The organism is Rhodospirillales bacterium (assembly GCA_023898785.1).
Classification (GTDB): domain Bacteria; phylum Pseudomonadota; class Alphaproteobacteria; order Micavibrionales; family Micavibrionaceae; genus TMED27.
Genome location: CP060239.1, coordinates 1725892 through 1783562, shown reverse-complemented (window position 1 = coordinate 1783562; position 57671 = coordinate 1725892). Strand labels below are relative to the sequence as shown.

Here is a 57671-nt window from a genome sequence, read left to right as displayed (position 1 = left end):
GAAAAATCTTCGCTTATAGCTTCCAGAACAGCGAGTATGAATATGCCGATAGGTAAATGGCGGAGATTTTGGCCGGCTGAATCGTCGATTGTGATATTCCAACGTTGGCAAGAAGCGGCAACGCGAGCGGCGAGTTCACGATCAGGCGTGATAAGACAGGCCGTTTTGTCCGGTGTTTCCAGCGTTTGCCGCATGAGCAGAGCTATGACGTCGGCTTCTTCGCGTAAATGTTGGCAGGAGATGAGAGAAAGATCATCCAGCGCGTTTTTCAGCGCAGCGGAGCTTTGCGCGCACTCAGCAATCTCGGCCCAACGCTGTGCGGTTTCGGCAGGGCGCATGAGCTGCCTGGCAAGGATTTGACGGTTATTATTGTGCGGGTTGTTTTGCACGTTTTTAAAGGGCTTTACCGTTTCGCGATCAATTTTCATACGCCCGAGAAGCTGTTTAAAACCAAATTGCGGGTGGGTTTCGCCAAGAGCGTTCCAGCTGTCTTCATCGAGATCCAGGTCAAAGCCGGGTAGAATGACCTCACCTTCTGGCAACTCGGCAATGACAGAGAGCAATCGCGCTGTTGCAGGAATAGAGCCGGTCGAGCCTGCGCCTATAACGGGCGTTTTCGGCGGACAAGCTTGCCAGTGTTTGGCCAGTGCAAGAATGAGGCGGTTTCGTCGGTCAGCTTGGTCAATAACGCCTTTTTCAGCAAGAATTTTTGGCCAGTGCTCGCTCAGAATTTCAAGAAACTTTAGAGTGATTTGCCAATGCTCGGCGAAGTCTTCGGGCACAAGATTAGCCAGATCGGCCATATCGAGATTTTCAGTATAGACGTGATCCATAAACATCCCAAGCGCCTGCGCCAGCTTCAGGGTTTGTTCATGCGAAGCGCTGTAGAGGCTATCGTCAGTATGGATCTGGCGAATGAGTTTTGCCAGCAGGATTTGACGCTGCAAGTCGGGAAGAGCGGCAGGCAAGGACCAGGCGTGATCTTGGCCGGTTTGACCGGTGATGGACAGGGAAAGCTCTTCTTCATCAAGATCGCCAAGGGGTTGCATACGCGGCAGAATAAGCGGTTTGGCTTCTCTTAGGGCTAGAAAGCTGTCTTGCAGGACGCGGCAGGCGCGGCGAGTAGGCAGCAAGATAAGTGTTTGGCTTAAGCTTTCTTCGCGACCAGCGTAGTCTTCGAGCAGACGGTCAGCCAGCAGGCGAGAAAAGGGCTGCCCGGCGGAAATGGTGGTGATATTTTTAGCTGGCGCATTTAGAGCATTCATGATTGACCGGATCTGGTTTTCAGGGCGGCATTGACAGCATCGAGATCTGCAGGCGTAGAGATATGATGCCATTCGCCGTGATGGACAAGGCCGTAGAGGCGCCCCTTTGCCTGGGCGGTGTCGAGTAAATCCAGATATGAAAAAGGCCCGTCTGGGGCGTTTCCGAAGATTTCCGGGGCATTGATGCGAATGCTTGTCCACATATAACGTCCGGTTTTATTGATGGAGCGATGAGCGTGACCATCTTCGTCCAGATCATAATCACCCAGCGCGTGGGTAAGGGTCATGGTTTCGATCGCCTGAAGCAGTATGAGGATGTCCATGCGCGCCGGATCCCAATATGCGGCTAGTGTTTCGAGAGTATTTTGGCCGGGAGCATCTTCCCATACGGAATCGCCACTGAGAACAAGAAACGGGGCATCGAAATGGCTGATGGCCGCTTTGATGCCGCCGCCGGTGTCGAGCAGATCCGGTTCGTGAGAGAGAATGACTTCAGGCCTGCGCCTTGTTTGCAGATGGCGCTGGAGAATTTCAGCCTTGTAATGGGTATTGATGACGCAGGACCTGATGCCGATAGCGCCGAGTTTATCGAGAGCCTGATCAATCATTGCACCGTTGCCCACTTCGACCATCGGCTTTGGAATATCGTTGGTGTAGGGACGCAGGCGTTTGCCGAACCCTGCGGCCAGGATAAACGCTCTATCGGACATGGACTTAGCGGCTGTAGTCATGCGTTTTTCTCAATCAGAATCTCTCGTTTATTCGGATCATTGTCAGCATTCGAAAGGGTAATGTCCAGAGAAAGGGGAGGTTTGTAGGGACCTAAACGATCGGGCCATTCGACGATTGTGATGCCATCAGCCAGAGCATCGTCCCAGCCAAGCTCGAAAATTTCATCCGGGTGTTCGATGCGGTAGAGATCATAATGATAAATCGGGCAGGTCAGGCCGTCATAGAGTTGGACAAGCGTGAATGTTGGACTGGGCACGTCTATATCGTGCTGGTTGGTAAGGGCGCGAATGAGCGCGCGTGCGAAAACGGTTTTGCCCATGCCGAGTGTTCCGTGCAGCAAAAGTACATTGCCAGGCTGTAAATCTTCGGCCAAAGCGGCAGCGATACGGCTTGTATCTTTTTCATTATCGCTGATGTGTTTCATAAGTTTTGTATATGTTTAAATAACTGAAAATGCAATATTTTTTGCGTACGCCGCATAAGGATTCATATTAGGTTTTGAGCTGCTTGCGTGATATAATGGCCCTATGAGACGGGCTTTATTCATTTTTGTTTTTCTTATTTTAATGCCGCAGATTGCTGCAGCACAGAATGAAAATCTTGATATTGTTCAAGAGCCTGTTTGCTTTGCGGTGCGCAATGCTGCGGATTATAAAGTCTATGGTACCATCGCTACCGAACAATTTATGCGTCCTGATGGAATTATAGCGCGTCATCGTTCAAATTTTCGACTGGATGAGGCCGGAGGGATTGATGAAAAAACAGGTGAGGCATCGGATCGCGTTGAATTTTGTTCTTATGGTCCGTTTTTCCTCAACCGGATGTTAATTGTAACGCTACGAACGCTCTTTCCGGTGTTTGAGTGTAAAACCCGCGTGGATACGGGCAAGGAAATTGTCATTAGAGGTGCACGCCGCGCCGATGATAGCGGCGTGATTACCTGGGCAGAATGTTTTCAAGCGGATGGGACACCAACAGGCAAGCCTCCAGAATAGACCGTACACATCTTTTCAATTCTTCGCCGCTTTTTTAACTTTATCGAGCGGGAGTTTGAGAGGTGTTTCGATGGATGTGAAGGGAATGAACAGAGTAACGCAAGTACCCTTGCCTTGCGCACTTTCAAGATTAACATTGCCGCCGTGCAGTGCGACAATGTTTTTAACCAGTGAAAGACCCAGTCCAGCGCCGGAATGCCCTTTTTTGGAATTGGCTTCACCAATCCCGGCGCGCTCAAACGGCTCAAAGATGCGAAGTTTGTCTTCCTTGCGGATGCCAATGCCCGTATCCTGGACTGTAAATTCTATGCCTTCTTTTTTGCGTTTGGCGCAGAGTGTTATTTCGCCGTGAGCGGGCGTGAAGTTAATAGCGTTGCGAATCACGTTGATGATGGCTTGTTTGAGGCGTTTTTCATCGGCGCTGAGTTTACCAATATTTTTAGCACACTTAATGTGGACTTCGATTTCAGCTTTGCGAGCCCAATCGCTGACACGTTTCTGGATATTTGATATGAAGTCATAAATGCCGATATCACTGCGTTGTAGGGTCATATAGCCGGCTTCAAGCGTTGCCAGATCAAGAATATCATTGATGAGATCGAGAAGCTGTTCGCTGGCTTTGCGCGTATCGCGGGTATATTCCTTTTGTTTGTCGTTGAGCTTGCCGAAATATTCCTGATCAAGGATTTCGTTAAAACCCATGATAGCGTTGAGCGGTGTACGAAGCTGGTAGGAGACATTGGCCAGAAAGTCAAGTTTGAGCTGTTCGGCAGCTTCGAGCGCAGCATTTTTTTCGCGCAGGGCGTTTTCAACGCGCACTGTGTCGGTGACATCGATATAGGTGATGAGTACGCCGCCATCCGGCAGGGGCACGGTGGTAAAATCAATCAGTGTTTCGTTTGCGCGCCGGAGACGGCCTTCATGCATCGTGCGGTCAAGGGCTTTGGCGGTGAGTTCTTCTTTGCGCCGCGGCCATTCTTCGGCGGTAAAAAAGCCGCTCAGTTTTTCGACAATTTTGGAGACATGCGGCTTGCCGTCTAGGTCTTCTGGATTGAGGTTCCAGAGGCGGCCAAAGGCCGGATTCCACAGCTTGAGACGGCCATCGCCGCCATACACCGCCACGGCTTCGCCGAGATTATCAAGCGTTTCTTTTTGTACGGCAATAAGGGTGTTGTAAGAGGATTCAAGTTCGAGGCGGCTGGTGACATCTTCGAAGGTCATCATAATGCCGCCCATGGAATGGGGGACGACCAACATACGCAAAGCACTGCCATCGGGCAGATAGAGCATTTCATCATGCGGCCCTATCAATGAGGTGAACATATCGAGCCAGCTTTGCTTGAATTTGCGAAAATCAGCTTGTTCCGGCAAGCGGCGTGTTTCGCGCAGTTTTTCCATGATCTCGCCAAGCTTGGGTTTGGTGTTTAGCCAGCCATCCTCCAGCCCCCAAAGTTGGGAAAAGGCTGAATTGTAAAATTCGATTCGAGCGTCATTGCTGTAAATTGCAATAGCAGTGCGGAGTTGTTCGAGCAATTCAATGTTGGAGGCCTGATAGCGTTTGAGGGCGGTTTCTAGTTCTTCGATGCGGGAAATGTCTTCGCATAGGCCGAGCGTCATATTGAGCTCTGGAAGAGGCATTTCGATGATTTTCATGAGCAGGCGTTTGCCGCCGATATTGATATGGGCCTGTGTTTCCTGTTTTTCACCGCTGGAAAGAGCGCAGGCGGCCAGTTCCGGTCCGGGCGGAAGGGACGCGTCTTTTTTGTCTTTGAGTTTGCGTGTGGATGCGGGGAGTTCCTTTTGCTCATTTAAAATAGTAGAAATGGTGAGCCCGGCAGCATCACTATAGGCTTGATTGATCCAGATAATTTCACCGTTCTTATCGCGCAGCCAGCGTGGTTGGGGCAACGCATGAAAAGCAGCCTGAAGCTGCTCGAGCTGGTGGGCTTTGATTTGGGCATCATGTTCGAAAGTCTCGCGGGTTTTAAAACTTTCTGTAACATCTTCAAGCCAGAGAATATTAAAGCGATCTTTGTTTTCAGTATCCTGACCTTGCGAGCCCGTGATTTTAAAGATTTTGGTTTTATCGTGGCTTTTTGCATGAGTGGTAAAAGGAATGGCATTTTTTTCAAGCCGTTCGAACAGCCCTTCCAATGCAGCGGCATCGCTGGGAGCGAGGTGCCCTTGAATATCGATAAGTTTGTCGATGGATTTGATACCGAGCACATCGCAAAAGCTCTGCGAGTAAACAACACTGCCGTCGCTGGACCAGCCGCAATATTCGCCCGGATAAGCTTTTAAAAAGGCTTCAAGGCGGGCTTTTTCTGTGATCAAGGACCCGCGACCGAATGCGGCAAGCATACGGTTTGTCAGGGAAAGGGTTTGTTTGGACGTGGTCTTGTTCACCATGGAAGAAGTGTAGGGAAAAGCAGGTTAAAGGACAATCGTTCTTTGCCCATGGAGGAAAATTCTCCGCTTTTAGCGCAACCCTGTGAGCGTTTTATCCTGCGGCCACGAGAGTTTCCAGCCGAGTTTGACGTCTTTTTTTGCGCCCGGATCAAGCGCAAAATCCCAGACGCTCAGGCCTTTGATTTTATCATGATCGGTTTCAAGCCCAGGCGTAGTTTTCTCGGTGAGAATGTTGAGCTTGATATTCTTGTCTTTGGCACTGGGCAGCATTTGCATGAGAACAATATTGACGGATTTTGAGCGCAAATTGTGAATTTCGGTGACCGTATGGCGCTCAACGCTTTTGGTTTTGTTCATGATGATGCCCTCCTCATCGCGTTCGTCTTTGAGGGTTTTATGAGCGACTTCAATCTGGTCGTCGATGCCGAAGGATAAATCATGTTCGCCGCCGGGGCGCAGCAAAGGCAGGCCTGTCTGGCCGACGAAAGCGCCGTCGCGGAAGAGGAAGGCCGGGCCGGGCAGGATCGGGGCTTCGCCCTTAAGTGTGGTTTTGGCGATCAGGTAGGCGTTGGTATTGGCTTGCGGTTTGATGTGGACTTCAAGCTTTGTCTCGGTTTCAAACGGGGCGATGAGGACTTTTGTTTGCGTGCCATCGGCGGGAATCGAGGACAGGCCGGGGATTTTGTATTCAGCCGTGAAACCGCCGGTGTCAATAGTAGCAGTGCGCATGGGAGTTTCTTTCATCGCTTCAACAGGCATTGGAGCCGAAGCATCCATTTCTGTGCGTTCTTCAGTTTCCATAACATCGGCTGGGACAACGCTTTTAGCCATACCATATCCAAAATCACCGACGCTTTGACGTCTGGCTATAGTTGGGTCATACAGGCTGACCCACATCGGCGGGAGGTTCGGGGCGGTTGCGCCGCGGTGAGGTTGGGCAGTAGACAGGGTCAGTTCGATATTGCTCCAGTCCTCGCCAGTGCGTTGGGATACCGAACCGTATTGGATGAGTTCGAGCGCACCGTTTTGGGTATCCAAGCGCGCATCATAAACCGGGTGCCAGCTTACGCCGCCGATCTGATAGTCTAGTGCGAGGGTAAGCGTGCCGGCGCCGGTGGCCTCAACGGGCAAGCGGACTTGCGTGGTTTGTTTCTGGCCAGTGCGGCGTTGATTCAGATCTTGCACGATTTTGTTGATTTGTTTTTGCAAATCTTCAATCTGTTTATTTTTTTCCAGATCTGCTCTCAGGATCTCGCTAATTCCAGTGTAAATTGTCTCGGCTCCGGCCAGCCAGCTTTCTGTATTGAGATTAAATTCGGCGATTGCTTCATCCTCTTTTTCAACCGCCCGTGCGGCGAGCGATTCGAGAAACTGGCGTTTTTGACTCAGGGCCTGTTTTTCTGCAGCGATAATTTTTTTCTGGTTTTCGAGGGTTTCGAGATTGGCGGTCAGTTCCTGTTCACGTTCAGAGGTGAGTTCAACGCTGTTAACGATTTTGTGCGAGAGTGCGCCAAGAGTGGCTTTGGCCGTTCCTTTTCCCTCAACGCGCAAAGAGTCGGGGAAAAGATTCGCCGGAAGATTTTCAAAAACCACGACATGTTTACCGGCGGGAAGATCTATTTTGACGCTGCGGGTAAGAGTCGCACGATCAGCAAAAACTGTAGCGGCTTTCAGCGTAGATGGGACCGGAATTTCATCGGCGAAGGCTACGTTTGTGAACGGGATGAAAAACAGTGCGGTGAGGATCAAAATTTTGTGCATGGTGCGCCTCTTATAGGATTAATAAAGCGTCCTTAACTATAGCCAAAGGCGAGCAGGCATAGCAAGGGGTTCGAAGATATTTCGTTACGAGCCGAAGGAGCGCGTTTTAGCATCTGAAAGATGTTCTTTCGCATTCTTTAGCTTTTTCAAAACATAAAGATACGGGCGCCCGGTATCAAAGCGCTATCACAACAACGTTGTCGCGTGCTTTGGAGCCGGTCTTTCACCCTGTTGGCTTGCCCTTTGTTTTTTTCAAAGGGACCGGGCGGATTCGCGCCGGTGGTGTGGACAATCAGCCCATCGCACAAAGTATACGGCTTCCTGTATAGGATATTATTCCTATTTCGTCAAGGATTTTTTTCTTTCGCGTTTAATTCCTTGCCCCTTGGGATATCCCCCATTGCTGCAGCCGACCTCTTCGCCAGAGCCTTCTTACACATTCTCAGTGCACGCCAACACAACCGCGCACAAATCGCCCGCTTGGATAATCCAGACGCCTAATCAAAAATCTTTTTAAGTCCCTCGCCGATATTATCGACTTCCTGACGAATTTGCTCTTTGATAACCTCAAGCTGGTCCATGCCCATCTCTTTCAACGCCCCGGGCGACATGCCCTGATAAAATCCAGCATCTCCGGCAGCTTGCGAAAAAGTCTCCAGCAATGGCGCCATAACCTGCGCCACCGCTTCGCGCGCCAAAATTCCGTTCTCCTTCACACCAATCCCGTTCAACCGCACAGGCGCAACCTTAACCGGCTTCAAATCCTGCACATCCAGCAACGTCACAGACGGATAAACCTGCGCACCCTCCAAAACAAAATGGCGAATAATAACCTTGAGCGGTTCTTTCCCTGCTTCCTCTTTTCCACCTTTGATGCCGGATTTCAGTTTGTGCAAATTCGTCCCATCGGGCTGCACTTCCAAAAATACCTGCACAGCGCCAACATCAATATTTTCAAAATCAATCAACCCCTTTGACACTGAGCGTAAACCAACCTCTATATTTCCAACGCCCAGCGCATGCGGTTTTGAAAACCCTTCCGGATTAGCAATGTGAATATCACGCACACGCACACGCTTTTCCGGCAAAGAAATATCCATCGCGCCAATACTCACATCAGCGCCCAGCGCGTCAGATGCAATCTTTTCCACAAGCGGCTTGGCCAGAACATTAAGCTGGCTCAACACATAAACCCCGCCGCCAAACATCAAAGCAAAAGCGAGCGCTGAAACTGTGAGAATAGATTTACTAACGGCCATGATCTTAAAACCTGTATTTAAGGGTTCGACTTATAAACTATTGTAAAATTGCGGTCACACCAAGAGCGCCGGTATATGTTCCACTCGCCTGCGTCGCCCCGACATTAAGCGTCGCCCCGATAGGAACATTCAAAAACGGCGCCGTCACAGTTGTACCCGTTCCCCCATTATTCGTCACGATATTAACATTCGTTACACTCATCGAATTCCCACCACTATTAATCGTGGTGGTTCCTGATACATTCACCTGAATCGGACGAAAAGGGAAAGACTGCGTAACAACACAACGCCCACGCGTCTGCGGCGCAGACCCAACCGTAACGCACGACGAAGTTGTTGAATTATCGGGCCGAACCGTTACACTGCCCGCCGCTCCGCACGTAACAAATTCACCAAAAATCAAACTCTCGAAACAATTCAAGCTTTGCGCAGAAACCTCACCTGGAAAAACGCTCAGCACCGTTGCCAAAGACAACTTGACCAACAGGTATTTCGATGGATTTTTATGTTTATAGTCTGCCAGCATAGTGATGAATATTGAGCATTTCATATACTCCACGCAAGGTTTTTATCAAAACGCCCGCCATTTTCCCTTCTAAAGATCGAGTAAATCCTTAGCAGGACCGGAGGCAAGTCCTTCAATAAGCGGCGCGAGCTGCTTTTCATACTTTTTCCAGGACTTCACCGAGCTTGTATAAATCGGCTTGGTCACCTGCTGTTTACTCGCCGTAAGCACAGCGCGTTTTTGCTTATGCGGCGCCAAACAGGCATCATCCCACGGCAAACCTATATAATCGATCAAGGCACGAGCCTGAGGTTCAAATTCACTCACCGTTTCCTCATAATCAATTTCTATAAACCGTTCAGGAAGCACTTCACGCCAATAAGCCATCAGCTCCAGATAATTATTATAATAACGCGCGAGTTCTTCCAAATCGTAAGACCAATACTGCCCCATCGCAAAATTCTGCTTATAACAAGACAAACAAGTATCAATAGGATTACGGCGTGTATGAATAATTTTGGCCTGTGGCAAGATCGAAACAATTTTTCCCAAATGAGAAAAATTTCCCGGCATTTTATCAGTAATCCGCTTGGCTTTCCCGCTCGGATCACGGGCTTTCACCTGTTCAATATAACGCTGCCCCTGCCGCAAAGCATTCTCCGCGCTAAGAAAGCCAAACTCCATATCCAGCGTACCAATTTCCATCAGCTCACCTGCACCAAACACATCAGCATGGGATGATATAATTTGTTCAGTCAGTGTCGTACCCGAACGCGGCATACCAACAATGAAGACTGGAAGCTCCGTTTCAAAACCCTTACCCTCCATCGCTTTTAAATTTTCAGAAGAATACACTTCCTGCAGCGCCTTAAAAGACGCCTCCTGCTGCGCCGGATCATACGGAATAAGCTGGCGTTTAAGCTGATTGCCTTTTTGCAAATGTTCAAAGGCTTTATCGCCATCACCAATATCTTCATAAGCCGAAAACAAGGCAAAATTCAAAGCGCTGGCCTGATCAATCCCGAAATTCCGTGCTGATTGTTCCAACTTGACCATCTTTTGAAAATCTTCATCATCCTCAGTAAATTTTTTAGTTTTACTGATCGTCAGGAACAACGCTGGTAAGTCTGGCGCAAGTTCCTGCGCCCGACACACATAATCATAAGCCTGCTCTTTTTCTCCCAAAGACAAACTAAGTTCTGCCATGGCCAAAAATGCGCCCGCTGCTTTTGGATTCATTTCCAGCGTTTTATCAAAATTCTCCTTCGCCTCTTCAATCCGATTGGAGATATGACAGATCATACCTTTTTTCAAAAAGGCCTCAGGCATTTCCGGATTAAGCTGAGCAGCTTTATCGACCGCCTGCAAAGCCTCCTCGACCTTATTCCCGCGTTGCAAAACATCAGCAAGTTTAAGATAAAGCCGCGGCGTATCCGGAGCCAACCGCCGCGCACGTTCCAGTTCAATCTCCGCATCGCCGTAACGATCTTGCATATATAGCAAGTCCGCCAAATCAATCCGTACTTCTGCACTTTCAGGATTAATCAACGTTGCCCGATGCACAGCTTTTTCAGCTTCCTCAAGCTGTCCAACAGCCCGGCAAGCTGTACTTAAGGACAACAGAGCCTCGAAATAGTCCTTTTGATAAGATAGCGCGACCCGCGCCTGCTGTATCGCCTCTGCAAACCGGCATTGCTTAATCAAATTGATCGCCAGATTATTGTGTGCCTGCGCATAATCAGGTTTACCAGTAACAGCTTGGCGGTATAATTGCTCTGACTCCTGCAGATCTCCCAGATCCATCAAAGCATTCGCCAGATTATTTTGCGCTTGCGGATAATCAGGCTGAATTTCCAGCGCTTTACGGCATTTGTCCGCAGCTTCTTCAAGCCGCCCCAACTCACGTAAAACATTACCCAGATTATTCCACGCAAAAACAAAATCGGGCTGAATCTCTAAAGCCTTTTCCCAGCACTCAACAGCTTCTTCCAAACGTCCCAGCCGCACAACGGCCGTACCCATATTGAGCCACGCCTCGGCACTGTCAGGTTTAAGATCAACCCCTTTACGCGCAGTTTTCTCGGCCTTTTCATACTCACCAGCCAGCCAATAAGCATGCGACTGGTTCCAATAAGATTCGCAGTAGTCCGCATCCGTTGCGATTGCTTTATCAAAAGCCTTGATCGCCTCATCATAGCGCGCGCACTCCGTCAGCATAATGCCATAATTACACCACCACTCCGCATACGCCTCTTCATCTTCCACAGCCTTTTCAATCTGCTCAATCGCACCATCCAGATTACCCATATAATACCGCGCAAGACCCAGCAAATAGAGACTGTCACCATGACCCGGCACAGAGGATAAAATATCCTGCAACACCATTTCCGCCACACGGTAATTTTTACGTTTCATGTGCTGAACAGCCAAAGTACTGGCTTCTTCAAGTGATATGGCTTTTTGTTCCATGTTTGGGACTTTCATATATTGACGTGTATATTGCGCTTTAACATTTGAACTATAGAATAAAAAGACTATAGCTGAAAATCTCACGTAAGAAAGCATACGCATATAATTTTTAAGTTTGTAACAAGGATATACTAAATCTTGGTTCGCATTAGTTCCGACAATAAAAAAGCCAAAAAAATTCTGCAAAACATCGCAGAAACGCTCACCGCCAATGGTGCCTATATAGATCCTGACATTGAAATTCGCTGTCAAAACAACTCTATCTCAGCCCACACAGACCAAAACCTTAAAATTCGTCTAGCCTTCCAAATCCCTCACGAACTTTTACTACCCTACGATTTATTCGAGATTGGTATAAAAAAAGACCAGTTTATACTCAAGTCAACTGCATCTAAAGCCAGTCCCGTTCAAACCAAGCTCATAAAGGCGATGCTGGATCTTTATAATGCGACAGACCAGCTCACAACACACCGCACAGCATGTCCCTGGCTTTTTTACGCAAACCAGCCTGCAATAATAAAAATGTTGCTTAAAGCACGAGAGGGTGATGACACAAATGCACTGCGCAAACTCCTCAAAGATCCCGACCAAAACCGTGATCATCTTGAACTTCTGACTTTTTTCAAAACACGACTTTTACGCTGCAACCTTCATAAAAAATGGCGAAAACCCAGCGCCACTTTGCTACCGCTAGTTGATTCTCTTAACCATCATATCCTGGGCACACACTACAATCATATTTACACGCCAAATAAAGGAATGCTCTCACTGACTGCGCGTTGTCCCAAAGGCGATGGACAATGCATGGCAAGCTATGGCCGTCTCGATTCTCTTGACAGCTATCTCCACTACGCCTTTATAGATAAAGACGCGCCCTTTGTCCGATCCATCCCGGCAACAATAAATTTAGATAACGAAATAACCATTGAAATTCATGGATTAAATGTTGGCATCAATCAGGAAGATCTGCCAGAACAGCTCAAAGGCTTGGACTTCTACATACCGGCAATCGAAATACACCATGAAGCCCGCCGCATTATTTTCAGCCACCTCTTTATACCTCAAGACGCAGCAAAACTATCCATGCGGCGTATTTTAGGCTATAGCCTGAAAACACTGGATTCGAAAATAAATGAAGAGAAATACAAACAAACATTACTTCAAACAGAACATAAGATTGTAACAACAAACAACGCCTACTACCAAAAATTGCTAAACCTGTACGAGAGCGTAGAACACAATCAAAAAAATACCGATTTAAAAAAATTGGCACAAATTCAATTAAAAAAAATCAAAAATTATATGAACTTTACAAGCTAGAGTGGAAAAGGCTTACAGAAGACGTATAACCCTTTAGGATAGATAAAAAAACTACCGTTGTACGTCTATATTAAACTTATCTTAAACAACTTGCATTAATCTAAACAGAAGGTACAATGGTGTGAATTTAGGTCTGCACAACCTCACTCGAGGCATAGTGTTCTTAACAATCACTCTTTGTGTTATCAGTTTGGGTATTAACTCTAATAAGGACTTAAAAATTTAAGTCGTAAGTAGTCAAAAAAGGAGAAATCTAATGAAGAATTCCATTAGAAAGGTCGCACTCAGTTCGGCAACAGTAATCGCCGCAGGTGCACTAGGCAGCGCAGCAAACGCGGCCACAGCAAGCGTCGCCATTCAGGCGATCGTTTTAGACCCGGTGCAAATCACCGCCAACAACTCTTTGAACTTCGGTTCCGTAACAGAATCCGGTGCTGGCGGTACGATCATAGTCGATAATGGCGGTTTTAACTCTGTAACCGGCGGCGTAACATCGATTGGCGGTACAATCCAGCCTGGAACATTTACACTTAAAGGATCCACAGGTCGTAACATTCAGGTTGACGTCGCAAACGTAGCAACGATTTCTTCTGGTGTGAACACAATGACGGTCAATGCTCTCGTCTTATACAACCCGGCAGGCACCATTACCGGCGACCCCATTACAGTAACATTGGGTGCTGCAACAGTTGCTGGCTTTGAACTTGGCGGAACACTAAACGTAGGCGCAGGTCAAGCAGCCGGTACATACACAGGCAACGTTGCCGTAACGGCAGCTTATAACTAGGCAAGGTCAGCTTATAAAACATTACGTTTTCATTACAAATTAAATAAAGCCGACCAAAGTGCAATTATGGTCGGCTTTATTTTTAATTTAATCGCCAAGCCATGTTAGAATGATTCGCGATTGTTAAGCTCGGCATCATATAAACGCAGGAAAAAGCATAGGATATGCATGCGCAAAGATAGTCAGAAACCCGTGCCAAATAGCCTAAAGAAGCTGGCTACTGGCAGCCTTGTTACGCTGAGCATGTTCAGTGCTCTAGCCCTGCGCTCTGTAATTGCCAGCACTGCAACTTTACCGATTATCGTACGCCTTGTAAGAGCCATTGAAGTCACGGTCGCAACATCCCTAGATTTTGGCACACTGGCCATGGACCCTGAAGCAGCAGGCCGGGCCGCAATAAACCCGTCCTTAAACCGTTTAATTCTTGATGACGGAAATTCTTTAAGCCTTGCCGGCGGCACCCCGAAAGTCGGACGCTTGCGGATAAAAGGCTCCGCCTTTCCCGTATCCATAAGCATAGAAGACACAGCCGTACATTTAACCAACGGCTTGACCAACGTCACAGTAAATAATTTTAACTTCGTTTCTGCCGATGGCGGCACACGCGTTACAATTACCCCCCAAGCCGGACAAGTCTCTTTCACTGTGCCTGTTGGCGCAACACTTCACACAAAACCAGGTCAATCTGAAGGCACTTATGTTGGAACAACAAGGATTTTTGCAAATTTTCAGTAGAGTTTCTTTAAAATATTGAATATAAAAGTAAAATGATGCAAATTTTGCACGGTTAAAAAAGGGAAGGTTACAAGTGAGCCTGAAAACAAAAAAAACACCGCCGAGAAACGCCACAATGCTACAAAAAAGCGTATGGATCGTAGGGATATGCCTCATATTAGGCTTTAGTGTTTTCATGCTGACCAGCCAGCCAGCTTACGCCGTTCGCGTCAGCTTAAAACGGGTGGTTTTTGACGAAAGCAAACGCTCTGAAATTCTAACCATCATCAACACAACCGCCGAACCGCAAACCTACCGTTTAGGTTGGCGGCGATATAGAATGAGCGGAGGAAAAGGGCTGAGCGTTATAAAAGAAGGCGAAGACGACAGCGATATTCTTTGGGCCGATGACATGATTCGTTTTGCTCCGCGCCGAGTCACAATTCCTCCGGGAGGTTCCCAACAAATTCGCCTGCTCCTGCGCCGTCCAGCCAATATACAGCAAGCAGAATACCGCTCCCATCTTTGGATTGTTTCTGAAAGCAAGCCGGCCAAATTCGACGCAGAACCAGGCAATAAAAAAGCAATGCGCCTAGCCGTACAACCGGCCATTTCATTGCCTGTTTTTGTGCGTCACGGCGATTTAAAGGTTGAAACCAGCATTTCCAACGCCCAGCTAAAACGCAGTGATAAGGGCTTGAACGTAGCTTTTACGCTCGACAGAACAGGAAACCGCAGTATATACGGTGATTTTGACTTCACTTGTACAAATCAGGGTGAAGAGCTTATTTTGCATCAGGTGCGCGGTATCGCCGTTTACACAGAAACAAATATGCGCAACCTGGATTTTGATATTCCGTTATCAGAAAATACAGCAGCAAACTGTAGCAGCATAAAAATCACTTACCGTGCTGATCCAAACGATGCTGACTTTGCGGGAAAAACCCTCGCAGAGGCAACAGCAACCCTACAATAGACTGAATTTTATACTAAAAATCCCCTTTTCCACAACATTGGCATAGTGCTTGCTAATATCTTTTACGGGTAGCATGTTTTCACTTTCGGAAACTGCTTTATGCAAAACGCAAAAGATGGACGAGGGACGTTTCAGTGATACGGAAACAGACCATTGAAATCTATTACAAAGCCGTAAAAGGCCTACTGGCGCTTATCTTAAGCGTTGCATGCCTGTATATAAGCGTGCCCCCCGATGCACATGCCAAAGAAGAAACCATTCCCAATGAATTTATTTTTGAAGTCATGCTCCCTCCGACATGGCGCATTTCAGAGGCAGTTTTTGCCTATGAACGCGGTGGTAAGTACTATTTACCCATTAACGAACTGGCTGCCGGATTCAATTTCTTTATCGACACCGAACAAGATCGAGGACTCGCCACAGGCTTTGCCGGCCGCGAAGAAAATAACTTCACCATTGACCACGGTCGCAAAGAGATAATCATTAAAAACCAAAGATCCGTCCTAAACGACGATGCAATATTAATCTCGGAATACCTGGCAACCGATGATCTTTACGTTCAACTCGAAGTATTAAACCAGATCTGGCCCGTCGACATGAGCATCGACCTATCGGCCCTCAAGATCATCGTCGAAACAGAAGAAAAACTATCCTTCATGCGTGATAAAGAGCGCGAAGAAAAACTGGAAAAAGTCGTCTCTCGTAAAGCAACACAGGAAGCACTTAAGAAGAAGTTGCCAAAACGCGAGCACCCCTACCAATTCTTCGGGTCCCCAGTCATGGACTTTCAGGCGCTTTACACATATGACGACAAAGAAGACACCCTGACGGGGTCAAATATTTTCTCAGGCGTCCAACAGCTTGGCAAAATGATCGCGCAGTTCTCTGCTAATATTGGCATGAACGAAGATAAAAAACTCGAACGCCCAGAGAGTATTCGCTTCAAGCTCAGCCGCAAATCCGCAGACAAAGACTACCTCGTCCCCGGCATTCGTAGTATCGAAACCGCCGATGTAAGTTTGCGCCAACGTAACCTTATATCCAATACTGAAAACGGACGCGGCCTTATTATTTCCAATGATAACCGGGACCGCTTCAATGAATTCAGTCAAATCACAGTAGAAGGCATTGGGCCACCGGGCTGGGAGATAGAGCTTTATAACAACGAAGAGCTGCTCGAGTTCAGCACAGTCCCGGATAACGGCCAGTTTTTCTTCGAGGATGTCACCCTGAATTTTGGCAACAACCAGATCAGAATCCTGCTGTTCGGACCACAGGGACAAGTGCGCGAAGACATACGTAGCTACACGGCTGGCGGCAACATGCTTTCGCCGGGATCCTTCATTTATAAAGCAGGCTTTCTGGATGCGGACCGAGAATTTATCCTGCTGGATAACGCCCCGCGTACCGAACCACGCGGTGTCGTCAAAAACCTTGAAACATCTTACGGCGTCAACGAATGGCTTACCGTTTTCGGCAACTATGCACAGCTCCCCGAGCAAGACAAAGACCATACCTATATGACAGCAGGAGCGTCAATAAGTACGCCGATAGGATTAGTTGACGCCGAAGCCTATAATGAAATCGGCGGAGGTAACGCCCTCGCTCTGGACTACATCACTAAATTCCTTGGTGTGCGGAGCAACTTTGGTGCAGCATTCTTCAATGACTTTGAAAGCCAGGATGCAGGGTTCGGCAATAATCACAAAACCTTTGAAGCCAAAGCGCAACTCAATAAAACATTTAAAATAGCAACCCTCCCGTTAGGGCTGCGCCTAAATACTACACATACAGAACGTAAATCCAGCCTGCCAATCACAACAATTGATACCGCACAAACATTGTCCAGAGCAGGTTTAAGGCTCAGCCACAATACATCAACACGATTAAATGATTATAGCCACGAACGCTCCACCGGAAGCTTCACAACAACATGGCGCGAAAAGGACTGGCAATTGCGCGGTACCTTTGGTTACGATATTTATCCCAAATTCGATTTCGGCAGCTTTAATTCAGAATTACGCTATCGCCCGGATGAAAAATATCAAGGCTCCTTGACGCTTGGCCATAATTTCCAAACATCCGACTACAACGCCGGACTACAGGTGGGCTATGATTTCGATACGATACTTGGAACACTCGAAAGCCGCTACCAACGCGGGGAAGGATGGGATTTTATCCTTCGTGCGACAACATCCCTCAACCCTTACACCCCCGATGGCCGCTATGGCTTTAGCAGCGATCAAAAACGCGAATACTCTCCAGTACGTGCGCAAGTCTTCCTCGATAAAGATCTAGATGGCGTATTTGGAGAAGGCGATGAGCCTCTGCCGGATGCGCGCCTGCGAATCGGCACCACAAATTCACAAATCACAGCCGATGAAAATGGCATGATTATAGCCAACGCCCCGGCCGATCGTCTGACCAATTTTCAAATTGATCCATCATCGCTGGAAGATCCTTATTTTATACCGGCCACAAACGGTTTCAGCGCCGTGCCTGCTAAAGGCAGTGTCATCGAAGTCTCTTTCCCAATCGTAGAAACCGGCGCAATTGAAGGAACGGTACTGCGTGGTGACAATGACAGAATTGTTGCAGGGCTAACGCTAGAACTCTTCGACGAAAACAATGAAAAAGTTGGTAAGAGCGTCAGCGCCTTTGACGGTTACTACGCCTTCGAATTCATCAAACCGGGCCGCTACAAAATTCAAGCAGACCCCTCCCATAAAGGCGTCCGGCTCCTCGACAATGAAACAACGATTAACCCTGACGACCTGTTTGTCTATGGTAATGACCTATACGCACAAATTCTTACACTTGGACAAAATGAAAAACCTGAACAAAAGCTGCCCTACGGACCTTTCGCACAAGATATCGCACCTGCGGCAGGAAACTCTGCTGAAATATTCGGCCCCTTTAAGCCTGAACAAAGCCCTGAACAAAAAGAAGAAACAAAAGCCGCAAAAGTCGTTCAACCAATTAACGAAGAAACAAAAAAATCTGAAACGCAAACCGAAACAACTGCCAAGCTAACACCTCCGGCGGATCCGGTAAAATTTACAACAACCGTTCAGCAAGCCCGCTTTAAGGCTCATGACGGCCACGCACGCTTAATTTTAGAAACGAACGAAGATATACAATATGAAATTTTGCAAAGCGACAGCCCACAAGATATTCAAATCCTCATCAACGACACGCTCTGGCAACCGCCCACAAGCAAAAACATCAGCCATGGTGGCCATACATACATCATGAGTGCGCAGCAAACCGAAGCCGGAACGCTGCTCAGCATTTCCAGCCAACAGCCGCTCAGCCTAAAACGCGATCTCGTCTTACAAAATCAAACCAGCCAGGGCGCACGGCTGCTACTGGACATAAATTAAGTTGCTCACTACCGTTTTTACCGTTAAATAAATCCCCATGCCGCCACCACTTCTTCTCAGCGTTAAAGACGCGCTTGTCCGTTATAGCGAAACCCCCGTATTCGAAAACCTGTCTTTCAATATCCATCAGGGCTCCCGCATCGCGCTGGTCGGCAAGAACGGCGCAGGCAAAACCACGCTGATGAACATCATCACTGGCAGGCAAGACCTCGACGATGGCGAGCGCTGGGAAGACGTCGGCGTCTCCATCGGCTATCTGCACCAGGATATTATCCCTCAGGACGGCCAAAACGTCTTCGATTTTATCTTCACCGACATGAAAGCTGAAGAAAAAGAACTTCACACCTATAAGGTCGATATTATTACCGAAGCCCTGCATCTCGACCCGCAAAGCCAGATGACAAGGCTTTCCGGCGGCCAGCTCCGCCGTGCTGGACTCGCCCGCGCGCTGGTCGAAGAACCTGACATCCTGCTGCTGGATGAGCCGACCAACCATCTCGACCTCGAAGCCATTGAATGGCTTGAAACCTATCTCAAAGCCTATCGCGGCACATTAATGTGCATCAGTCACGACCGCACCTTTCTCGCCAACATCACCAACCAGGTATTCTGGCTTGACCGCGGTCAGCTCAAAATCAGCCCGCGCGGTTTTAAATATTTCGACGAATGGTCCACCGCGCTATTTGAACAGGAAGAACGCGAACTGAAAAACCGCAAACAATCTGTCGGCATGGAGGTCGAATGGGCCAGCCGCGGCGTCAAAGCCCGGCGCAAACGCAATATCCGCAGGCTGGAACAAATGCGCGAAATGCGCGACCAGCTCAAAGCCGATGAAGCCGCCTATCGCCGCGCCACTGCTAAAATAAACCTCAAACCACTCAAGGACACCGAAACCAATTCAAAAATCGTCGCGGAATTCTATAATGTCTGCAAATCCTTTGAGGAAGACAGCAAACACATCAAAATTCTTGATAAATTCTCCCTGCGCATCCAGCGCGGCGACCGTATTGGCATTCTCGGCAAAAATGGCTCCGGCAAAACCACCTTCCTCAAACTCCTGCTCGGTGAGCTACAGCCCGACCAAGGCCGCGTCAAAACCCGCAAAGAGCTTGAATTTTCCTATTTTGACCAAAAACGCAGCGACCTGGATCCCACCGATACACTCAAAAAAACTCTCTCTCCCTCCGGCGGCGATTACATCGACGTCATGGGTAAGCAACGCCATGTCTGCGGCTATTTGAAGGATTTCATGTTCGACCCATCACGTGCACAAGATAAAGTCTCCCAGCTTTCCGGCGGCCAGAAAAACCGCCTGATGCTGGCCAAAATCCTGGCCAGCCCCAAAACCTGTCTAATTCTCGATGAACCAACCAACGATCTCGATATGGATACGCTCGACATGCTCGAAGAAATCCTCTCACAATATAAAGGCACGTTGATTGTCGTCTCCCACGACCGCGATTTTCTCGACCAAACCGTCACCAAAATTCTCACCTTCAAAGGAGATGGCAAAATTGAGCGCTGCATCGGCGGATACTCAGATTACCTCGCACAGCATAATGCAAGCGTTTTTCCCAAACCTGAAAAGAAAAATGCTGCACAAAAACCACCGCAAGAAAAACCGGTAGAAGCTGAAAAACCAAAGCTGCCAGTCAAACGCCAGCGCCTGACCTATAAACTTGAGCGCGAACTTAAACAACTCCCGGCTAAAATCGAAAAAGCAGAAAAAGAAATTGCCGATCTATCCGAAAGACTCGCCGATGCAGATTTTTACAAACGCGATCCAGACGGTTTCCACAATGCAACAAAGGCGCTCTCCGAAGAACAAGCACGGCTCGAACGCTATGAAACCCGATGGCTTGAACTTGAAGAAATGAAAGAATCACCTCATGAACAACACCGCCCTCAATAAAGTTGAAGAAACCCTCGCCCATCAGGAACAGCAGATTAATGATCTAAGCGATATGGTCATTACGCAAGGTCGTGATATCGAAGCCCTTAAAAAACAAATCCGCAAACTGCAAGACAAAATCAGCAGCTCCGCAGAAGACAATAACAACGAAAAACCGCTCTCGGCAACCGAGTACGCCGCACGCAATAAACCCCCACACTATTAAAGCCCACAAAGCTGCAGCTTTTCCGCCCGACTCAATTTTTTAACCTGCATCTCACGCTTGGACGCCGCGCTACGATCCTCGCAAAGCTCTTGATACACAAGCGCAAACGGCCCGCGCCCTTTCGTATATTTCGCAGCCGTTCCCGCCTCATGCGCTGCCACACGTGCAGGAAAATCATTGGTAATACCCGTATACAGGCTCCCGTCACCACACTTTAAAATATAAACCACCCAATCCATGAAATTATGATACAACGCAAAACATGAAAACCCAATATGATGTAATCATTGTTGGAGCAGGCGCAGCCGGGTTAATGTGCGCCATCGAAGCAGGCAAGCGCGGCCGCAAAGTCTGGCTGATCGATCATGCCGCAAAGTTGGCGGAAAAAATCCGCATCTCCGGCGGCGGGCGCTGTAATTTCACAAACATCCATACGAAGCCCGAAAACTACATCTCCACAAACCCGCATTTTTGCAAATCCGCACTCAAGCAATTCACACCCCAGGACTTCATTGCTTTGGTTGAAAAACACGGTATTGGCTATCACGAAAAGAAACTCGGCCAGCTTTTCTGCGACGATTCTGCGCAACAAATTATCGACATGCTGCTGAGTGAATGCAGCAAAGCAGACGTTAAAATCAATAATGAAACAACCGTTGAAACCATTGAATACGCTAAAGACCACTATTACCTGAGCACTTCACGAGGAACCGCTGCCTGCCAATCCCTTGTCATTGCGACGGGCGGCCTGTCAATTCCCAAAATCGGTGCCAGCAAATTCGGCTACGATGTCGCTCGGCGCTTCGGCATCAATGTCATAGAAACCGCCCCCGCACTCGTACCCCTTACATTTCAAACCACATTGCTGGAGCGCTGCCGCGCCTTAAGCGGCCTGTCAGTCAAAGCCAGCGTCACCTGCAATCAAACCACTTTTTGCGAGGGCCTGCTCTTCACCCATCGCGGCCTCAGCGGCCCATCAATCTTGCAAATCTCATCCTACTGGCGTGAAGGCGATGAAATCGCTATCAATCTCGCTCCCGAAACAGATGTCTTCGCATTCTTAAAAAAACGCAAAACATCGCAAGGAAAACAAGACATTCAAACCGCACTCTCCCATATTCTACCCCAGCGCCTCGCGCAAAGCATCTGCGAGGCTGAAAACATAAATGGCCGCCTCGCAGACCTGCCTGATAAAACGCTAAGAAAACTCGCAGCCACCACCAATGGCTGGCACATTAAACCCGCCGGCACCGAGGGATACCGCACCGCCGAAGTCACCCGACAAGGCGTTGATACAAGTGCATTATCCTCCAAAACCATGGAGGCCAAAGCCCAGCCAGGCCTGTATTTCATCGGCGAAGTCGTAGATGTTACTGGACATTTGGGCGGCTTCAATTTCCAATGGGCATGGTCCTCAGGTTATGCGGCCGGCCAACACGTATAAAAACTTTACGCGAAGAGCTGAATATGATTATGTGCGCGGGTTATGGCCAAACTCGAAAACATTATTCCGAAACGGCGCTCCGAGCTGCTCATGCCCGCCGGATCGCTGGAAAAGCTCAAAATCGCGGTGCTTTACGGCGCCGATGCGGTATATTTGGGCACGCCGGATATGTCCCTGCGCACCAAATCGGCCTTTACCCTCGATGAGGTCGTTGAAGGCATCAAATTCGCCCATGCCCACGGCAAGCGCGTTTATTTGACCCTCAACCTGTTCACCCATAACAAAGACATTGCCAAACTGCCCGAATATCTGGACACCGTAAAAAAGGTGAAGCCAGACGGCCTGATCATCGCCGATCCCGGCGTGTTTCAATTCGTCAAGGAACAAGCCCCCGAGCTTGAACTCCACATCTCAACTCAGGCCAATATCTGTTCCTGGCTCTCGGTCAATTTCTGGCAAAGAGCCGGGGCGTCCTTGTGCGTACTGGGCCGTGAAGTCACCTACGCCGAACTCAAGGAAATCCGCGAAAAATGCGATGACATAAAGCTCGAAGCCTTCGTCCACGGCGCGATGTGCATGACCTATTCCGGGCGCTGCCTGCTCTCCAACTTCATGTCCGAGCGCGGTGCCAACCAAGGCAATTGCGCCAATTCCTGCCGCTGGAAATACAAACTTCACGTACGCATGAAGGACGGCACAACCAAAGATCTCGAAATCACTGAAGACAACCAGGATATGTTCGAGTTTTTCCTCGAAGAAGGCTACCGTCCCGGCGAATATATGCAACTCGAAGAAGACGATCGCGGTGCGTATATCCTCAATTCCCGGGATCTCTGCCTGATGCCCAAGCTCGATGACTATCTGCGCATTGGTGTTGATTCCCTCAAAGTGGAGGGACGCAACAAAAGCGCCTATTATGTCGGCGTGGTTGCGCGGGCCTACCGCATGGCCATCGATTCCTATTATGCAGACCCGCAAAACTGGGACCCCAAGCCCTTTATGGCCGAACTTGAAACCGTCCCCAACCGCGGCTATACGCTGGCCTTCCATGATGGACGGCTGACCGATCTCTCCCATGGCTATGATAATACCGGCTCATTCTCAGCCTTCGAATTCGGTGGCCAAGTCGCCGAAATTACCGAGAATGCTTTCCTCATTAAAGTCAAAAATAAGATCGAAACCGGCGACGTGCTCGAATTCATCCCCCCTTCAAGTCATGATCCGGTCTTGCTGCGCATCTATGAATTCGAAAATGCAACAAACGGTAAAATTACCGACCACGTCAACGCCGCGCCGGAAACCATTATCCGCGTACCGTTCAGCCTGTTCGAACATGAAAATATTACAGACCTGAAAACCCATTTCCCACCGATGACCATCGTGCGCAAAGAAAAGCCGATGAGCGCAGTCCAGGCCCAGCGCCTCAAGCTTGATAAAACCGTGCAAAATCTAGAACTGGGCAAAGGACGCAAGGCCACATTTACTGAAGGACGCAAAGCCCTGCAAAAAGCCACAGACAACGACAACGAAGGCAAAGTTTTTAAATCCCCCCGCTTTGGCGTGGAAGGATGCTGCGGCAAGGGCTGCAACGGCTGCCTCGTCTTCTGGCACGCGCCAGAATACACCAAAGCCCGCGAAGTCTTAAAAAAGAAGAAACAGGGCGAAATGCTAACCAAAGATATGATCGAAATTTTAGAAGATGCCAAAGCCCCGGATCAATTACTCAACGCTTAATTCTCTTCTCTGAACAAAAGCTTGTACTCTTTCATCAAGCAAAGCATACGCTTTCTCACATTTACTCGGTTGAAAATACACAGGTTTCACTTTTCTAAAAGCAGCAAGCAACCTCGTATAGGTTATCTCTTCGTCCCCCATAAGAAGCAGGGCCGCTTGGCAAGCTTGCTCCATAGGAGGAACCCGGTCCCCTGCATCCTGAAAAGCAGCAAGCAAATTCCTTCCGGAAATACGAATACCATGTAAATGAGCCATTATTTTTCTCCGCCAATTAATGGCACAGTTTCTACAGCAAAAATTATACTTATGTCAACAGAGGTTTTTAAGAGACAAAATGGCGGTGCCGGAGGGATTCGAACCCTCGGTACGCTATAAACGTACACACGCTTTCCAAGCGTGCGCCTTAAGCCACTCGGCCACAGCACCTTTTTGATTAACGCCTGTTTAAGGCCCTAAGTCGGCGCACATTAACCGTATCCATACAAAAGTGCAAGAGGGTGCGTAGCCTCTTTGCGAAACGCCTATTCACTGATAGACTACTGTTTAATTTATAATCTAACGCTACGAGCTCAAAAATGCGCGCTTCTGTTATCTTCCTGCTTCTCATCCCTGCTTTCATTGCTCTGGGGCATGATTTTTACCTGTTTTACAATGAACATCTCAATCCCGGTGTCTTCTCAATTGACCTTCTCAAAAAAGAATTCAAATTCAGCGCACTGGGCTTTATCTGGACAACATATGATGAAGCGTCTTACAAAAGCGTAGTTGAAAGCACAGCCCCTGAAACATGGGCGACAATAGACTCTCTTTTGACCATCAAAGCCTTTTATGCCGGACTTGCCTTTGCCGGCATCTTTACCGCCTTCTTCCTGATCTTAAAACTCTTCGGAAAGGGACCATTTGTAAACGAAGAAGCCATCTACATGGAAAAATCTTCGAAGGACGTTTCTTTCCGTGCTGGTTCGCAAAGCAAGAAAATGCAATACAAACGTAAGTGAACCTCCACGGGCCAAGGCCCGTGGTATCACTCTAATTCAAGCTGCGCTTGTCCGGACTCGTTGGTCCGGAGGCGCTACATCCATGGGGCAAGCCCCATGGTTTTCTTGCGCGTATAAAGTAAGTTCTAGCCCTTTTAGGACAACGCCTCATTCAAAGCTCGTATTTCGCGATCAATCAACTCCAGATCCTCAGGCCGTGAAAGTCGATGATCCCCGTCATCAACGAAGACAATATCGACATCGCCGCTACTATAATTCTTCTGAATCTTCGCCGCCGTTTCCCACAAAACATCTTTATCCTTCATGCCTTGGATCAAACGAATGGGATAATCGGCAACTTGCGGCCCGGTCAAAAGCAGATGAGCCTTGGCTTCTTCATAAAAACTTCGACTATAATAATATGGCTCATCACTATAATCATTGGGAACTTCAACAAACCCGGCGCGCCTCATCTCATCTTGCTGCTCAGGCGCAAGACGCGCAAACAACTCCTCTGAAAAATCTGGAGCTGCCGCTATACCGACCACACCCTGAACCTTCCCGGCGCGCGCCTGCGCCAGCAAAAGCGCAATCCACCCCCCCATAGACGAACCAACGGCAAGAACCGGCCCCTTGGCAACATGATCCAGAACATCCTCTGCATCGCCTAACCAGGCGCCAATCGTACCCTCATTAAATTCACCACCCGAAGCGCCATGGCCGCTATAATCAAAACGCACATAGCCCTGCCCCCGTGCTTTACAGCGTTCTTCCAGATATAAGGCCTTGGTTCCATTCATATCTGAACGATATCCTCCGCAAAACATGACCAGCGGCAACGCCTCCCCGGCTGGGCCCGGCGGAATATACACATAAGCCAAGTCAGACTTACCTTCGCGTTTCAACGTAGAGAGAGGCTCAGAAGCACTTTGCAGCGATAAATTTGTCATAAATTCTCTTATCCTTATTGATGATCATCTTGCGAAAATGATGTCCTGCCTATATAGATAAACGATCTAGGCAAATGTGGCCAGTACGCAAGTTTTGTGTGTAGCTGCACCCCCTGAGTTAATATTCCGCAAAGGCTGTTTATGAACGCATTCCAAATCCAACCTGTCATTATGCAGATTATCCCTGAACTCGGCCCCGGTGGCGCGGAGCAAGGGTGTATTGATATTGCTGCTGAATTGGTTGCAAGCGGCGCACAGGCCATTATAGTATCAAATGGCGGCAGCCGGGTCCACGAACTTGAACGCATCGGTGCGGTGCACATCAACCTGCCTGTTCATTCCAAAAGCCCGCTCGTCATGTGGCACAACATCACCGCCCTGCGCAAAATTATCGAGCGGTATAATGTCAACATCGTTCATGTTCGCAGCCGCGCCCCGGCGTGGAGCGCTTATTATGCCTGCAAAAAAACATCGGCTCATTACATAACCACATGCCACGCGCCCTATAATATCAGCGGTGAAGCCAAAAAATTCTATAACAGCTCAATCGCGCAAGGAGAGCGCGTCATCGCGATTTCAAACTATGTCGCCGATTATCTGCGCAAAAATTATAATTTGGATAATCGTACAATTCGCCTGATCCCGCGTGGCATTCCGATGGAACGCTTTCATCCCACCGCTGTAACGCCCCAGCGCATGATCGCCCTCGCGCAAAGCTGGCGCGTTCCTGACGGCGCTAATATCGTAATGCTCCCGGGACGTATCACACGCTGGAAAGGTCATTCTGTTCTCATAAATGCACTAGAACGCATTCAAAGAGAGGATCTGTTCTGCGTTATTATCGGCTCGGATCAGGGACGTAAAGAGTATCGCAAGGAACTTGATGAACAAATCGCCGCCAAGGGACTGGAAGGCCGCGTGCGAATCGTCGATCACTGCAACGACATGCCCGCCGCCTATATGCTCTCAACGGTTGTTGTCTGCCCATCCACAGATCCAGAAGGTTTTGGCCGCGTTCCCGTCGAAGCCCAGGCCATGGGCCGCCCTGTCGTTGCCTCTGACCACGGCGGCGCCCAAGAAACAATTTTACGCGGTCAAACCGGTTGGCTGGTCGAACCCTCTAATCCGCAAGCGCTGGCAGCCGCCATCGAAGATGCATTGGCCCTCACCCCGACACAGCGCTCTATGCTTGCCACGCGAGCCATGACTCACATCGCCGCCAATTTTACAAAAGAGCAAATGGCCGACAAAACTCTTGATGTATACGCTGAACTCTTGCGCGGTGAAATCGCCCCGTCCAGCGGCGAATATCCCTTTCATAGCCAACAAAAAAGCTATGCCCAGACAGGACTTTAAATGCCGGATCACACCAACAAGCAAAAAATCCTGGTCATCAAACTCAGCGCGCTGGGTGATTTCATCCAGGCACTCGGCCCTATGGCGGCAATCCGTGAGCACCATAAAGACGCACATATCACAATTCTGACCACGCGGGCCTTTGAAGGGTTTGCAAGGAAATGCGGCTATTTTGACGAAGTATGGCTCGACACGCGGCCAAAACTTTTAAATTTCAAAGGCTGGGCTACCCTGCGCAAACGTTTAAACGATGGCAAATTTACCCGTGTTTATGACCTGCAAAACAACGATCGCACCAACTTTTACTTCAAACTCTTCAAAAATAAGCCAGAATGGATCGGCGCCGCGCCCGGAGCCTCTCACCGCAATACATCGCCGAAACGTACAGCCGGGCATGCGTTCGACGGACACGTACAAACATTAGCACTTGCAGAAATAAGTGATATTAAAATCGATCGTCTTGATTGGATGAACGGCGATCTCTCCAACTTCACCCTCAAAGACCCGTACGTATTACTTGTACCTGGTTGCGCACCGCAGCACCCGCAAAAACGCTGGCCCGCCGAAAATTATGCCCGGCTCGCACAACAACTTGTAAAAATGAACTATCAACCTGTACTCATCGGCACCGAATCCGATGCCGCAGCGACAACAACCATCGCAAACACCTGCCCCGAAGCATTGAATTTAACCAATCAAACAACTTTAGAACAAATTGCCACGCTAGGACGAAACGCAGCCGCCACCATCGGTAACGACACAGGCCCGATGCACCTGATCGCTGCCACCGCCTGTCCATGCCTTGTCTTGTTTTCCGTAACCAGCAACCCAACCCGCCACGCCCCAAAAGGCGAGAACGTCAAAGTGTTGCAAAAGAACAATCTACAGGATTTAGATATTGAGACGCTGCTACAACACCTGACAATGCGAGAGAGCCCAAAAAGCGCCGCGAAATCATCACATTAAACACAAAAACGAATCAGCAGGCATCCTCATCGCAGTAGATATCGTGCAAACAGGCAAGAATTTGTTCCGCTTCACCAGAATTCAAGGAGTAATAAATTGTCTGCGCATCCCGACGGGTTTTTACAATACCGTCCCTGCGTAACCGTGCAAGGTGCTGAGAAAGCGCGGACTGACTAAGACCAATCACTTCCTCCAGCGCGCCAACACTCTTCTCTCCCATGTGTAAAATGCACACGATTAACAAACGTCGCTCATTCGATAAGGCTTTCAACATCTTAGCTGCGACTTCAACATTTTTTTCGACTTTTTTTATATCCCTAGGCACTTTTATCCTATTCCTGAGTTCAAAATGCTAACAAAACAACCAGAAATCACGCAGATTAAGATCAGTTTGACAAAAGGAAAACTCAATATGCAGATCTTAAGCCCATAATCATTTAACACTCATATCTAATAAAATTCAATCACGTTAAAATATTTTCCAATTATTTAAATTTCTGAAATTCTTACCAAAACTCTTCCCTGACTCAAAAATCATACTAAAAAACCCCATGAACGAACTATTGGTATCACAGATCAAAACATTAAAACAAATTTTACTCAGCACAATTGCAGGCAATTTTGCATTGCGCCGCCTGCGTCAGGATGCTTAAATTTGACCGGAGAAACACGAACGCCACCTCAAAAACACAAGGTTCATAAACTTGGAAACTCTTAAACGCCGCGGTCTTATGTATGTTCTGTCTTCCCCGTCAGGGGCTGGCAAAACAACCATCACGCGCGCGCTATTGAAAAACAATGAAAACCTGACTCCTTCTATTTCGGCAACCACAAGACCGCGCCGCGCCGGGGAAGTCCATAACCAGGACTACATATTTGTCTCTCAGGACGAATTCCGCGATATGATCGACAATGGGCAAATGCTCGAACATGCCAAAGTTTTTGATAATTATTATGGTACACCGCGCGCTCCTGTTGAAAAAGCGCTAGCAAGCGGTCAGGACGTAATCTTCGATATTGACTGGCAGGGGACGCAGCAACTCTTTGAACTGGCCGCCGAAGATCTTGTCCGGGTTTTTATTCTGCCTCCTTCCAATCAGGCTCTGGAAAAACGCCTGCGTGATCGTTCCCGCGATACAAAGGAGACCGAAGATCAAATTCGCAGCCGCATGGCCAAGGCCGCCGATGAAATGTCGCACTATACCGAATATGATTACGTAATTATCAATACCGATGTCGAAAAAGCAATCACCCAGGCCCAGCTTATTCTGGATGCCGAGCGCCTCAAACGTCGCCGGGTTCAAGGCCTTTCGGACTTTGTCCGGGGTTTGATGGGTGGTTTGTAATGTTTTCAAAATGACGCATCCATACCTCTTGTTTATAAAGAGACCAATAATCATGATTCCCCGTCATAATTAATTCTCTACTGTCAGAAATATCTAGGAACAAAACCTGATCTTTCGGTAATACAAAACGTCCTAGTGACTTAGTAGAAAAAGGTCTTATGTGAGGTGATATTTCTCTTAGATCTTGTGTATTAAACAAGTCTGTTAAAAGTTTTCGGGGAAGGAAAAGGATTCTATTGGTTCCTGGTTTATATGAGGAAATATAATCATCGGAATCACGCGCTTGTAAGAAAACATCGTGTAGGGGTTTTGGCATAGCTACCCGATTCTTCGAGTCTTTTGTTACTGGATATGTGCCTTCATAAAAATATTTTGTTATCTCAGACATAATTCTTACTCCCATACAACCTTTGGAGGAAGTACCACAAGGCGTATATTATGTCAATATTTGGCAAGTTGGATGAAGTCCACCGGACTCAAGGTTTCCGCGCGCCCAGTCGGATCAAGCCCCAACGCAGCAACCGCATCCGCATAATCGCCAAGACTGGAACGGATCATTTTGCGCCGCTGACCAAACGCTGCGGCGCTCACCGCTTCCACAGCCGAAAATTCCGGCGCATCCGCCGCTAACGCTTTGGGAACAAAACGCACCACGCTCGATTTCACCTTCGGTGGTGGCGTAAAAGCGCTCGGCGGCAAATCAAAACATCTCCGCACTTCGCACAGCCATTGGCTAATCACAGACAAACGCCCGTAAGATTTTCCCCCAACCGGCGCAACAATGCGCTGCGCCACTTCTTTTTGAAACATCAGGATCATTTCATCATAAACGCCGGAATCGCCTCGGATTTGCGCGAGCCAGCCAGTAAGCAAAGGCGTGGCAATATTATACGGCAAATTGGCGACAATGACACGAGGGCCGGCGCACAACGCCGTTAAGTCCGTAGCCAGAGCATCCGCATGCACCACCTGTAACCGCCCTTGCGCGGCCTCGACAAGCCCACTCAACGCTGCCACCGCACGCAGATCAAATTCCAGCGCAATCACCTTCTTCGCATCGCTGAGCAACAAAGAGCGCGTCAAACCGCCCGGCCCCGGCCCAATCTCAATCACAGTTTTACCGCACAAATCCCCGGCCTGACGCACGATTTTATTGGTAATATTTTGATCGAACAGAAAATTTTGTCCCAACGCCTTTTCCGCCCGCAAACCATGCTGCGCGATCACTTCACGCAAAGGCGGTAAAGCCTCTAATTCAAAAACCGGCAAATCACTGGGCAAGACGATTCTCAATGAAGGCTGCAGATTTCAAATCCATCAAATAGCGACGCTGCAAACGCTCTAAACGCTGCATTCCAATCACACCCATCACCTGCTCACGGCCCGGCAGATTTTCAACTGCGATTAAACGCTGGTCGCGCACATTAAGGATGTGATACCCCGAAGCGCTACGAATTGGATCACTCACTTGCCCCTGGGGAATGCGCGCCAAAACCTCATCCAGCTCTTGCTGCAATTGCCCTTGCGCAATCCAGCCCAAATCTCCACCTTGCGGTGCTCCGGCTGATTGTGAAAATTGCTGCGCAACCTTAAAAAATGGTGCCTGACCGCTGCGAATTTCCTGCACCAGTTTATACGCCAATTGCTGCGTCTCACTCTCCTCTTGCGCACTGACAGACGGCAGGAAAATTTCGGACACAAGATACTCTGGCTTGCCCGTATTGTTGTTCAAACGCTCTAAGTAACTATCAACATCACTATCCGAAACAACGACCTGTGGCCGCAACTTTGCCTGTACAACCTTGCTCCAGGCTATCTGTGCACGAATCTGCGCCTCCAGCGTACGGATATTCAAGCCGCCGCGTGTAATCATGCTGCGAAACTCTTCCGCCGACATATTATTCTGCTGCGCGACAGCGGCAAACCCTTGCGCAATATCCTCCGGACTAACATTCAAATCGAGCCGCCGCGCTTCCTGCAAACGCACCTGTTCCTCTACCAACGAACCTATAATTTGCGGCAGCAATTTTTCCTGAACATCTTTTTTATTTGGCAAACCTGAAGACGCGATAATCAATGCCATCCGATCATTCACATCCGACATCGTGATAGCATCTTCATTCACCACCACGGCAATGCTCTCAGAACGCGCCGCCCATGCGCAGTGCGCGGAAACAACTCCGCCAACAAAAACCGCCATCGCTAAAAATAAAGTCAAAACACGCATTTTGTGAAATCCTTATAATTTAATGCCCATGAAGCGCAGCAAAACGCCCACCGGAACGATAGCTCTCAAGATAGGTTGGTAAAATCGTATCCATCCCTGTGATTTTTACGCCCAAATCAGACAAACCCTGCGCAGAAGGCTTAATCAAATAATCCGTTTTCAGAGATTCCACCTGATCACAGGTCAGCAACGGCTTGGGCATAAGCCCCATAAAAACCGCTTGCACCTTGGCCAACCAAAACGGCAAAGAGATATAAGACCTTTTGCGCCCGGTATAGCGAGAAAGAATCTCATAAATCTCTTTAAAACTCACAATATCCGGCCCGCCCAGCTCATAAATCTGACCTTGCGCCTCTGGCTTTTCCAATGCGGCTATGACCGCATCGGCAACATCCCCGACATAGACCGGCTGAAACTTGGTTTTTCCCCCGCCAATCAACGGCAAAACAGGAAAAAACCGCATCAATTCAGCAAATTTATTGAAGAAATCATCATCCGGACCAAACACAACGCTCGGCCGTAAAATTGATACTTTGGGAAACGCCTTTTGGACCGCCTTTTCACCTTCATATTTTGTGCTGGCATAGCGTGATGCATCATTTTCTATATTCGGAATAGAAATATGCACAAACCGCTGCACACCCTCTTCCTCGCAAGCTTTGGCAATGATCGCCGGAATATCTTTATGCGCCCGCTTGAAATCCCCACGCTTGCGCTCAAACAAAACGCCGATGCAATTCACTACATAATCAGAATTCTTTACTGCCTTGGCTACGCTTTGCTCATCATTATAATCGCAGGCAACCGGAACAATCTGGCCAACACTGCCGTCAAGCTTCAAAAAATAGGCCCGCTCCGGCACCCGCGTAGCAACCTTAACCGCTACGCCGCGCGCCGCAAGCTCTCGCACGATCTGCCGCCCGACAAACCCCGTCCCGCCAAACACAGTCGCAATTTTATTCTTCATGCTCATAATAAGCCTCCAAAACAACCCCTCCAATATGGCGGGTTTCAAACAAAATATCCAGCCAAGCCTGCAGGTTTTAATCAGGCTTCTCAATAAAACTATCCATCACGCGCTTCTTGCCTGATTTTTCAAACGCAATATCGAGCTTATGACCGTCGATATTGACGATTTTGCCGTAACCGAATTTATCATGAAACACCCGATCCCCGCGTTGAAAAACTGTACCGCTTTCGCTCATCACTTTGCGATCATGAGTCTGTGAAGCAACTTGCCGCTTCTGAACTTTTGGTGCAAACCCCGAACTATCCCAATGCGATGACCGCCCGCTACCGGCCAGCCCCAGATCGGACTGCACCTCCGTCTGCTCTTTCGGCAACTCATCAATAAAGCGCGATGGGATCGCGTTCACCCAGCTTCCATACATCCGCCGGTTGGCGGCAAAAGAAATATAAGCGCGTCTCTTCGCCCGCGTGATCCCGACATAGGCCAAACGCCGCTCTTCCTCCAGCCCCTTCAACCCATTTTCATCCATAGAGCGCTGGGATGGAAACAAGCCCTCTTCCCAGCCGGGCAAAAATACGCAATCAAACTCCAGCCCCTTCGCCCCGTGCAACGTCATAATCGTCGCAAATTCGCCGCCCGAAGCATCCTGATTTTCCAGCACCAGCGCCACATGCTCCAAAAATTCCGGCAAGGCCTCATATTCCTGCATCCCGGAAATCAGCTCTTTCAAATTTTCCACCCTGCCAGGTGCTTCAGGCGTCTTGTCCTCTTTCCACATCTGCATATAGCCCGACTCATCCAAAACCTGCGCCGCCAGCTCCGCATGATCCATTGTCTCAACCAGCGAGCGCCAACGCCCGAAATCATCCAGCAATTTCATCAGCGTCGTTTTAACCTTAGGCCGGAGTTCATCGGTTTGCGTCAGGTCCATAATCGAATCATACAGGTTAATTCCATGACTGCGCCCGTACGCGTACAGCGTTTGCACAGTTGTATCACCAAGTCCACGCTTGGGTTTATTGATAATCCGCTCCAACGCCAGATCATCCGCTGGTTGCACAATCACCCGCAAATAAGCCAGCGCATCGCGAATCTCCATCCGCTCATAAAATCGTGGCCCGCCTAAAACTTTGTACGGCAAACCAAGCTTGATAAACCGCTCCTCAAATTCGCGCGTCTGAAAGCCCGCGCGCACAAGAACAGCAATACCATTGAGTGATTGCCCCTTACGTTGAAGCTGCTCAATTTCTTCACCGGCCCAGCGAGCCTCGGCCTCACCGTCCCACAGGCCTCGTACCTGAATCTTGTCGCCTTCCCCGGCTTCCGACCACAGCTCTTTTCCAAGCCGCCCGTCATTATTGGCAATCACTGCATGAGCAGCCTTTAAAATATTGTTGGTCGAGCGATAGTTTTGTTCCAGCCGGATAATTTGCGCACCAGGAAAATCTTTTTCAAACTTCAAAATATTACCGACTTCCGCCCCGCGCCAGCCATAGATCGATTGATCATCATCCCCCACGCAGCAAATATTGTTATGACCCTGTGCAAGCAACCGCAGCCACAAATATTGCGCCACATTGGTATCCTGATATTCATCCACCATGATATAGCGGAAACGATTGTGATACTCGTCGAGCACATGCTTATTGGCCGGGTCTTTCAAGATCGTAATCATATGGAGCAATAAATCACCAAAATCACACGCATTAATCTCCCGCAAGCGCCGCTGGTAAATCTCATACAGCAACGGCAACTTGCCCCCGGCAATATCGCCAACATCATCACCGCTTACCTGAGGTGGGTTAAGCCCCCGGTCCTTCCAGCGATCAATAAAACTGATCATAGCCTTGGGCGCCCATTTCTTATGATCGACCCCATTGACTTCCATAATCTGCTTTAAAAGACGCACCTGATCATCGGGATCAAGGATCGTAAAATTGCTTGATAAACCCACCATATCCGCATGCCGCCGAAGCATCCGCGCTGCCAGCGAGTGAAACGTGCCCAGCCACCAACCTTCAACGGGTTGTCCGCCCATAAGGCCGCTTACGCGTTCTTTCATTTCCTGCGCGGCCTTGTTAGTGAAGGTTACTGCCAGAATTTGCGATGGATACACCCGGCCCGTATTAAGCAAATGCGCCAAACGCGTGGTCAGCACCCGCGTCTTGCCCGTCCCTGCACCAGCCAGCACCAAAACAGGTCCATCCAGCGTCTCAATCGCTTCGCGTTGCGGATCATTAAGACCTTCTAAATATGGGGGTTGCGGCACAGCCATAGCGGAAATTGAATCAGCTTGCATCTTTAATCTTCTGCAAACTATCTTCTTTTTTCAAAATTTTCTGATCTTCAGATTTAAGCTTTCTCTCAACCTTCTTTATATCTTCTGCAGCAGGAAGGCTTTCAGGTTGAATATCATTCTTTGCCAAAACCCCGCGAACATCTTTGTTATTCTTAACATGCTCACGACCAATTTGATCAGCTCCATACATAGAACGCTCACGAACGTTAAAATCCGTAATCGCCGCAGCAAACTCTTTCGCCTTGAGTGTCACTGTCGGTAAAAAATCTGCCAACGGACGCCCTTTTTTAACGCCAAGACGTGTTTTCATACTCCGCGTATTGTGCCCACCAAAAAGCGCCTGATCTCCTTTAGAACGAATAATTCCAAAACCCCTGTCATCCACACCATGCTGATACAACGTCCCGGATAACTGTTTTTCGGTTTCAGTAAGCTTTTCACGGGCATGAAGCCGTTCAAGATGCTCAAGCCGTTCTTCTAAAAGCTCCTGTTTTCTGGTTTGAATTGCAAAATAGCTTTGTGCAAACGCAACAACCTCTTTTCGGGGATCACCATTCTGTGCGATCAGATAACACGCATAACGTGTTAACATTATGTCATCAATCTCTCTTTCAGAACCAGAGCCAAGCTTAACCATTTTCCTGACGTCGGCAAAATGGTCCGCAATAGACTGTCCACTATTTTGACAAGCTTCTTTTGCCTTAATAACAACCGATGAAAAATTTTCCCACTTCGAATAATCCAGTAGTTTCTGAATATCCCTCGCATACCAATATGTCAAACCATCTTCAGTATGCGCAGCGCCCTCAAAACTATTGTTAAGAGCAACAATCAAATCTTTCTTCATAACAATTCCGTTTCTGATTTGTTCTCAACAAAGATTATTGCCGATTCCATCATAAAGATGCAAGCAATTACAAATCTTCTAACTTATTTCTTCTGCCCCGGTGCAGGCGCGGCGGCAATTTGGTTGCGCCCATTATGCTTGGCCGTATAAAGCGCTGAATCTGCACGCTCAATCAGGTTCTCCAATGGCTCGCCAGTAACATATTGTGCCACACCGCCGGACAAAGTAACCCGCCCCAATGTCTCACCGGAATTACGGTTAATCAATTCCTTACCCTGCACAACGCTTCGCAGAGAATCGGCAACCTTTATTCCGCCTGTCAAATTCGTTTGCGGTAAAAGAATTGCAAACTCTTCTCCACCATAACGGGCTGCAACATCGCGCCCTTTAACGCCATCAATCAATGTCTGTGCAACAAGCCGCAAAACCTGATCCCCAACCTGGTGTCCATAATTATCGTTGAATGCTTTAAAATGATCAATATCCATCAGAATCAATGAAAACGTCTGTCCATCAGCCTTAGCTTCTTCAGCAATCCGGACAATTTCGCTATCAAAAGCCTTACGGTTTGACAAATTGGTTAGGCTATCGGTCAAAGCTTGCTGGCGTACAACTTCCAGATCACGCTGCAATTCCTGCATCACCAGCGCGCTACGTTCCAGCTTTTGCTCTAGCTTTTGGTTATGCTCAAGAACGTTCGACGTATTATCAAGTACAGACTGAAGTTTCTCGCGAACTTCCTCCGGCGTGGTATCAGGACCTAACGAACCCGCAGCATCCTGCAAAACCTCACTATATTCATGTGTAACGTTCTTAATTTCGCTAACACTGCTTTTAACGCCCCTGATAGTCTCCTGAATTTGGTCACCAGCCTGACGCACCCTCTCATTTTCTTTAGTATCGCTCAAAAATCGCTGATGCAACTCCGCGCATTGCTCATCGGTAATAGGTTCTTCCTTCGCCACAAGCACATCAATCGAGCGCACAACATCTGGATCACATCCGGCATAGTAAACATACCAAAGCTCAAAAGTTTGCGGCACAGGTGACAAACCCCCGGAGTGAATACGCTCCAGAGCTTCGCTCGCAAAGTCATTTGCCTTATCTTTTGAATGTGAATATTGCACGGTGTATTAATTTCTACTCAATAATGCATCCAAACAAACTCTAACAAGCCAACTCATTCAACAAAAGTAAAATATATTACTCAAATACAAAAAAAGTCCTTATTGTGTGTAAATCATTGCAAATTCGAACCAAATCCAGAAAATCACCATGCAAAAAACCCTGCTGCTGGCAATTACCCATGGTTTCTATCAAAGAATCCCAAAATCCATCAATATTAACCAATATGATCGGCTTATCATACAAACCAATCTGTTTCCACGTCAAAATCTCAAAGAATTCCGCTAAAGTACCAAGTCCGCCCGGCAAGACCACAAACCCGTCAGCCAACGCCGCCATTTTCTGCTGACGCTCATGCATATCGCGCATTATATAGAGCTTCGTTAGTCCTTGATGTGCACGCTCCTGCCCGAAAAGCACTTCAGGAATTACCCCAATCACCTCACCACCAGCCGCAAGAGCCGCATTAGCCGCCGCTCCCATTAACCCGCCCTGTGCCCCGCCATAAACAAGACAAATACGCGCCTGCGCCAACATTGTTCCCAAATCTGCGGCCAAATCTATATATTTCTGATGAACCTCAGATGAAGATGCGCAAAACACGCATAAAGATTTTAAAATTTTATTCGGCAAAGGCGTATTCATTCCCGGTCCAATACAACGTACGGCTCTGCTCACAAGCCTTGGCTGTAATTGTCAGACGATTTATACACGCCGCAGACGACGCACCGGCATCCGAAACTTGCCCCTCACCACCTTTATCCTCTGGCAACTGCGCCTCATCCGGTGGTTGCGCAAACGAAAGCCCGACAACAAACCCGCAACGTACGCGCTCCTCGTCAACATTATCAGACTCATCATCAAACCCCAACCCTATAACCGTGCTCTTAGGCCGCCCGGTAAGCGGACTCTCTGAAATAGAAACAACGGGAAAAACCTCCATAAAATCTTCGGAAGACCGCAAACCGCTCATAATATGTTCGTTCTCACCATCACAATCCAAATCACCCTCAATTTGCGCACCATACGCCCAAAACACATCCGGATGGTCATTGGCCAAAGCGTTCATCCAGCGCGGAGACGCAGCAGCCTCTCCAAGAATTTCAAAATCATCCTGAGTATTTAAGCTTCTTCGTAACGCCTCAATGCGCGCCTGCGTCAACCGGTTCAGACACCGCAAATTTTCAAGCCGTTTAAGAGACTCCGTTTCCAGACCGGCTATCTCCAACGCACATTCACGCTCGCGATAACTCAACCAGTCAGCTTGAATATCTTTAATTTCAACCAGATCCTCTCCGGAATTTTGCATGCTCAAATCGTCAAACACGCTATTCAACGTCTCTTGCGCCACATCAAGCTGGCGCGTCAAACATTTCATCACATCCGCCGAGCTACGCGCTTTTTCACAAGCATCACCCGCCGCCAGCGCCAATCCGGACCAGCCAGTGAACGTAAAAAACATAAGGAGAATCAAAAATCGACACATACAAAACCTCACACTCAAAGCGATTGAGCCCTGTATATGTTATAACCAATGAAGAAAAAAAACTATAGCAGGAATTATGCGCCCATCATGGGCTTGCTATCATACTGCGCCGCTGCTTGAGCAAGCCGCACCAGCTCATCTTCCCGGTCCTGACCAATAGATGGCTTTTCCCGTTCAGATGACATACCACCAGCTTTTAACGCATATGCCGCCATTTCAGGTGAAACCTGAATCTCGCCTTGGCTGACCATGCCTGCAAAACCGTCATTTAAAAAGCCCTGAACACCGGCAGCCTGATCTTTAAAATCCTGTGCCTCCGCTACATTCAGAACAATATCCGCCTCATCTATCGTCAGATCCTCTAAAGAAAAACCAGCCTCTTCAGCCATCGCTAAGGCCGCTTCGTTTGTATTTCTCTGCCCTTCATGAACACCGACATCCATAGACAACTCACTTTTGAGGGCCAAAAGCTGTTTCATTTCAGGGTGCTCTGAAGGCGGCAACATGATTTGCTTCATCGTATCAACCAGCTCATGCGGTTTCATAGAGACCAAACTTTGTGTATTCAGGGAATTAGGAATAGCGGGCGCTCCGATTTCTTTACCTGTCATAGGATCTATTTTGGGCGTCAGCAACGTCCGCGCCATATCTGCAATTTTTGCTTCATTCTTTGGTGACAACTTTCCGACAATTGTCTTGGCGCTACTAACGGCATCGGCAACATTCATTGCGGTCGTTACCGCTTTGGCTGCCGGAATACCAGCTTTCATACCAGCCGCATCGGCAAGAACATCAATCATTTGCGTCGCGGGACCCGGCTCAAAACTCGCCCCGACAGACGCACGATCAAAACCAAGCTTTTCCGCACCCACATCAAACGCTTGCCGAAAAGGTTGCTGCATATTGGTCACAGCTTGCTCCACAACGCCAATACGGTTTTCAACTTGTCCAAGATCAACCGCCGCACCTGTAGCCGATACCATGTTCGCACTAACATTCTGCCCGGCTTTATTCACTGCCATTGGCATGTCTTTAAGATAATTTTGGCCGGTGAATTGTGTAAGAGCCGTCTGCGCCGGCCCACCGGAAAAAGAAGCATCAAGCGCCGATCCCGTCACATCCATAACCGTCCGCTGATCGGGATTCCAACCGAATGTTCCCTTCAATTGGAAGCTATCTGCATTATAACCATTTGGACCAGTAATACTCACGTCACACCCTACTTGGATTATTATATATAAAATTTTATCTTTTATTTCTTAATTTTGTCTTATCAAAACGCTGAAAAAACAGCAATTTATAGGCTCACCAGCCTTTTCTACCCGTGTCCCACTCTAATAAATATACCAAGCTTATGCAAATAAATATGTTTTATGTATATATAACAAACAGTTAAGCTAAAAATTATACCAAAACCGCGCGGCGGTAACTCAATGCCTCAGCAACATGAATTTTTTCAATATTCTCAAATGCTTGCCCAAAATCAACTGCACTTAAATCCGCAATTGTCCGTGAAACGCGTAAAATCCTGTAATATCCCCGCGCGGAAAGCTTCGATGTTTCCATCGCTTTATCCAGCAAAACCTTCGCCTCAGGACTTAAAACCGCAATTTTCTCAAGAACCGCCCCATCCGCATACGCATTCAGAGTCCCTTCAACGCCCAACGCCTGAAACCGCTGATGCTGCAATTCCTGCGCCGCTGCAACCCGCGCAGCGACTGTCTCCGAACGCTCACCTCCCGAAGCATTCAAATCCGAGAGCGTCACCGCAGAAACATCCACATGTAAATCCATCCGGTCCAGCATCGGCCCGGAAATTTTCGCCTGATAATCACTCGCGCAGCGCGGCGCTTTCGTGCACTCAAGATCAGGATCGCCCAAATGTCCGCACCGGCACGGATTCATCGCCGCAACCAATTGAAACTTCGCCGGATAACGCACATGCGCATTGGCCCGCGCCACCAGCGCTTCATTCGTTTCCAAAGGCTGACGCAACGCTTCTAACGTCCCACGTGAAAATTCCGGCAACTCATCAAGAAATAGCACCCCGTTATGCGCCAGAGAAATCTCCCCCGGCTTCACCCGTTGCCCCCCGCCAATAAGCGCGGGCAGCGAAGCCGAATGATGCGGATCACGAAACGGGCGTTGCTGTAACAATCCGCCATCAGGCAAAGACCCCGCCAACGAATGAATCATCGAAACTTCCAAAGCCTCGCGCGGGGACAGCGGCGGTAAAATTCCCGGCAAACAAGAAGCCAGCATCGATTTACCGGAGCCCGGCGGACCGATCATTAGCAAATTATGCCCGCCAGCCGCCGTTATCTCGAGCGCCCGTTTCGCCGTCTCCTGCCCCTTCACATCTGCCAGGTCCGGCCCTGCACAGCTACCATCGCTTGTAAGCCGCGCTTCGGGCTGCCCCATCACCTGCGTCCCTTTAATGTGATTAATCAGTTGCAATAAATCTTTTGGTGCTAAAATATCAAGGTTCCCCACCCATGCGGCCTCACCGCCGCAGCTTGAGGGACAAATCAACTTGTTATCGTTTCCAGCCGCGTGCATTGCTGCCGGAAGTACACCAGTTACCGAACGAATAGAGGCATCTAGTGATAACTCACCAAGCACTAAAAATTCAGCCAATTCTTCTTTCGGAATTATTTCCATCGCGGCCAACAGTCCCAGCGCAATGGGAAGATCAAAATGGCTGCCCTCCTTTGCCAGATCCGCCGGCGCCATATTCACCGTCAAGCGCTTGGGCGGCAAAGCAATTCCTAGCGCATGAAGCGCCGCGCGAACCCGCTCCTTGCTTTCCGCCACAGCCTTATCCGGCAAGCCAACAATCGTGAACGCAGGCAGCCCGTTTGAGATCTGCACCTGCACATCCACCGGCTGTACATCAATCCCCTGAAAAGCAACCGTGTTAACCCGCGCAACCATGTCCTTTTCCCCTTCTACACGTATGTCCACAGATTTCACAAACCGATGAAAATACCTGTTTCTCTGCGCTTTATAGCATATGGGGATAAAAAAGAAATGGCCGTTAAGAACTTGTTTACCTTTACCCGTTAAACACAAGGATACAAGCCGCGCAGAAATGAAAAAATAAAGCGCGCACCAAAAGAAGGACAAAGACAATGTTGAGTGAAAAAGAGCTGGCCAAACTGACAAATACGCTGCAAATCCCGATGATTGTTCAAGGCATCCTGGACGGACAGGAATCATTCACGCCCGATATGCAATATGGCCTGCACGAAATCCTGAGCGATTACCAACCAGATTCCGCACTGCTAAGCATCGCGCTGGGGGCGCACAAGATCGCCGCGCATTTCCAAAACCACAGCCCCAATATGGCGATCCTGAAACTGGAATGTGAACGCATCATTTCCGATTACGCTGAAATCTGGGTGCGCAATGCCGAATCCAAAACCCTCGATGATAATCTGGTCTTCGATACGCTGGAACAAATCCCCGAAGACCTTGAGACTCTCGCCGAACTGCTGGAAATCAACGCCACGCTCTTAAACGCGCACAATGAAGAACTGGCTAAAATTTGCGAAACATTCGCGCTGCAAGCCCATGCGCAAGTCCTGATCGCCGATACATTCATAGACTTGATGGACGAAGGCGCAGAACTTGCAGAAACATATGCGCCCACGACAACAATTTATAACGACAATGTCATCCCATTCCCGGGAACCATGAACGCATCATAAAAGTTTCATTAACCTCCAAAAAACGGGCTTTCAGAGATGAAGGCCCGTTTGATTTTTAGCATCAACGACAGGGAGGGGTGTCTCTACTTTACGCGGTCTGTCCTGTAATAAAACAACATTGCCTTTGGGTTCTATTTGTATTTTCTGATTAATAACACCCGTCCCCGCTTTGTAAAAAACTTCACCAACACGATACACGCCTTCAGCAGTTCCGAAACTTAATGCTACTGTTGCGCCCGTCCCTGCACCCAAAGCATACCCACTTGCCCCCAAAAAACCATGCACGGTCGTATCTTCAATCGGATTAATCGCCAACCACGGCCCCCATGTAACAGCATGACCCGCAACGGTCGCAAAATTGTGCCCCCCGGTACAATAAAAATCCACAGCGCTTACGGCCGTTACAACACCGCTTCCCACAAGGGTAAGCGGAATATCCGTTTTTTTTCGCTGCAATTTCGGAATATTGTAACCGGCCTGATCAAGCATCGTATTTTCTGGAAACGCAAAAGCTTTTAACTCTTCACCGACACCTTCCGTTGCCCTTTCAAAATGGGCCTTCCGTGTAAAATATTTATGAAGCTTATGGACCGTATTACCCCCGACCATCCCGCCAATACCCATCCATGCTGCTTCAGCATTCAACCCCTTCGCCAGAGTAAAAATATAGTCACTCTCTTGGGCAACATGCGCTGCGCCAGCAATAAACCCGGCCCAGCCCAGGAAATTCTTTCGGCTACTGCGCACTGCAAAATCACCAACACTTTTCCAAAAAGATTTTTGATCGTCCTTGTGCTCCGCATAAGATTTAAACGCGGCAATTCTGGCTTTTTTGATACTGCGCTTTTCAGCAAAACGACAAAAGTTGACAGTTAATCCCGGTGCATAACAAACAGCAGTCTCTGCCATAAATTCCTTAATAGATTGTGCTCCATAACTGATCCTCTGCGTCACAGGTTTCACAGCCTGACGCATTCCAAAAGACATCAATTCGGTCTCTTGCCTGAATAGCTCTTTAACTGGACGTGTAGCCCTGCCCCAGGCTTTTCTGATTTTACTTTTTTTATAAACAGCGCTAGCTGCAAACATTGCAAGAACTGCCGTCAGTCCTTCCCCATATGTTACTGAAGGTATGGCAGCGTGCAGCGCAAAATTTTCACCGATAGCGACAGCCGCCACCTGGTCCTGACTTGTTTCAATCGCCTTAACAAAAGTGTCGGCTGCCGGTGTACCGGGTTTGATAATCATGGAGACATCAACACCCTTGCCCATATTAACGTAACCCTTATTCACCGCGTATTCGCGGTAATCATTAAGGACACCATGCGTCGCAAGCGCCGCTTTATTGATCGTCATACAACTTTCCTGCGACAGGACTTTATCCAAACCGACAGAAAGTGCCGCATCTGCGACAAAATCTGGCGCAATCATTTTCACAAGATTATGAGGGTGACAGCCACCCGTATAATTCGGATCAACAAGGCTATAATCTTTTTTGATTTCCTTAGGCTGACCGCCACCAGGCAAAAACATTGTTGCATCCATCCCGGTCGCGGCGGCTTCTTCCACGGAAAGTTTTGTCGCTCCAACATTCAGTTTGCCGTTAAAAGTCAGCCACGTCATATAAGCAGCCACCGGCGCAGATAAAGTCAACGCCATCTTATGGTCTTTGATTTCCTCCCACATATGCGCGCTAAATCTTGCCGTGCTTTGCGCACTACGTCTTATTGGTTGTGCCATGGGTTGAGCGGTTTCCCGCTCCAGCATTTTTAAATATCGTTGTTGGTCTTCGGATAAATATTTAACCGGCGGCACCTCTTCTTCGGGTAAGATTGAAGATAAATACCCGGCCAGTTGATCCAGCCCGGCGCGTTTTTGGATAAGTTCGGAATCCTGCTGTGCTAAAGGATTTCTAAGACGTGAACGCGCCGCTCCGCGCTCAATCTCGATCACTTCACGGGTAAAACGCAGCAACTGCGGATGTTGACAAAACTTATCGGCCCAAACTTCAGAATCCTTACCTAAACCCAGCAATTCCCACGCTGCTTTTGATCCGGGATTATCCGTTTTGCGCGTTATATAATGCTGTTTCCACCTGCGCTGCATTTCAGGATTATCAACAATCCTGGCCAATATATGGGGTAAAGACACCGATTCCACAGATGCAGACATTCAATAGCGCCCCTAACGCCGGGGAATCTGAAATCCGGCATCCATACAACCCTTGAGAACCTCGGTAAAAACACACTGCGTATTGTCCCGATAGTGGGGGGGAATATTTCTCAGGTTAGAATTGATGTTAGCCGTATAACTAGGAACGCACTCGCCATGAACGCGGGCCAAGTGAATCGTATATTCCTTCAAAGAAGACTCAAGGCTTTTACGTTTATCCGCATCAGACACGTTCGTAAGATCGGGATCATCCGTACATTTCTTTTCATTATTTGGATCGGCCTGACGCCCCGCCTCGCAGGACACATAAATGCTATCGTCCAGATACCGCGTATATTCTCCGCAATCGACCGGAAGACGCTTTTTACCATTAATTGTATACGCGCCATGCGGATGTTCAATAATCGGATCGGCCTGCGCCTGAAAGGTTGGCAATACGGAAAGGCTGGCAAGCAACGCACCGCCAAAACAATCTCTTAAAGACATAGGTTAATTCCTCAAATGTTAAAAAATTACTCATAAATTTTCTGAAAAGCCTTCTGATACAAATTAAATAAGAATGACTCTCATTTGCTATTGACTCAACATGAGCAATTGATAATCATTCTCATTATTAAATCAAGTGCTTTTTTGATTGGGAATCTAAAAAATGGAAAAAGACAAAAAAGAAAAAGGTATGCTGTCAAAAGTTTTTGGGGGCGCTGCCAAGCTTGCCACAATCGGCGTTGCCGCTGCTGTGACATGGCAAATTCTTCTGGATCCTATCTTTTTCCCGATCATTCATAACCTGGCTGCCCACCCGACGGCGGCAGCCTGGGTTTCTTTTATTCAGGATCACACGGCCTTTATTACAGATTTTATCGGATTCACCGGCGACGGGGGCTTATTACAATCGGAATGGGGAGACGCTCTTCTGGCCGACTATTACCCGGACCCGGTAAGTAGCGGAACGACAGCCGTACAACAAGGTACTAGTGTAGCAACAGCCGTTCCAACACCGGCACCTAAAATGGATGCTACGATGTTTTTACCGCAGCCGGGCTAAACTACGATTAACCTGCCTTACTCACCATAGGACCAACCGGGCCGCCGCCCAGAATATGCAGGTGGAAATGTGGCACTTCCTGCCCGCCATCGACCCCCGTATTGGCAATCGAGCGAAAACCGTTTTTGTTCAAGCCCTGCTCATTTACGATTTTGGCTACGGCTGCAAAAAATCCGGCGACTTCCTCCACGCTTGCCCGCTTTCCAAAATCATCAATTGAAACATACCGACCGGTCGGTATGATAAGAATATGCACAGGCGCTTTTGGATCAATGTCCTTAAAAGCCAACGCATACTCATCCTCATACACCTTGTCGCAAGGAATCTCCCCGCGCAGAATTTTAGCAAAAATATTTTGATTGTCATAATTCATTATAAAAATCCTTCCCTTCAATAAAAACTCGCACTATATAAAACACATGTTGCTGAGAATGCTCAAATCAAAACTCCACCGCGCCACCGTCACACAAAGCGATTTGCATTACGAAGGCTCGATAACGATTGATCCGGAGTTGATGAATGTCGGTGAAATTAACCCTTACGAGCAAGTTGATGTCCTGAACATCAATAACGGCGAGCGCTTTACCACCTATGCCATTGAAGGACAGCGCGGTTCAGGCGTAATTGGTATCAACGGTGCCGCCGCCCGCCTTGTCCAGGCCGGTGATCTGGTAATCATCTGTTCTTATTGCGAAATCGAAAAAGAAAAAGCGCGCGGGCACAACCCGACGATTATCCTGCTAGATGACAATAACATGCCGAAAACCACATAATCAAACAATACATCGATTGTCTGTAAGCCAGGCACCCTCACACCACGTGGTATCCGGATATTTGGAGGGGGGGCCTTGCTGCGTCGGCGTATTATCGCTCGGAACAACTGGCGCACCCGAACGACCTGCTTCCGGGCCCGTCGCACACGCAGCACTCAAAAGCATCCCGGTAAACATAACACTCAAAGTTTTTATTTTCATAATCTAATTAATAGTGGGCTCAAATGTCCATGTCAAGTATTATAAATTCCTAATGCCCGCGGCTCGCCTTTTCCTCGTGCCCGGAAATCCCGAAACGCCGCTCCAGCACCGCAAAAACATCTTCCGGCGCGATATTATGATACGACAAAAGCACCAGCAAATGAAACACCAGATCCGCCGATTCATTGGTTAAAGCCTGACGGATTGCCTCATCGCCTGATGATTTCTCCAACCGCAGCCCTTCAACAATTGTCTCCTCGGCCTCTTCACGAATTTTCTCGGAAATTTTCACACTGCCCTTATCATACAGTGAAGCCACATAAGAACTTTCAGGATCGGCTTTTTTCCGTTCCTGCAAAACCGCATACAGCTTTTCTAAAATATGCGCACTCATAATCTAAAACCCATAACCTATAATCGAACGCCTATACCCGCCTCAGCCATAGCCTGCTTGGCCTGCGCAATCGTATATTCCCCAAAATGAAAAATCGAAGCCGCCAAGACCGCACTTGCATGCCCCTCTTTAACACCATCGACCAGATGCTGCAAATTCCCAACCCCGCCCGAAGCAATAACCGGTATCGGAACCGCATCGGAAACCGCACGCGTCAACTCAAGATTAAATCCGATCTTCGTCCCGTCACGATCCATCGAGGTCAGCAGAATTTCCCCCGCGCCGTACTCGGCCATCTTGACCGCCCATTCAACCGCATCGATGCCCGTGCCCTTGCGCCCACCATGCGTAAAGATTTCCCAGCCTTCGCTACCATCTTCTTTCTCTTTGGCATCAATTGCCACGACAATCGCCTGCGACCCGCATTTTTCCGCCGCTGCACGTACAAAATCGGGGTTTTTCACAGCCGCCGAATTAATCGAAACCTTATCCGCGCCGGCACTCAATAGATTACGAATATGCAAAATCTTGCTAATCCCGCCACCCACCGTCATCGGCATGAAAACCTCATTGGCAACATGCTCCACCATATGAATGATTGTATCACGGCCCTCATGCGTCGCCGTAATATCAAGAAAGCACAACTCATCGGCGCCCTGCTCATTATAAATCTTGGCTTGCTCGACCGGATCACCGGCATCGACAATATCGACAAAATTCACGCCCTTGACGACGCGGCCTTGATCAATATCCAGACAGGGAATAATGCGGGTTTTTAACATAGAGAAAGGCTTAAAGGTTTAACTCCGTGCGCGCAATATACAAATCTAGCTCATTGGAACTTTTGGAGCAGTATCTTCAACAACGATATAAGTTAAGCCATTTTCTTTTACCGTAGGCGCCACTGCTATGCCTGCGACAGCTTGAGAGAATCCTTCAAAAGCAGCCAGCCCCGAATTTCTTGTAAGCGCCAAAGCTATATTTGGATTCTTAAGATGATTTTGTTCCAACCCATCCTTTAAGTTCATTGCTTCTTGTGCTTTATGAAACGCCGCCATAAATGCAAGCTTCTCTTCACAAGAAGCTCCTCCTAACACCTCAGCAAGAAAAGCATCAAACACACTTGTATATTTCCCAGACATACTCAATTCTCCGCAACAATTACACGCGGCGTTATAACGAAAAACATAAATATGTTAATTAAAATTAAGAAGACAAAACCGCCAGCGCTTCTTCCGGATCGACGCGCTTATCATACAAAGCCTTCCCGACAACTACACCGTTGAGGCCATGCGTCTTACTGGCCTCATTCACCGCATAAATATCGGCAATCGAGCCCACTCCACCCGAAGCAATCACCGGAATAGACGTGCTCTCCGCCAGCGCGCAGGTTGCTTCAACATTCACGCCTTTACCCGTCCCGTCACGATCAATATCGGTATATATAATCGCCGCCACGCCCGCATCTTCAAAATGCGCGGCCAATTCGCTGGCCTGAATGTTGGAACCATCGATCCAGCCATCAACCATCACCTCACCGTCAAGAGCATCAATCCCCACGGCGATCTGGCCCGGAAATTTCCGGCACGCCCATTTTACGAGTTCAGGATCGCGCACAGCGGCCGTGCCCAAAATCACCCGGCTTACGCCTGCTTCAATCCAGTGCTCAATCTGCCCGCGATTGCGAATACCGCCACCAAGCTGCACCGGAATATCGACCATCTCCAAAATCGCCCGCACCGCACAATGATTTTTCGGCACGCCTTCAATAGCGCCATCCAGATCAACAATATGTAACCAGCTAAACCCCGTCTGCGCCCACTCGAGCGCCTGCCCCACCGGATCTTCGTTATAAACCGTGTCACGCGTCATGTCACCTTGCACAAGACGCACACACTTGCCACCTTTCAAATCAATCGCAGGATAAATTATCATGAGGAAAAGATATAAAGAAAACGCCAGCCTCGTACAAGAGACCTTCACAATAACAAAAGACACCAAAAAGCTTGACTTTACATAAAAATACAGCTATCATCCCACACAGTTTTACAGAATTTAAAGAAATAGGGACTAAAAATGTCAAATTCTAGGCTTTCAACTCTTGTATTTGATGACGCGAAGAAAAAAGTTCACAACGCTTCCTTAGAAACGCTACAGCCGGTCATTGGCCGTCTGGAAGAAACTTATAAGGAAAAACCAAAAGCAACCGCCACTTTAATCAATATTTTATTGGAACACCCCAGCTATAAAGTCGTCTGCGCCCTTGCAAAGAGCAAGACCCTCTCTCATTTCCCTGAAGCGCAAATGAATCTGGCAACCCACGAAAGACTAAAGCACAAATCCTTTCTCGCCGCCTTGCCGGGCCTAACAGATGACGTGCAAGTACACTTGTCACGTTTAGGCTTTCCAGAAGCGGCCCCGTCAACAAATTCTAAATCAAACACTTTAGCCCTCGAAAACAACAATGAAATCGTTCTGGAAACAGGAAAAAACTCCTCAAAAACAGCAAACTTCAATACTGCAAGCCACGACCATAACAACGGATACAAATTTGAAATGTTACCCCTCATTACACAGGAGGACAAAAACCGGCGCACAAACGCACAATATATAAAAGCAACCAAAATCGCATTGGCACAAAATCCATATGCTAACAGCAAAGAGGCACAACTCAACCTTGCAACAAACCCGGATGAAGACATTCAACTGGTACTGGCTGGACGTAAAAGTCCGATCGATGAAGACGCCCAGATCGAGCTATCCAAAAGCCCGTTCCCGAGCGTACAGGCTTTGATCGCAGGCAACATAAATCTGACAAGCCAACAAGCACAACTCAACCTAAGTAAAAGCGATCGTCAAGACATCACAGCCCCATTGGCTGGAAACATCTCTCTGACCAACGAAGATGCACAGCATAATTTATCTAAAAGCCCTTGGGCCAAAACCAGAATTGCGCTTGTGAATAATGACTCTTTAACAGACCCCGATGCGCAAAACAACCTCGCTATAGACTCCGATGAATCTGTAAGATCTGCTGTTATAAACAGAACAAAACCATATAAAAGCGGACACTACCTGGGTCATCTGCATGGTTTCGCCAAAAATTACCAAGAATATAAACTAAAAGACACCCTCAGCGATCTGAACATCTAAAGACAACGCTTCAAACACTGAAACAAGACATCGGCAGCGCTCAGTCAAAGGATTTGACTGGGCAGCCGCACCAAAGCAAACATAATTCTAGACCGTCCGACCGGACCGGTGTACTAAATAATATTCTATATTGTCCGGTTTAGGATATTTTTTAAAAGACGTATGAAGCTGCAACGATACAACATAGCACTTTTACCTTCAGACCATACTTTGCAAACAACCATGGTCCATATCTCAAGACTCTATTTTCTTGAAGATCAGGATGAATATATTCTTGGACCCGAAGGACTGCCCCATATTACCTTATGCCAATTTAAAGCTGCCACTCTCGAAAATGCTGTCACCGCTTATAATGACTTTTTATCAAATGAATCCATAAGCACTATTAAAGTAATTATCGAGAAGTTTAATATAAGACCCGGTAAGCTCGTTAATACTGGAAAATTTATTGCTGAGTACAAAATTCAACCTCATCCAGATTTGATCGCTTTGCAACTTCGGTGTGCTAAAAAACTTGCCGCTCACCATCTCGAAAACCTTACGCCCTCAGAAGCTTATAGTCCTCATATCACCCTGGCCAGACTTCCTGTCATGACAAACAAACTCCCTACAAAGCAGGACTTAAATTGTCCGCTCTATATCGATGCTCACTTATCGTTGGGCTTGTCTACAGAAGCTGGTGTTTTCGTGAAAGAGTTGTCAGCTCACACCCTCTAAAACCAGTTCGAAAGTAGATTCGCGCGGCGCTGTACCGTTCTCTCTTCGCAAATCCTCCAGCGTAACCTTGTCTCCCGAAGGGTCATCCCCGACTAGGCGGCCATTGCGCTCAGCCAACTCCATCTGTTCTTTTATATACTCTGCGACAGGGGGGTCGAGCAACTCATAGCAAATATCATCTTGCTCGCGAACGCCTTCACGAAACATCTTGGCATCAATCGGCTGATATTCCGAAACAGCATCAATCATCTCTTGTGTGATGCGTTGAATGGGAAACAACCCACGCGGCTGCCCAACCAGCTCCACATAGTGAACTCCTTTTATGTTCTTTCCATCGACCAGATAGTCCTTACGGTCCTCATCTTTTTCAAAATAAGCAAATACAAGCTTATCCGGCAGCGCTATGGAATTGAAAATACCTGTTAACCGGCGCACTGCATCCCCGACATCACCGCCAGCACCCAGATAAACTTGCGCATGCCTGATATTTTCAGCAGGAAGCCACGGCATCGAAATGCGGGCCATTTCATCTCGTTGATGCGGGTTAAAAGGGTTACGATCCCCTTCAACACTATCCGTTTTATCATTCAACACCAGATTGACGTCCAAACCGGAATGACGCAACGTTTCCATCAAGGCCCTGTGACCGCGATGAGGAGGCTGAAGGCGGCCAAATAGAACAATTTTCTTAAACCCCTGTTCTTTCCATGACATTAATTGTTCAAGGGTAGGCGCGATATTAGCCAAGGAAAAATCCCCGCGCAAAGCATTTGATTTCATGACTGTTCTAAACCGTTATATTCAATAGCATTTCGTTCTGATCGCGAACTTATGCAAAGGGCAAATTCAAATCAACCCCTTTTTTGAACTTTATAAAAACTTCCGGAACTAACTCTGCTGCTCAACCACGCTTGGATCAATCACCTTATAATAATAATAACCCTTGAGAATTTGATCGGGCAACCGCACGGAATAAGGATGCATGCCAAAGCGCACATAACCCAGCGCCTCATAAATTTCGATTGCCCGGCTCATCGTTTCGCGAACCTCGAGATTAATCACCGCGAAACCTTCCGCGCGCGCAACCTCTTCAGCCTTTTCAACCAGCATCTTGGCCAAACCATGCCCGCGCGCCCACGGCGCCACAAAATTTGTCGTCAACGTCACAATATGGGCCTGAGCCTCATTATGAGCAGGCGGCTTCCACAACTGGCAGGTTCCACAAATCACCCCGTCGAGCCGCGCCGCCAGCAAGATCCGCGCTGGCATGGCGAGCACGCCTTGCCAATACCGCTCCATCATATCGCGGGCCGGCAAATGCACCCAGCCAAATCCACCGCCGCCTTCAATCGCCGCATCAGTGGCATCGCATAGATCGTTGAGATCCGCTGTACCCAGCGACTCGATAACTTCCACAGTCGGCACAGGGGCCAAAGGCTTCAATTTTGTTTGATCGCTCATGTAGACCTCCACTCCTAAAAACGTTTTACGGGTTCCAGCCGATAAAATCGCTAATCATGCGCAACCCAGCGCTCTGGCTTTTTTCCGGATGGAATTGTACCCCAACTACATTATCCCGGCCCACGACAGCGGGAAACAATCCGCCATAATCAACCAGTCCTAAAACGTGATGGTTATACTCACATTCAAACATAAAAGAATGAACAAAATAGTAATGATCGCCACCTTGGCTAGAACTTTCTGTGCTGCGCAGCACAAAGTGCCGGTTATCTTGTTCGCCCGAATGTGGTAGCATCAGTTGATTCCATCCCATATGCGGAATTTTTAAGGCCGGATCGTTAATCCGTTCAGCCAGAGGAACAACCTGTCCCGGCACCCAGTTCAACCCCGCATGCACACCGTGCTCCAGCCCCCGAGTCGCGAGCAGCTGCATCCCGACGCAAATCCCCAGAAACGGCTTACCATCTTTTTGCACGCGTTGTTCAAGCGCCTCGGCTATCCCCTCGGTGCTATTAAGATTATTCATACAATCGCCAAACGCCCCTTGACCCGGCAGCACAACGCGATCGGCCCGCAACACATCTTCGGCGCGCCCCGACACTTGTACTTCAGCATCAATCGCCTCATTAGCAATCACGTGCTCAAACGCCTTGGCCGCGCTGCGCAAATTACCCGATCCATAATCGATAATGACAATGGTTTCCTTGGACATGAGAAGGTTTTCGATATATATGTCTGCTTTGTCAATGGCTAAGCAAAAAATAGTAAAGTAATGAGCATTAACTTTTATCGCTGGAACGAAATCGATGAGACCACAAAAGCAGGTATCATGCGCCGCTCTCAAGCCGACATCGATGACATGATCGCCATCGTCGAACCAATCATTAAAGACGTAAAAGCGCGCGGTGACACGGCCCTGATTGACTATGCCAAAAAATTCGATAAAGCTGAAATCACCAATCTCAAATCCACCGCCGAAGAATTCGCTGCCGCCGAAAATGCCTTGGATGAAGACCTTAAAGCCGCAATCGCCCACGGCATACGCAACGTCCAAAAATTCCACGAAGAACAGATGCGCCGCGCTGAAAAAGACCGCAGCTGGATGGTCGAAATTGAGCCCGGCGTTTTTGCCGGTGAGCAAATCAACGCTATTGAATCCGTCGGCTTGTATGTCCCGCGCGGCAAGGGTGCCTTCCCTTCCGCGCTCTATATGCTAGCCATTCCCGCCGTCATTGCGGGCGTTAAAAATGTTGCCATCGTTTCCCCACCTACCCCCGAAGGCACCACCGATGCTGCCACACTCTACACAGCTAAATTATGTGGCATCAAAAATGTCTATAAATGCGGCGGCGCCCAGGCCATTGCCGCACTGGCCTATGGCACGCAAACAATCCCGCAGGTCAAAAAAGTCCTCGGCCCCGGTTCACCTTATGTCGCCGCCGCCAAGCGCGTCTGCTCCGTTATCATGGACCCGGGTATGCCGGCAGGGCCTTCTGAATCCATCGTACTGGCTGACGAGACCGCCGATCCCGAAAACACCTGCTGGGATATTCTCAATGAAGGCGAACATGGCGAAGACAGCGCCGCACTTCTAGTGACGCATGATGAAAAACTTGCAAAATTTGTGCAGCAAAATTTACCGTCCAGAATCGCTGAATTACCCGAGCCACACAAAACCATTTGTACAAAAGTTATGGGCCAAGACGGAAATGAGCGCGGCTATGGCGGCATTATCCTCACCGAAAATCTGAGCCAATCCATTGAGATCGCCAATACCTACGCCCCCGAACACTTGCTGCTTAAAATCGCTGATCCTGACAGCGCCCTGCACAGACTAACGCACGCTGGCGAAATCCTCATCGGTGAATACACTGCCTTTTCACTTGGCAATTACGCCACCGGCGTCAATCACGTCCTGCCCACCGGCGGCTGGGCCCATACCTATTCCTGCACCTCCGTTTGGGACTTTCTCAAACGCACGTCATTGTCGAAATGCACACACGAAGGTTTTGAAGCCATCAAAAACTCTGTCATCACCCTGACCGATTACGAAGGCTTCCCCGCCCACGGCGACGCCTTAAGAAAACGCAAAATCTAAAATGAGCGAAGATATTCATTACATGACTCCTGCGGGCTATAAAGCTCTGGCCGATGAGCAGGATCATCTCATCCATACAGAGCGCCCGAAAATCTGCGAAATCGTTTCCTGGGCCGCAGGCAATGGCGACCGCAGCGAAAACGGCGATTACATCTATAACAAAAAACGCCTGCGCGAAATCGACCGCCGCCTGCGTTATCTCAAAAAGAAACTCGACAATTGCAAAATCGTCGATCCGAAAGACCAGCAAAATTTAACCCGCGTCTATTTCGGCGCCACCGTCACCTACGTCCGCGAGGATGACAGCAAGATTACCGTCCATCTGGTTGGCGTTGATGAAGCCGATTTTTCACAAAATAAAATCAACTGGCTTTCCCCCGTCGGCAAAGCCCTGCTCAAACACGAAGTCGGCGACAGCGTCAAAGTCCGTGTCGACGGCCAAATCGAAGAAATCGAAATCCTCGAAATCAAATATATGATCGACTAAATATCCGAAGAAAACTCTTTACGAAGCCAGATTGCAAAAAGAGGATCATCAAAAATAACCCGCCCTTTGCCGCTACCTTCATCCAAAATATATTTATTTTTAAGCGCATTAATGGCCGAAGCCAAAGCGGCCCCACTAGTAACTTCGTATTTATCAAGATTTTCTTTAAGAAAAATTTGCTCTCTTTCAATAGCAGCTAAACGCAAAATGCGCTGCTGCATCAAAGTCAAAGACCCCAAAAGCGTTTGATAAGCATAAGAGTTCTGACCGACAATCGTATTCAAAACCTTTTTAACCTCGCCCATGCCAATATACCGCTCACCCTGAGCCACCAAATGAAAACACGCCATCTGGATATAGTTAGGCGTATTTTGCACCTCATCACGCAAAAAGATAACAGCGTCCCGATCACACTCAACATCCACACTGGCAAAGCGCTCTATAATCCAGTCAATAAACTCATCGCCGAAAACCGGAAAATCGAGTTGCTGACATGAACGATAAAAAGGCCGCGCCTGATCGTTCAACATGTCATGGATAAGACTCTGACGCGAACCCGTAAACAAAAATACAGTATTGCCCAACTGCTGCATTTTCGTACGCAATGTCGCCTCCAACCATCCATTATCATCCAATTCAGCCATTTGCTGAAATTCATCAATGACAAAAACAACCCGCTCGCCCAGAGACGAAATTCCCGAAAGCACATCTTGAATGGTTTCTTTAACATCCCGATCATCAGAAATATCCGCCGATAAAGAAAAAGAATATTGCCCGCTTTCAGAGACGTCCCACCCAATCCGTGGCCGAAGGTGGGGAATAGTTTCCGCCCACTCTTTAAAGCGCTGCCCCCACGTACTCTGCGCCCGCAGCGCTCTTAAAGTTTGCTGTAAAAAATCACGATGCGACGTGATATTAAAAATATCCATAAAAAGACAAACATGCGTATCCTCAAAACCCCTTAACAGATTTTGCACAAAAGACGTTTTACCAAAACGCCGCGGACCCATCAGCACGACATGAATGCGATTATCAAGATAGGTCCGGACAAGACTATTCAATTCCGGACGCGGCAAATAATATTCATCGGAAACGGGATTTCCAAAACTAAAAGGATTCATAGCGCTGCAACCAATTCTAAAACTGTTAGCTTTTAAGCATTTTAATTACTAACAGAACTATTAGTAATTCGCAAGCAAAAAAGCTAAAATCCACCCCTACAAAGCGCCTTTAGTTGACGGCAATGCGTCCGCCGCGCGTGGATCCGTCTCCAGCGCCATGCGCAACGCTTTGGCAAAGGCCTTAAAGCTCGCTTCGATAATATGGTGATTATTGGTCCCGGCCAATTGGCTCACATGCACGGTAATCCCAGCCGCACCCACCAGCGCCCGGAAAAACTCTTCAAACAGCTCCGTATCCATTTCCCCCAGCCGCTCCACGGTGAACTCTACATCCCACACCAGATAAGGCCGGTTCGATAAATCCAGCGCGACGGATGAACGCGCCTCGTCCATCACCAGATCGAAATGCCCGTAACGACGAATGCCTTTTTTATCGCCCACCGCTTCTTTAATCGCTTGACCCAGCGTAATCCCGACATCTTCGGCGGTGTGATGCCCGTCAATATGCAGATCGCCCTCACACGCAATCGTAAGGTCAACCAGCGAATGCTTCGAAAGCTGCTCCAGCATATGATCGAAAAATCCAATACCTGTGGAGACGTCATAAACACCCCGACCATCGAGATTGACCGTCACGGAAACCGATGTTTCCTTCGTTTTGCGGGTGATTGTCCCCAATCTTTCTTTTGCGCCGTCTTTAGGCATCTTTGCATGCTCCCGTATTTAGGCTACGCTTTTAAAAACCGCGCCAACCATAGCACAAAGCCGCATGAAATTTCCATACAAAAGACTGTTACAAACCATTACAGCCGTAGCCCTGCTGACAGGTTGCGGTGGCTCCATCGTCAAGGAAGTTGATTACGCCCCCACACCCGACATCCCGGAAACCGCACATCCCACGCCGATAAAATACAGCGGCATCGAACTTCTCCTCCCGCCCGGCATGAATATCGGCGAGGCGCGCCACGGTATTTTCTGCAATTCCCCGGCCTATCCGGTGAACCGCAACGTTATCGCCAAGGAAATCGATCACAAATTCCTCCGTCAGGGCTTCCATGATGCGATGGAGGCCAACGGCTACGACGTCGTCGGCTCGCTCGACATCGCCTTCGACCCGGATGATGAAGAACAACGCGCCGAATATTCGATCAAAGGTAAGCTCAAAGACGCCCAGCTCGATATGTGCACATCACAAGAAGGCGCGCTCAACTGGGCCACACCCGTTCCCGGCGAACATGGCCGCATGTATATCGCGATCGACTGGAGCGTTTACGACGTTTTACACAGAACAATTGTCTACAAAACCCGCACCGAAGGCTATAGCAACCGGAACATCCCTAATACCGAAGGCATGACCCTGCTCTTCCAGGACGCCTTTGAAATGGCGGTGCATAATCTGGCCGCAAACGAACCCTTCCGCGCTTTAGTCGTTGATGGTGTAAAGCCACCGCAAAAATGGCCCGGCAAAGACATGCGCGGCGAAAAAACCGATTCTCGCCCGCGCCTGTTTGATGAAGATGAAGACGTCACCCTGTCTGACCAGCCCCTCTCGCGCCAACCCTTCGCCAAAACAGCCGAAGACGGCCGCAAAACTGCCGTCCTCATTGAAAAAGACGGCCACGGCTCCGGCTTCTTTATCACCAAACAGGGCCACATCCTCACCAACGCCCATGTCGTCGGTGAATCCCGGCGCACCCGCATCGTCACCGCCGCACGAAAAACTGGCATCACCGCCGAGATCCTGCGTGTTGACCGCGTCCGCGACGTCGCGCTCTTAAAACTTGAAGAAATCCCCGAATGGCTGGACATCCAAACCCTGCCCGTCCGTCTCGACTGGCCAAAGGTCGGCGAAGATATCTACGCCATCGGTAGCCCCAAAGACTGGAAAGCCTTCAAAGGCACAATCAGCAAGGGCATCGT

The 57671-nt window shown here is 48.5% G+C and carries 57 protein-coding genes and 1 tRNA gene (2 of these 58 only partly in view); 22 read left to right on the top strand and 36 right to left on the bottom strand.

Annotation, left to right across the window (positions count from 1 at the left end):
* The 3 genes in view from addB to tsaE are tightly spaced (each overlapping or abutting the next) and all read right to left on the bottom strand, a layout consistent with a single transcriptional unit that may run on beyond the window.
* Nucleotides 1–1265, bottom strand: the 5' end (the start) of a protein-coding gene (gene addB, locus H6859_08995) for a double-strand break repair protein AddB (GenBank protein USO05275.1). 1747 nt of this gene lie to the left of the window's left edge; 1265 of the gene's 3012 nt are visible here — the first part of the coding sequence; its start codon is at nt 1263–1265; its stop codon lies beyond the left edge, outside the window.
* Nucleotides 1262–1996, bottom strand: coding sequence for a nucleotidyltransferase family protein (locus H6859_08990; GenBank protein USO05274.1), 735 nt, complete (start codon nt 1994–1996; stop codon nt 1262–1264). Before H6859_08990 ends, addB begins: the two co-directional genes overlap by 4 nt.
* A complete protein-coding gene (gene tsaE / locus H6859_08985) occupies nt 1993–2421 on the bottom strand; it encodes a tRNA (adenosine(37)-N6)-threonylcarbamoyltransferase complex ATPase subunit type 1 TsaE (protein ID USO05273.1) in 429 nt (142 codons plus the stop codon). Before tsaE ends, H6859_08990 begins: the two co-directional genes overlap by 4 nt.
* A 103-nt stretch (nt 2422–2524) precedes the next feature.
* Between tsaE and H6859_08980 the strand changes: the two genes are divergently transcribed.
* Nucleotides 2525–2992 (top strand): hypothetical protein, encoded by a 468-nt coding sequence (locus H6859_08980; GenBank protein ID USO05272.1) that lies wholly within the window; start codon nt 2525–2527, stop codon nt 2990–2992.
* A gap of 15 nt (nt 2993–3007) precedes the next feature.
* On the opposite strand, the gene H6859_08975 is transcribed toward H6859_08980, so the two are convergent.
* The 5 genes from H6859_08975 to H6859_08955 all read right to left on the bottom strand — a co-directional run bounded on the left by H6859_08975 (nt 3008) and on the right by H6859_08955 (nt 11395).
* The gene (locus H6859_08975; protein USO05271.1) at nt 3008–5401 is read right to left on the bottom strand and encodes a PAS-domain containing protein; all 2394 of its coding nucleotides are present in this window, start codon (nt 5399–5401) and stop codon (nt 3008–3010) included.
* 69 nt (nt 5402–5470) lie between these two features.
* On the bottom strand, nt 5471–7162 hold the full coding sequence (locus H6859_08970; protein ID USO05270.1) for a mucoidy inhibitor MuiA family protein: 1692 nt from the start codon (nt 7160–7162) through the stop codon (nt 5471–5473).
* Nucleotides 7163–7659: 497 nt separating this feature from the next.
* Complete coding sequence (locus H6859_08965; GenBank protein ID USO05269.1) at nt 7660–8421, bottom strand: hypothetical protein; 762 nt, start codon at nt 8419–8421, stop codon at nt 7660–7662.
* Nucleotides 8422–8458: 37 nt separating this feature from the next.
* On the bottom strand, nt 8459–8971 hold the full coding sequence (locus H6859_08960) for a DUF4402 domain-containing protein (protein USO05268.1): 513 nt from the start codon (nt 8969–8971) through the stop codon (nt 8459–8461).
* Between the two features lie 45 nt (nt 8972–9016).
* Nucleotides 9017–11395, bottom strand: a complete 2379-nt coding sequence (locus H6859_08955; protein ID USO05267.1) for a tetratricopeptide repeat protein — start codon at nt 11393–11395, stop codon at nt 9017–9019.
* A gap of 138 nt (nt 11396–11533) precedes the next feature.
* Here H6859_08955 and H6859_08950 point away from each other — a divergent pair, with 138 nt between their 5' ends.
* From H6859_08950 to H6859_08920, 7 genes are all read left to right on the top strand, one after another.
* A complete protein-coding gene (locus H6859_08950) occupies nt 11534–12715 on the top strand; it encodes a hypothetical protein (GenBank protein ID USO05266.1) in 1182 nt (393 codons plus the stop codon).
* A gap of 256 nt (nt 12716–12971) precedes the next feature.
* The gene (locus H6859_08945) at nt 12972–13502 is read left to right on the top strand and encodes a DUF4402 domain-containing protein (protein ID USO05265.1); all 531 of its coding nucleotides are present in this window, start codon (nt 12972–12974) and stop codon (nt 13500–13502) included.
* 168 nt (nt 13503–13670) lie between these two features.
* A complete protein-coding gene (locus H6859_08940; protein ID USO05264.1) occupies nt 13671–14237 on the top strand; it encodes a DUF4402 domain-containing protein in 567 nt (188 codons plus the stop codon).
* Between the two features lie 73 nt (nt 14238–14310).
* A complete protein-coding gene (locus tag H6859_08935) occupies nt 14311–15192 on the top strand; it encodes a molecular chaperone (protein ID USO05263.1) in 882 nt (293 codons plus the stop codon).
* Nucleotides 15193–15326: 134 nt separating this feature from the next.
* Complete coding sequence (locus tag H6859_08930) at nt 15327–18575, top strand: hypothetical protein (GenBank protein USO05262.1); 3249 nt, start codon at nt 15327–15329, stop codon at nt 18573–18575.
* A gap of 37 nt (nt 18576–18612) precedes the next feature.
* Complete coding sequence (locus tag H6859_08925; protein USO05261.1) at nt 18613–20487, top strand: ATP-binding cassette domain-containing protein; 1875 nt, start codon at nt 18613–18615, stop codon at nt 20485–20487.
* Complete coding sequence (locus H6859_08920; protein USO05260.1) at nt 20465–20692, top strand: SlyX family protein; 228 nt, start codon at nt 20465–20467, stop codon at nt 20690–20692. The genes H6859_08925 and H6859_08920 overlap by 23 nt, the downstream gene beginning before the upstream one ends.
* On the opposite strand, the gene H6859_08915 is transcribed toward H6859_08920, so the two are convergent.
* Nucleotides 20689–20931: a GIY-YIG nuclease family protein gene (locus H6859_08915; protein USO05259.1), complete on the bottom strand. Its 243-nt coding sequence runs from the start codon at nt 20929–20931 to the stop codon at nt 20689–20691. The genes H6859_08920 and H6859_08915 overlap by 4 nt on opposite strands.
* Before the next feature lie 23 nt (nt 20932–20954).
* Between H6859_08915 and H6859_08910 the strand changes: the two genes are divergently transcribed.
* Both H6859_08910 and H6859_08905 read left to right on the top strand, forming a co-directional pair.
* On the top strand, nt 20955–22136 hold the full coding sequence (locus H6859_08910) for an NAD(P)/FAD-dependent oxidoreductase (protein USO05258.1): 1182 nt from the start codon (nt 20955–20957) through the stop codon (nt 22134–22136).
* A 42-nt stretch (nt 22137–22178) separates the two neighbouring features.
* Nucleotides 22179–23870 carry a U32 family peptidase C-terminal domain-containing protein gene (locus H6859_08905; protein USO05257.1) on the top strand — a complete coding sequence of 564 codons (1692 nt, stop codon included), beginning with the start codon at nt 22179–22181 and terminating at the stop codon, nt 23868–23870.
* On the opposite strand, the gene H6859_08900 is transcribed toward H6859_08905, so the two are convergent.
* Nucleotides 23856–24125, bottom strand: a complete 270-nt coding sequence (locus H6859_08900) for a hypothetical protein (GenBank protein USO05256.1) — start codon at nt 24123–24125, stop codon at nt 23856–23858. The two genes, H6859_08905 and H6859_08900, sit on opposite strands and share 15 nt — an antisense overlap.
* 80 nt (nt 24126–24205) lie before the next feature.
* Nucleotides 24206–24296, bottom strand: a tRNA-Ser gene (locus H6859_08895).
* A gap of 149 nt (nt 24297–24445) precedes the next feature.
* Here H6859_08895 and H6859_08890 point away from each other — a divergent pair.
* Nucleotides 24446–24868 (top strand): hypothetical protein, encoded by a 423-nt coding sequence (locus tag H6859_08890; protein ID USO05255.1) that lies wholly within the window; start codon nt 24446–24448, stop codon nt 24866–24868.
* A 134-nt stretch (nt 24869–25002) separates the two neighbouring features.
* Here H6859_08890 and H6859_08885 read toward each other — a convergent pair whose 3' ends face one another.
* Entirely contained in the window at nt 25003–25797 is a 795-nt protein-coding gene (locus H6859_08885) for an alpha/beta hydrolase (protein USO05254.1), read from the bottom strand.
* A gap of 141 nt (nt 25798–25938) precedes the next feature.
* On the opposite strand from H6859_08885, the gene H6859_08880 reads away from it, so the two are divergent.
* Nucleotides 25939–27153, top strand: a complete 1215-nt coding sequence (locus H6859_08880) for a glycosyltransferase family 4 protein (GenBank protein USO05253.1) — start codon at nt 25939–25941, stop codon at nt 27151–27153.
* Entirely contained in the window at nt 27154–28119 is a 966-nt protein-coding gene (locus H6859_08875) for a glycosyltransferase family 9 protein (protein USO05252.1), read from the top strand.
* A 13-nt stretch (nt 28120–28132) separates the two neighbouring features.
* On the opposite strand, the gene H6859_08870 is transcribed toward H6859_08875, so the two are convergent.
* The gene (locus H6859_08870) at nt 28133–28393 is read right to left on the bottom strand and encodes a winged helix-turn-helix transcriptional regulator (protein USO06742.1); all 261 of its coding nucleotides are present in this window, start codon (nt 28391–28393) and stop codon (nt 28133–28135) included.
* A gap of 457 nt (nt 28394–28850) precedes the next feature.
* Here H6859_08870 and gmk point away from each other — a divergent pair, with 457 nt between their 5' ends.
* Complete coding sequence (gmk, locus tag H6859_08865) at nt 28851–29465, top strand: guanylate kinase (GenBank protein USO06741.1); 615 nt, start codon at nt 28851–28853, stop codon at nt 29463–29465.
* Here the strand turns inward: gmk and H6859_08860 are convergent.
* From H6859_08860 to H6859_08810, 11 genes are all read right to left on the bottom strand, one after another.
* Entirely contained in the window at nt 29404–29853 is a 450-nt protein-coding gene (locus H6859_08860) for a hypothetical protein (protein ID USO05251.1), read from the bottom strand. The two genes, gmk and H6859_08860, sit on opposite strands and share 62 nt — an antisense overlap.
* Nucleotides 29854–29906: 53 nt before the next feature.
* On the bottom strand, nt 29907–30752 hold the full coding sequence (gene rsmA / locus H6859_08855; protein USO06740.1) for a 16S rRNA (adenine(1518)-N(6)/adenine(1519)-N(6))-dimethyltransferase RsmA: 846 nt from the start codon (nt 30750–30752) through the stop codon (nt 29907–29909).
* Nucleotides 30736–31692, bottom strand: coding sequence for a peptidylprolyl isomerase (locus H6859_08850; GenBank protein ID USO05250.1), 957 nt, complete (start codon nt 31690–31692; stop codon nt 30736–30738). The genes rsmA and H6859_08850 overlap by 17 nt, the downstream gene beginning before the upstream one ends.
* A gap of 19 nt (nt 31693–31711) precedes the next feature.
* Complete coding sequence (locus H6859_08845) at nt 31712–32665, bottom strand: complex I NDUFA9 subunit family protein (protein ID USO05249.1); 954 nt, start codon at nt 32663–32665, stop codon at nt 31712–31714.
* A gap of 70 nt (nt 32666–32735) precedes the next feature.
* Nucleotides 32736–34961 (bottom strand): UvrD-helicase domain-containing protein, encoded by a 2226-nt coding sequence (locus H6859_08840; GenBank protein ID USO05248.1) that lies wholly within the window; start codon nt 34959–34961, stop codon nt 32736–32738.
* Entirely contained in the window at nt 34951–35808 is an 858-nt protein-coding gene (gene dinD / locus H6859_08835) for a DNA damage-inducible protein D (protein ID USO05247.1), read from the bottom strand. The genes H6859_08840 and dinD overlap by 11 nt, the downstream gene beginning before the upstream one ends.
* Nucleotides 35809–35891: 83 nt before the next feature.
* Nucleotides 35892–36935, bottom strand: a complete 1044-nt coding sequence (locus H6859_08830; protein ID USO05246.1) for a GGDEF domain-containing protein — start codon at nt 36933–36935, stop codon at nt 35892–35894.
* A 76-nt stretch (nt 36936–37011) separates the two neighbouring features.
* Nucleotides 37012–37578, bottom strand: a complete 567-nt coding sequence (locus tag H6859_08825) for a TIGR00730 family Rossman fold protein (protein ID USO05245.1) — start codon at nt 37576–37578, stop codon at nt 37012–37014.
* Nucleotides 37556–38395: a DUF1311 domain-containing protein gene (locus H6859_08820; GenBank protein ID USO05244.1), complete on the bottom strand. Its 840-nt coding sequence runs from the start codon at nt 38393–38395 to the stop codon at nt 37556–37558. The genes H6859_08825 and H6859_08820 overlap by 23 nt, the downstream gene beginning before the upstream one ends.
* Before the next feature lie 98 nt (nt 38396–38493).
* Entirely contained in the window at nt 38494–39630 is a 1137-nt protein-coding gene (locus H6859_08815; GenBank protein ID USO05243.1) for a hypothetical protein, read from the bottom strand.
* Nucleotides 39631–39823: 193 nt separating this feature from the next.
* Nucleotides 39824–41353 (bottom strand): YifB family Mg chelatase-like AAA ATPase, encoded by a 1530-nt coding sequence (locus tag H6859_08810; protein ID USO05242.1) that lies wholly within the window; start codon nt 41351–41353, stop codon nt 39824–39826.
* 197 nt (nt 41354–41550) lie between these two features.
* Here H6859_08810 and H6859_08805 point away from each other — a divergent pair, with 197 nt between their 5' ends.
* Nucleotides 41551–42129: a hypothetical protein gene (locus H6859_08805; GenBank protein USO05241.1), complete on the top strand. Its 579-nt coding sequence runs from the start codon at nt 41551–41553 to the stop codon at nt 42127–42129.
* 30 nt (nt 42130–42159) lie between these two features.
* Here the strand turns inward: H6859_08805 and H6859_08800 are convergent, their stop codons facing one another.
* Nucleotides 42160–44301 (bottom strand): hypothetical protein, encoded by a 2142-nt coding sequence (locus H6859_08800; GenBank protein ID USO05240.1) that lies wholly within the window; start codon nt 44299–44301, stop codon nt 42160–42162.
* 12 nt (nt 44302–44313) lie between these two features.
* Nucleotides 44314–44787: a hypothetical protein gene (locus tag H6859_08795; protein USO05239.1), complete on the bottom strand. Its 474-nt coding sequence runs from the start codon at nt 44785–44787 to the stop codon at nt 44314–44316.
* 163 nt (nt 44788–44950) lie between these two features.
* Here H6859_08795 and H6859_08790 point away from each other — a divergent pair, with 163 nt between their 5' ends.
* A complete protein-coding gene (locus H6859_08790; protein USO05238.1) occupies nt 44951–45346 on the top strand; it encodes a hypothetical protein in 396 nt (131 codons plus the stop codon).
* A gap of 7 nt (nt 45347–45353) precedes the next feature.
* Here the strand turns inward: H6859_08790 and H6859_08785 are convergent, their stop codons facing one another.
* Nucleotides 45354–45719 carry a histidine triad nucleotide-binding protein gene (locus H6859_08785; GenBank protein USO05237.1) on the bottom strand — a complete coding sequence of 122 codons (366 nt, stop codon included), beginning with the start codon at nt 45717–45719 and terminating at the stop codon, nt 45354–45356.
* 46 nt (nt 45720–45765) lie between these two features.
* On the opposite strand from H6859_08785, the gene H6859_08780 reads away from it, so the two are divergent.
* Nucleotides 45766–46119, top strand: coding sequence for an aspartate 1-decarboxylase (locus H6859_08780; GenBank protein ID USO05236.1), 354 nt, complete (start codon nt 45766–45768; stop codon nt 46117–46119).
* Nucleotides 46120–46369: 250 nt separating this feature from the next.
* On the opposite strand, the gene H6859_08775 is transcribed toward H6859_08780, so the two are convergent.
* The 4 genes from H6859_08775 to hisA form a co-directional block, all read right to left on the bottom strand.
* A complete protein-coding gene (locus H6859_08775; protein ID USO05235.1) occupies nt 46370–46714 on the bottom strand; it encodes a phosphoribosyl-ATP diphosphatase in 345 nt (114 codons plus the stop codon).
* Between the two features lie 17 nt (nt 46715–46731).
* Nucleotides 46732–47496 carry an imidazole glycerol phosphate synthase subunit HisF gene (gene hisF / locus H6859_08770; GenBank protein USO05234.1) on the bottom strand — a complete coding sequence of 255 codons (765 nt, stop codon included), beginning with the start codon at nt 47494–47496 and terminating at the stop codon, nt 46732–46734.
* Between the two features lie 45 nt (nt 47497–47541).
* Entirely contained in the window at nt 47542–47856 is a 315-nt protein-coding gene (locus tag H6859_08765) for a hypothetical protein (protein USO05233.1), read from the bottom strand.
* 64 nt (nt 47857–47920) lie between these two features.
* Nucleotides 47921–48649, bottom strand: a complete 729-nt coding sequence (gene hisA, locus H6859_08760; GenBank protein ID USO05232.1) for a 1-(5-phosphoribosyl)-5-[(5-phosphoribosylamino)methylideneamino]imidazole-4-carboxamide isomerase — start codon at nt 48647–48649, stop codon at nt 47921–47923.
* 141 nt (nt 48650–48790) lie between these two features.
* On the opposite strand from hisA, the gene H6859_08755 reads away from it, so the two are divergent.
* Nucleotides 48791–49867: a hypothetical protein gene (locus H6859_08755; protein USO05231.1), complete on the top strand. Its 1077-nt coding sequence runs from the start codon at nt 48791–48793 to the stop codon at nt 49865–49867.
* Between the two features lie 162 nt (nt 49868–50029).
* A complete protein-coding gene (locus tag H6859_08750; GenBank protein ID USO05230.1) occupies nt 50030–50584 on the top strand; it encodes a hypothetical protein in 555 nt (184 codons plus the stop codon).
* Here H6859_08750 and H6859_08745 read toward each other — a convergent pair.
* From H6859_08745 to hisH, 3 genes are all read right to left on the bottom strand, one after another.
* On the bottom strand, nt 50567–51364 hold the full coding sequence (locus tag H6859_08745; GenBank protein ID USO05229.1) for a hypothetical protein: 798 nt from the start codon (nt 51362–51364) through the stop codon (nt 50567–50569). The genes H6859_08750 and H6859_08745 overlap by 18 nt on opposite strands.
* A 108-nt stretch (nt 51365–51472) precedes the next feature.
* Nucleotides 51473–52045, bottom strand: a complete 573-nt coding sequence (locus tag H6859_08740; protein USO05228.1) for a GNAT family N-acetyltransferase — start codon at nt 52043–52045, stop codon at nt 51473–51475.
* 25 nt (nt 52046–52070) lie between these two features.
* Complete coding sequence (gene hisH, locus H6859_08735) at nt 52071–52757, bottom strand: imidazole glycerol phosphate synthase subunit HisH (protein ID USO05227.1); 687 nt, start codon at nt 52755–52757, stop codon at nt 52071–52073.
* Nucleotides 52758–52817: 60 nt separating this feature from the next.
* Here hisH and hisD point away from each other — a divergent pair, with 60 nt between their 5' ends.
* Entirely contained in the window at nt 52818–54143 is a 1326-nt protein-coding gene (hisD, locus tag H6859_08730) for a histidinol dehydrogenase (protein ID USO05226.1), read from the top strand.
* Between the two features lies 1 nt (nt 54144).
* Nucleotides 54145–54630: a transcription elongation factor GreB gene (gene greB / locus H6859_08725; protein USO05225.1), complete on the top strand. Its 486-nt coding sequence runs from the start codon at nt 54145–54147 to the stop codon at nt 54628–54630.
* Here greB and H6859_08720 read toward each other — a convergent pair.
* The gene (locus H6859_08720; GenBank protein USO05224.1) at nt 54627–55751 is read right to left on the bottom strand and encodes an ATP-binding protein; all 1125 of its coding nucleotides are present in this window, start codon (nt 55749–55751) and stop codon (nt 54627–54629) included. The genes greB and H6859_08720 overlap by 4 nt on opposite strands.
* A 96-nt stretch (nt 55752–55847) precedes the next feature.
* On the bottom strand, nt 55848–56456 hold the full coding sequence (hisB, locus tag H6859_08715) for an imidazoleglycerol-phosphate dehydratase HisB (protein ID USO05223.1): 609 nt from the start codon (nt 56454–56456) through the stop codon (nt 55848–55850).
* A gap of 64 nt (nt 56457–56520) precedes the next feature.
* Here hisB and H6859_08710 point away from each other — a divergent pair, with 64 nt between their 5' ends.
* A protein-coding gene (locus H6859_08710) for a trypsin-like peptidase domain-containing protein (protein ID USO05222.1) crosses the window boundary here: on the top strand, nt 56521–57671 show its 5' portion. The gene runs 247 nt beyond the window's last position; 1151 of the gene's 1398 nt are visible here — the first part of the coding sequence; the start codon lies at nt 56521–56523; the stop codon falls past the right edge of the window.

Bases quoted from the DNA above. Each gene is read 5' to 3' on its own strand.
- H6859_08785 (USO05237.1), bottom strand. From the start codon at position 45,719: ATGAATTATGACAATCAAAATATTTTTGCTAAAATTCTGCGCGGGGAG.
- H6859_08960 (USO05268.1), bottom strand. From the start codon at position 8,971: ATGAAATGCTCAATATTCATCACTATGCTGGCAGACTATAAACATAAA.
- H6859_08875 (USO05252.1), top strand. From the start codon at position 27,154: ATGCCGGATCACACCAACAAGCAAAAAATCCTGGTCATCAAACTCAGC.
- H6859_08920 (USO05260.1), top strand. From the start codon at position 20,465: ATGAACAACACCGCCCTCAATAAAGTTGAAGAAACCCTCGCCCATCAG.
- H6859_08940 (USO05264.1), top strand. From the start codon at position 13,671: ATGCGCAAAGATAGTCAGAAACCCGTGCCAAATAGCCTAAAGAAGCTG.
- H6859_08755 (USO05231.1), top strand. From the start codon at position 48,791: ATGTCAAATTCTAGGCTTTCAACTCTTGTATTTGATGACGCGAAGAAA.
- dinD (USO05247.1), bottom strand. From the start codon at position 35,808: ATGAAGAAAGATTTGATTGTTGCTCTTAACAATAGTTTTGAGGGCGCT.
- H6859_08840 (USO05248.1), bottom strand. From the start codon at position 34,961: ATGCAAGCTGATTCAATTTCCGCTATGGCTGTGCCGCAACCCCCATAT.
- greB (USO05225.1), top strand. From the start codon at position 54,145: ATGAGCGAAGATATTCATTACATGACTCCTGCGGGCTATAAAGCTCTG.
- H6859_08820 (USO05244.1), bottom strand. From the start codon at position 38,395: ATGTTTTTTACGTTCACTGGCTGGTCCGGATTGGCGCTGGCGGCGGGT.
- H6859_08780 (USO05236.1), top strand. From the start codon at position 45,766: ATGTTGCTGAGAATGCTCAAATCAAAACTCCACCGCGCCACCGTCACA.
- H6859_08970 (USO05270.1), bottom strand. From the start codon at position 7,162: ATGCACAAAATTTTGATCCTCACCGCACTGTTTTTCATCCCGTTCACA.
- H6859_08795 (USO05239.1), bottom strand. From the start codon at position 44,787: ATGTCTTTAAGAGATTGTTTTGGCGGTGCGTTGCTTGCCAGCCTTTCC.
- H6859_08945 (USO05265.1), top strand. From the start codon at position 12,972: ATGAAGAATTCCATTAGAAAGGTCGCACTCAGTTCGGCAACAGTAATC.
- H6859_08845 (USO05249.1), bottom strand. From the start codon at position 32,665: ATGAGCATGAAGAATAAAATTGCGACTGTGTTTGGCGGGACGGGGTTT.
- H6859_08900 (USO05256.1), bottom strand. From the start codon at position 24,125: ATGGCTCATTTACATGGTATTCGTATTTCCGGAAGGAATTTGCTTGCT.
- H6859_08825 (USO05245.1), bottom strand. From the start codon at position 37,578: ATGAATACGCCTTTGCCGAATAAAATTTTAAAATCTTTATGCGTGTTT.
- H6859_08990 (USO05274.1), bottom strand. From the start codon at position 1,996: ATGACTACAGCCGCTAAGTCCATGTCCGATAGAGCGTTTATCCTGGCC.
- H6859_08765 (USO05233.1), bottom strand. From the start codon at position 47,856: ATGTCTGGGAAATATACAAGTGTGTTTGATGCTTTTCTTGCTGAGGTG.
- H6859_08905 (USO05257.1), top strand. From the start codon at position 22,179: ATGGCCAAACTCGAAAACATTATTCCGAAACGGCGCTCCGAGCTGCTC.
- H6859_08805 (USO05241.1), top strand. From the start codon at position 41,551: ATGTTGAGTGAAAAAGAGCTGGCCAAACTGACAAATACGCTGCAAATC.
- H6859_08860 (USO05251.1), bottom strand. From the start codon at position 29,853: ATGTCTGAGATAACAAAATATTTTTATGAAGGCACATATCCAGTAACA.
- H6859_08850 (USO05250.1), bottom strand. From the start codon at position 31,692: ATGCGTGTTTTGACTTTATTTTTAGCGATGGCGGTTTTTGTTGGCGGA.
- hisF (USO05234.1), bottom strand. From the start codon at position 47,496: ATGTTAAAAACCCGCATTATTCCCTGTCTGGATATTGATCAAGGCCGC.
- hisB (USO05223.1), bottom strand. From the start codon at position 56,456: ATGCCTAAAGACGGCGCAAAAGAAAGATTGGGGACAATCACCCGCAAA.
- H6859_08775 (USO05235.1), bottom strand. From the start codon at position 46,714: ATGAGTGCGCATATTTTAGAAAAGCTGTATGCGGTTTTGCAGGAACGG.
- H6859_08925 (USO05261.1), top strand. From the start codon at position 18,613: ATGCCGCCACCACTTCTTCTCAGCGTTAAAGACGCGCTTGTCCGTTAT.
- H6859_08965 (USO05269.1), bottom strand. From the start codon at position 8,421: ATGGCCGTTAGTAAATCTATTCTCACAGTTTCAGCGCTCGCTTTTGCT.
- H6859_08870 (USO06742.1), bottom strand. From the start codon at position 28,393: ATGTTGAAAGCCTTATCGAATGAGCGACGTTTGTTAATCGTGTGCATT.
- H6859_08980 (USO05272.1), top strand. From the start codon at position 2,525: ATGAGACGGGCTTTATTCATTTTTGTTTTTCTTATTTTAATGCCGCAG.
- H6859_08745 (USO05229.1), bottom strand. From the start codon at position 51,364: ATGAAATCAAATGCTTTGCGCGGGGATTTTTCCTTGGCTAATATCGCG.
- H6859_08955 (USO05267.1), bottom strand. From the start codon at position 11,395: ATGGAACAAAAAGCCATATCACTTGAAGAAGCCAGTACTTTGGCTGTT.
- H6859_08915 (USO05259.1), bottom strand. From the start codon at position 20,931: ATGGATTGGGTGGTTTATATTTTAAAGTGTGGTGACGGGAGCCTGTAT.
- H6859_08890 (USO05255.1), top strand. From the start codon at position 24,446: ATGCGCGCTTCTGTTATCTTCCTGCTTCTCATCCCTGCTTTCATTGCT.
- H6859_08720 (USO05224.1), bottom strand. From the start codon at position 55,751: ATGAATCCTTTTAGTTTTGGAAATCCCGTTTCCGATGAATATTATTTG.
- H6859_08790 (USO05238.1), top strand. From the start codon at position 44,951: ATGGAAAAAGACAAAAAAGAAAAAGGTATGCTGTCAAAAGTTTTTGGG.
- H6859_08880 (USO05253.1), top strand. From the start codon at position 25,939: ATGAACGCATTCCAAATCCAACCTGTCATTATGCAGATTATCCCTGAA.
- H6859_08800 (USO05240.1), bottom strand. From the start codon at position 44,301: ATGTCTGCATCTGTGGAATCGGTGTCTTTACCCCATATATTGGCCAGG.
- H6859_08910 (USO05258.1), top strand. From the start codon at position 20,955: ATGAAAACCCAATATGATGTAATCATTGTTGGAGCAGGCGCAGCCGGG.
- gmk (USO06741.1), top strand. From the start codon at position 28,851: ATGTATGTTCTGTCTTCCCCGTCAGGGGCTGGCAAAACAACCATCACG.
- H6859_08740 (USO05228.1), bottom strand. From the start codon at position 52,045: ATGAGCGATCAAACAAAATTGAAGCCTTTGGCCCCTGTGCCGACTGTG.
- tsaE (USO05273.1), bottom strand. From the start codon at position 2,421: ATGAAACACATCAGCGATAATGAAAAAGATACAAGCCGTATCGCTGCC.
- H6859_08975 (USO05271.1), bottom strand. From the start codon at position 5,401: ATGGTGAACAAGACCACGTCCAAACAAACCCTTTCCCTGACAAACCGT.
- hisD (USO05226.1), top strand. From the start codon at position 52,818: ATGAGCATTAACTTTTATCGCTGGAACGAAATCGATGAGACCACAAAA.
- hisA (USO05232.1), bottom strand. From the start codon at position 48,649: ATGATAATTTATCCTGCGATTGATTTGAAAGGTGGCAAGTGTGTGCGT.
- H6859_08885 (USO05254.1), bottom strand. From the start codon at position 25,797: ATGACAAATTTATCGCTGCAAAGTGCTTCTGAGCCTCTCTCTACGTTG.
- hisH (USO05227.1), bottom strand. From the start codon at position 52,757: ATGTCCAAGGAAACCATTGTCATTATCGATTATGGATCGGGTAATTTG.
- H6859_08750 (USO05230.1), top strand. From the start codon at position 50,030: ATGAAGCTGCAACGATACAACATAGCACTTTTACCTTCAGACCATACT.
- H6859_08810 (USO05242.1), bottom strand. From the start codon at position 41,353: ATGGTTGCGCGGGTTAACACGGTTGCTTTTCAGGGGATTGATGTACAG.